Source organism: Stappia stellulata DSM 5886 (assembly GCF_000423705.1).
Classification (GTDB): domain Bacteria; phylum Pseudomonadota; class Alphaproteobacteria; order Rhizobiales; family Stappiaceae; genus Stappia; species Stappia stellulata.
The window spans coordinates 415,529-469,617 of sequence record NZ_KE384082.1 but is presented as its reverse complement, the minus strand read 5'-3'; the positions used below and the strand labels follow the sequence as shown (position 1 = coordinate 469,617).

The following is a 54,089-nucleotide window of genomic DNA, read 5'->3' as shown; positions in this document are numbered from 1 at the left end:
AGGCGTCGCAGCATCCGCACCAGGGAGATTTCCACATGGTCATTTCCTGGGCGGCAATGGCCATCCCGGGCGTCGAGAGCACGCCGAGCGTTGCCAGGATTGCGAGAATGCGTCGCGTCATGCGGGGGATCCTTCTTGGGTTGATCGTGAAGGCGACGCTAGCCGTTCCAGCAACAGGAAGGTCAAGCGGGCGCGACACGGACTTGTCCTTTCGCTTGGCGGGATTACCTATTCTCAAGCACCTGCGACACGCAGGTGCACGAAAAACGGGAGGGTCTCATGCACATCTCGACACGGCTAATCCTTGCATCGACACTGCTGCTGGCGCCGCTCGCGGCCCGGGCCGACGATCACCGCACGTCCGCGCCGGATGGCGCCGCCGTCTATTTCATCACGCCGAGCGACGGGGCGACGGTCGAGAGTCCGGTGCGTGTGCGCTTCGGGCTGAGTGGAATGGGGGTGGCTCCGGCTGGAACGGAAAAGGAGATGACCGGACACCATCACCATCACGGTGGAATAGGGGCGCGCACGCAAAAACGGCGGGCCTTGGCCCGCCGTGTCGTAACCGATCCGCGTGGTCCGGCCTCAGTTGAAGAGGCTGGAGACCGACTGTTCCAGCGCGGTGCGCGAAACCGCCTCGCCGATCAGCGGCGCGATCGAGATCGTGCGGATATTCGGCGCGGCCAGAACGGCTGCGGTCGGCTCGATGGAATTGGTGATCACCAGTTCCTTGAGCTTGGAGGACGTCACGCGCGCAACCGCCCCGCCCGACAGGACGCCGTGGGTGATATAGGCGGTGACCGACTTGGCGCCTTTTTCCAGGAGCGCCTCGGCGGCATTGCACAGCGTGCCGCCGGAATCGACGATGTCGTCGACCAGGATGCAATCGCGCCCGGTCGGCTCGCCGATGATGTTCATGACTTCCGATTCGCCGGGCTTGTCGCGGCGCTTGTCGACGATGGCCAACGGCGCATCGATGCGCTTTGCAAGCGCGCGGGCGCGCACCACACCGCCGACGTCCGGCGAGACCACCATGACGTTGCCGCTGGGGTAGCGCTCCTTGATGTCGCGGGTCATCACCGGCGCGGCAAAGAGGTTGTCGGTGGGAATGTCGAAGAAGCCCTGGATCTGTCCGGCATGAAGATCGAGGGTGAGAACGCGATGAGCGCCGGCATGGGTCACGAGATTGGCGACCAGCTTGGCGGAGATCGGCGTGCGCCCGGAGGCGCGACGGTCCTGACGGGCGTACCCGAAATAGGGCATCACGGCCGTGATGCGCTTTGCGGAGGACCGGCGCAGGGCGTCGATGATGATCAGGAGTTCCATCAGGTGGTCGTTTGCCGGAAAACTTGTCGACTGAAGGATGAAAACATCCTCGCCGCGCACGTTTTCCTGGAGTTCGACGAAGATTTCCTGATCGGCAAAGCGGCGGACCTGGCATTTCGCCAAGGGTGCGTCGAGATAATTTGAGACTTCCTCGGCAAGCGCGCGATTTGAGTTGCCCGCGACGATCTTCATGGCCCGCAAGTCCTTGTTGTTGGCTCCGTTGCCGCCTCGGCGCAGCTTCGGCACGACAGGGTCACACGTGGTGTGTCTGAACTTTGTTGTTGGCCCTTGGCAGGTGCGGCCGACCGTACCCACAGCTGGGGACAGGGCCGGAGATCCTCCAGCAGGCGGCGGCGTTGTAGCAATCGCTCCGGCGTTTAACAACCGGCCTTGGGGTCCTTGGTCAAGGTTTTTTGAAATTGCCGGTCAGACGGCATCCGTTGAGCCGGTGCCCGCTCCGCGATGGGCGCCGCGCGGAGGCGGCCGGCGGGCCCGGTCGCATGCCAGTCGTCAGCGCCGCAGCCACGCCGAAAGCTCGGTCACGGAGCGGCGCGCGGCGCGGTCGAGGGCCTCGCTGTCAATACCGGCCCAGGGGTCACCGGCCGAGCTGCCGGCCGATTCCTGACCGATGATGCGGTGGACGCGCGCGCCATTCTTGTCGACGACGTCGAAGACATAGAACAGCGTGGTCGACGACTGGTCGCCGGAGGCGGACAGATAGCCGTTGATGCGGTAGGTGGCCGGCGCGCCGACGCGGCGCACGAGGTTGAGATTCTGCGCAAGCGCCTCGTTGCCGATGCGTCTCGACAGCGCGTCCGAAATGTTGCCGGGCGCGCCCGTGAAAGGTTCGAAGGCGATGGTGACCTGCTGCGGATCGACCGGCGGTGCGGCGCGCGCCGCCGGAGCCGCGTTCTCCGACACGAGGCCGGGGGGAACCGGATCTCCGGCGCAGGCGGACAGGATGAGTGCCGCCAGGAGGACGGCGGCGCGCATTACGGTCGCACGGTTGGATCTGGTCACGCTCATGGGGCCTTGCCGGTCTGCCTTGCTTGTCGTCGCTTGCGAAACTGCCTTGCGCATGCCGGGCGGAAACGCCAAGCATGCCCCCTTCGTTTAGCCCGCCTTGACCGGCAGGTCGAGAGGCAGCTTCGACAGGCTCTCCGGTGCGCCGTCCCTCGTCAGATAGGTCTGCCCCAGGCTCATCGCCGTGCCGGTATCGGAATCCATCAGGATCATGTGCATGAAGATCACCATGTCGGGCACGATTTCGGCCGGGTTGTCGCGATAGGCCATCGGCCAGTCCATCCAGCTCGGCGAGAAGCGCGTGCCCAGCGAATAGCCGCAAGCGTTGAGGCGATGCGCACCGTCGCCGCGCGCATCCACCGCCTGTGCATGCGCGGCGAAGAGATCGCCGAAGCTGCGCCCCGGGACCATGGCGTCTTCCACCGCCGCAAGCGCTGCGCGGGCGGTTTCATGCAGTTCCAGGTGGCGGCGCGTCGGTTCGCCGATCACCGCGGTGCGCATCGCCGCGACGTGGTAGCGGCGATAGGCGCCGGCCCATTCCAGGGTGAGCTGGTCCTGCGGATCGAGTGTGCGCCGGCCGCTCTGGTAGCGGCACAGCAGGGCCTCGCGGCCCGAGCCGATGACGAACTCGTTGCCGGGATAGTCGCCGTCGCCGGCAAAGACGGCGCCCTGCATCGCGGCGAGGATCTCGCCCTCGCGCGCGCCGGGGCCGATCAGCGGCCAGGCCGCCTCCCAGGCGGCGTCGGTAAGGTGGGCCGCCTTGCGCACCATCTCGATCTCGGCCGGGCTCTTGACCGCGCGCAATACGGGCACGAGCCGCGATGCATCGCCGAGCAGGGCGAAATCGGTCAGATGGGCGGCGATCTCCATGGCAATGCGACCGGTCATGCCATGGGTGTCGTATTCCACGCCCAGCCGGCAGCCGTCGAGATCGAGATCGAACAGCAGGTCGCGCAGTTGCAGGACGGGCGAGGCGTCGTCGCGGTCTTCCCAGATGCGAATGTCCGAGACGGTCGAGGTTATTTCGGCCTGTCGCTTGTCGGCCGAGCGGGTCAGGAGCACCACCCGACCGTCGCGGGTCACCACCATCGACTGGAAGTGGCAAAAGCCGAAAGTGTCGTAGCCGCTAAGCCAGAACATGCTTTCCTGGGCGAACAGCAGCACCGCGTCGTAGCCGGCGTCGGCCATGCGGGCGCGCAGGGAACCGAGCCGCGCGAGATATTCGGCGCGGGAAAAGGCAAGCGACATGTCTCAGGCTCCGGAAAGGGCGATGGCGCTCATCAGGCGGCCATAGTCGCCTTCGCCGCGATGGGTCGCGCGCCGGTAGGAAAAGAAGGCGGTCTCGTCGGCATAGGTGCAGCGTGCGAGATCGGTCACCGTTCCGACGCCCGCGGCCGTGAGACGGGCGACAATATAGGCGGGAAGGTCGAAACGGGCGTGTCCCGCCCGGTCGGAGGCGACGAAGAAGCGGGCATTTGTGCCGTCGGCTGCGGTGAACCGGTCGACGAACTCCTGACCGACCTCGTAATTGGCCCGGGAGATCGTCGGGCCGAGCACGGCGGTGATGTCGCTGCGCCTGGCGCCGAGCGTTTCCATCTGCACCAGGGTCGCATCGAGGACGCCGGTGAGCGCGCCGCGCCAGCCGGCATGGGCGGCGCCGATCACGCGGGCCTTTTCATCCGCAAACAGCACGGGCCCGCAGTCGGCGGTGGAGATGCCGAGCGCGATGCCGGGGCGGTTGGTCACCAGCGCGTCGCCGCGCGGCTGGTCGGCAATGTCCCAGGGCGTCTCCACGGCAATGGCATGGGCGGAATGGTGCTGGTGCGGCGAGACCAGTGCGCCCGGCGCGACCTTTAGAAGGGCTGCGACCCGCGCCCGGTTTTCCAGAACGGCGGTGCGGTCGTCTTTCGAGCCGAGCCCGACATTCAGCGACGCGTAAATGCCGCGCGAGACGCCGCCGGAACGGGTGAAGAAGCCGTGGACGATGCCGTCCGTTCGGCCAAGGTCGGGAGAGGTCAGCATGGGGTGCGATTTGCCTCGGTGGACGGAACCCTGTGGATTTTCGCGATGGTGGTCGCTGCCGGAAGGCATGTCAATCGGCGTCCGGCAGCATCCGGCAGCGTCCGGCGGCATCATGCGGCGTCGAAGGGCGTGAGCCGGATATCGCCCGGCGCGAGCGCCATCGCCTTGAACAGGTTGCCCATCTGTTCGGGGCCGGCGAGACGTTCCACATCGTTGCGGATGCCGTCCTGGATGCGCGCGGACCGGCCGGCGCCGAGCTGGCCCGCGCGCTCCAGAAGCCCCAGCTTGAGGAGGAAATCGCCCTGCGTCATCACTGGCCGCGCGACAACGGGAGGGGCCGTCGCCGCGCGGGCGAGAGCCTCGAAATTGACATGCGCGGTGAGATCGGCGTCGCCCGGCGTTTCCAGGACGGAGACGGGCGTGTGCCGGCGCACCGCCTGAAGCGTCTCGCCGACGGCGCTTTTTCCATAGCCGTAGTCGACGACGAGCGCCGCGCCGCCTTGCCCGGCGATCCGTTCGGCGAGGTCCTGCATGACCGCATTCGCCACCGGTTGGGTTTCCAGCACGGCGCCCTCGGGTGCAGCGTTCAATTGCGGGGCGAGATCCGTGTCGTCGAGGGCCGCCACGCCGGCCTGGAACCTGAGGGCTCCGCTGTCGTCGAGTCCGATGCAGCGTTCCAGCCACGCCCCGTCGTGTCGCACGAATTGGCGGATCGGGAGGGCGTCGAAGAACTCGTTGGCGACGACGAGCAGGGGCACGTCGCGCGGCAGGGTCGCGGTGCTGTCGTGCCAGTCGACGGCGGCGCCGCTGTCTTGAAGGGTCTTTTTCTGCGCGCTGCGCAGGCGCGGGCTGGTTTCCACAAGATGGAGCGTCAGCGCGCCCAGGAACGCCGGGCGCAGTCTGGCGACACGCAGCATGTCCGCGCTGAGGGTTCCCCGTCCGGGCCCCAGTTCCACCAGCGCGACACGTTCCGGCGCGCCGATGGCTTCGAAGGCGTGCACGATCCAGGCGCCGAGGATTTCGCCGAACAGCTGGCTGACCTCCGGCGCGGTGATAAAGTCGCCGGACCGGCCGAAGGGGTCGGCCTGCATGTAGTAGCCGTGCTCCGGATCGCCGAGGCAGCGGGCCATGTAGTCGCTGACCGGCATGGGGCCGTCCGTCTCGATCAACCGGACAAGGCTGGCACGAAGGGAGGAGGTGCGCATGTCAGGACTCTGCTCCGGTCCCGTCGTCGCGCGGCGTGCCCTCGGGATGCGGCGGCCGGGAAAGCGCGCGCGCGATGGCGAGTGCGCCGGCAATCGCCATCGGCAGCGACAGGAGAATGCCCATGGTCAGTCCCGGGCCGAAATAGCCGATGTGGGCGTCGGGCACGCGGAAGAACTCCACGAAGATGCGCGAAAGGCCGTAGCCGAGGGCAAACAGGCCGGCGACCAACCCGGGACGGCGCAAGCCGCCGCGCGCGATGGCGATGCGCACGATCACCAGCAGAAGGATGCCTTCCAGCGCGGCTTCGTAGAGCTGGCTCGGATGGCGCGGCTCGGGGCCGGCGCCGGGAAAGACGAAGGCCCAGGGCACATCGGTCGTGCGGCCCCAAAGCTCGGCATTGATGAAATTGGCGATCCGCCCGAAGAACAGCCCGATGGGCGCGACCGCGCCGGCGAGGTCGAACAGCGTCCACAGGGGAATGCCGCGCCGCCAGGCGAAAATCGCCATCGCCGCGACGACGCCGAGGAAGCCGCCGTGAAAGGACATGCCGCCGGACCAGACCGCCAGTGCGTCCAGCGGGTTCTGCAGATAGTAGCCGGGCGCATAGAACAGCACATAGCCGAGCCGCCCGCCGAGGATGGTGCCGACAGTGGCATAGACGACGAAATCGTCGACATCCAGGAGCGAGGGGCGGGTCTGGGCGCCCCACAGCCGGTCCGAGGTGACCAGCGCGCGCATCGACCACCAGCCGAGCAGGAGGCCCGCGATATAGGCAAGCGCGTACCAGCGAATCGCGAAGGGGCCGAATTCGATCAGCACCGGATCGATCGTGGGAAAGGGCAGGACGAGCGCGGGCATTTGATCTCCAGGACTTCCGTTCCGGCGAGCGGATACGGGCGGACGTTGCCGCCGAATGGGGCACACCGTCAAGCACATGCGAATGCGGTGGAATCGCGGCGCGCGACGATTTGACGGGCCGAGGGTGTTTCGCTAGCCGCAAAACCGCATTACCTAGGATGAAGGACAAGGGGCCGATGCCGGCTGCCGACGAAGGAAGGACATTCGCGATGACCCAGGGACCCAACCGCGTTCTCGACGATCTCGCCAAGCTGATGACGGATGCCGCGGGCGTCGCGCAGGGTGCGCGCCGCGAGGTCGAAACGGCCTTCCGCGCCCAGGCCGAGCGGTTCCTGGCGGACATGGATCTGGTCAAGCGCGAGGAGCATGACGTCGTGCGTGACATGGCGGCGAAGGCGCTCGACATGGTCGAGGCGCTGGAGGCGCGCGTGGCCGAACTCGAGGCGGCAGGCGGCAAGGGCTCCGGCAGGACGCCGCCGGCCAACGACGACTGACAGCGGTCTGCTGCACGGACGCTTGGACGCCGGGCCGGTTGATGTCGCCGCTGGCACATCCGGTCGTTGCGGCAGCGCGACCGCTCTCGTCCACAGGCGCAACAGGGTAAATGAAAGGTGAACATATCTTCGCGTCACTTTCTGCCTATATACTGGAAGTGCGCAAAGATTCGCGGTTGATTGTCGCGGATATCACCCGCCCGCATTTGGCGGGGATGCAATCCGGGCACGTGCCACGATCCTGCGGACCGACACGGGCGGACACGCTTCCCGTTTGAGGGGCGGTGCTCCGCAAGCCGAGAGGAACGATGATGAGCCTCATCGACATCGAGTTCGAACGGCCCGCCAATCCCGTCGATACGATTGAGCATATCGCCGCCATCAACGACTGGTCCTTCGAGCGCTCCTGCGAGGAAGAGATCACGATTTCCGTCGCCGGCGGCTGGTGCGACTATCATGTCTCGTTTTCCTGGATGGAAGACCTGGAAGCGCTGCATCTGGCCTGCGCCTTCGACCTCAAGGTGCCGGATCCGCGCCGCACCGAGGTCGTCCGGCTTCTGGCGCTCGTCAACGAGCAGCTCTGGATGGGGCATTTCGACCTGTGGAACCGTGAAGGCGTGGTGATTTTTCGCCAGTCGTTGCTGCTTGCCGGCGGTGCGGAAGCGACCTCGAAGCAGATCGAGGGGCTGCTGACGACCGCGCTGGAAGCCTGCGAGCGCTACTATCAGGCGTTCCAGTTCGTGGTCTGGGCCGGAAAGACCGCCGCCGAGGCCATCGACACCGCCTTGTTCGAGACTGCGGGGGAAGCATGAGTTTTTCGAAGACGCGGCCGCTGGTCCTGGTGGGTGCGGGCAAGATGGGCGGCGCGATGCTTGCCGGCTGGATCGCGTCGGGCACCGATCCCGAAACGATCGCCGTGATCGATCCTGCGCCGTCGTCGGATCTTCTGGCGCTCGCCGGGCGCAAGGGCTTTCGCCTGGATACCGCGATGCCGGCCGGCACGATGGCCGGCGTGCTGCTGCTGGCACTCAAGCCGCAGATGATGGCCGCCGCGCTCGGGGCGCTGAAACCCTTTGTCGATGCGGACACGCTGGTGATCTCGGTCGCCGCCGGTACGCCGGCATCGGTGTTCGAGGAGGCCTTCGACGATGCAGCTGTGGTGCGCGTCATGCCGAACACGCCCTCCCAGGTCGGACGCGGGATGAGCGTTGCCTTTGCGAATGCGCGCACAAGCGAGGCGCAGCGCGAGACGGTCGACACGCTGCTTGCCGCCATCGGCGCCTCCGCCTGGATCGAGAGCGAGGAACAGATGGATGCGGTCACCGCCGTCAGCGGTTCGGGACCGGCCTATGTGTTCTTTCTCACCGAGGCGCTCGCGGCGGCCGGCGTGAAGGCCGGGTTGCCGGAAGAACTTGCCATGCAGATCGCGCGGCAGACGGTCTGCGGCGCGGGCGAACTGATGCATCGCGTCGAGACGCCTGCGTCGGAATTGCGCCGCAACGTGACTTCGCCCAACGGGACGACGGCGGCAGCGCTTGACGTGCTGATGGCGGAGGACGGGCTGCAGCCCGTCATGGATGCGGCGGTCGCGGCGGCGCGCAAGCGCTCGCGGGAACTGGCGGGCTGATACGCCTTCCGGCGTTTCGTTCCAGGTGACGCCTTGCCTTGCACCCTCTGGCGCTCGGCGTGGTTTCGCCCAATCTATGGGGGAGGGCGCGATGCGCCCCGGTCTGTCCGCGCATTCAGGAGGTTCTCGCATGGCAACCCAGAAGACCAAGCAGAAGATCGTATCCGCCTTTCTGTCGCTGCTTGCGGAAAAGGGATGGACCGGTTTCGACATGAGCGACGTTGCAGTGGCGGCTGGCGTCAAACTGTCGGTGCTGCGTGGCACCTTCGCTTCCAAGACCGCTTGTCTCAAGGCGTTTCTCGCCGATATCGACCAGACCGTGCTCGACAGGGTCGATCCGGAAATGGCCGGTGAGCCGGCCCGCGACCGCTTGTTCGACGTGCTGATGAGCCGCCTCGATGCGGTGCAGCCGCATCGCGAGGCCGTGCGAGCGCTGATGGCGGCGACCCGCAAGGACCCGCAACTGGCGCTGGCGCTGAATGCGGAAGCGCAGGTGTCGCTGCGCTGGATGCTGACGGCGGCGGGGCTTCCATCCTCCGGCTTTCGCGCGCGGATGATCTCGCAGGGGCTGGTGGTGGCTTTTTCCCGGGTGGTCGATGTCTGGCTCGACGACGAGGATCCGGGGCTGGCGCGCACCATGTCGGCACTCGACAGGCAACTCGATGATGGAGAGGTCTGGCTGTCGCGTCTCGACCGGGCCGCGGGCCTGCTCAAGCCGCTGGTGCGGCGCGCCCGCACATCCCGGCGCGACGTGCGATCGGCGGAGGATCCCGACACACCGCCTTCCCCCTCGGCGGTGTGAGCGATAAGCTGGCGCGGTTCGGGCGATTTCTTTCCCGACCGCGTGTTTCTCCAGACAGTTAGAGCAGGCCATGAGTTCATCAGACACCGGCGGCGGCCCCGCTTCGCCCCCGCTCGATTTCGACACGTTCCTCAAAGTGGATATTCGCGTCGGCAAGATCGTCGAGGCCGAGCCGTTTCCGGAGGCCCGCCGTCCGGCGTTCAGGCTCAGGATCGATTTCGGCGAGGATCTCGGGATCAAGAAATCCTCCGCCCAGATTACAAAACACTATTCGCCCGAGGAGCTTGTCGGGCGACAGGTGCTTGCCGTGGTCAATTTTCCGCCGCGCCAGATCGGACCGATGATGTCGGAGGTTCTCACGCTCGGCGTTCCGGATGCGGACGGCGAGGTGGTGTTGCTCGCCCCCGACCGGGAGGTTCCGCTGGGCGGGCGGCTGTACTGACGGCGCGGGTCCGCCCGCGCGCCGCCGTCAAAGCGGGATGCGCACGCGCGCGCTCAGGCCGCCGAGCCGCTCGCTCTTTCCCAGAATGATTTCGCCGCCGTGGCCGCGTACGATGTCGCGTGCGATCGCCAGACCGAGTCCGCTGCCGCCCGCGTCCTGGTTGCGCGCCTGGTCGAGGCGGTAGAACGGCCGGAAGACGCTTTCGCGCTGGTCTTCGGGAATGCCCGGTCCATCGTCCTCGACGGTCATCGTCAGCCAGCCGTCCGCATGGCGCACCTCGATGTTCAGCCGGTTGCCGTAGCGTGCGGCATTGGTGACGAGATTGGCAAGCGCGCGCTTGAAGGCGATGGGCTTTACGGTGACGAAGGGATCGCCGGAAAACTGCGAGGTCACCGTGGCGCCGAGAATTTCCGCCTCCGTTTCCAGCTCGTCGACGACGAGCGAGAGGTCCAGTGACTGGGCCTGTTCGTCGCCGTCGCCGCGGGTGAAGGCGAGATAATCCTCCAGCATCGTCTTCATCTCGTCGACGTCGTGTTGCAGCGCGCGCACCTCCTCGCTGTCCTTGAACAGCACGAGTTGCAGCCGGAACCGCGTCAGGATGGTGCGCAGGTCATGGCTGACGCCGGCCAGCATCGTCGTGCGCTGCTCGATCTGGCGTTCGATCCGCCGGCGCATCTCGATGAAGGCCTGGGAGGCACGGCGCACTTCCAGTGCGCCGCTGGGCCGGAAGTCGTCGATCGGGCGGCCCTTGCCGAATTCCTCCGCCGCCGCTGCAAGCCGTTCCACCGGCCGCGTCTGGTTGCGCAGGAACAACAGTGCGATCACCACCAGAACGAGCGATGTGGACACCATCCAGACGATGAAGATATGCGAGTTGGACGCATAGGTCTGGCTGCGCCTCGCGATCACCCTGAGAACGTTCTTCTCCAGCTTGATGCGGATTTCGACGAAGCTGGAGCGTCCGACCGTGTCGATCCAGAAGGGGCGTCCCACGGCGAGGCTGATCTGTTCCGACAGGTAGAGATCCACGATGTCGAAAAAGGGTTTGGGACGCGGTGGCGGCAGGGGTTCCGGCGGCAGCACCGTGACCGAAAGGGCCAGATCCTGGCGCGCCATCTCGGTGATGCGCTCGAAGCCCTCGTCCTGGGGATAATGTTCCATCACGCTGATCAGAAGCGCGATTTCGCGCGCGACCGACTGCGACAGGCGCTGCGTCACCAGATCGTAGTGGCGTTCCATGAAGACGAAGGCCAGCACCGCCTGCATCACCACGATGGGCACGACGATGATCAGCAACGTCCGCGAAAACAGCCCCTTGGGCATGCGCCGGTAGAGCGCCTTCGACAGGGCGCGATAGGGCGTTGCCAGGAGATCGAGCATGCGCTGTGCCGGCGCGGGGAGGCGGATCCGCGCCACGGCCGTCTTCAGCTGTGCGATCGCGGCCGCGACCCCCGCGCCTAGTCGCATACGAGCCGGTATCCGATCCCGCGCACCGTTTGCAGATAGATCGGGTTTCCGGGATCCGTCTCGATCTTGCGGCGCAGCCGGTTGATCTGCACATCGACGGTGCGTTCGCCCAGCCCGCTGTCGTCGCCGACGATTTCGTTGCGCGGCACGGTGTCATTGGGTTTCTCCGCGAACAGCGACAGGATCTCCTTCTCCCGGTCGGTCAGACGCACGACGTCCTCGCCCCGTTTCAGTTCCCGCCGCGCCGTGTCGAAGACAAAGGGGCCGAAACGCACGTCGGCCGGCAGCTCGGCCTCCGGCACGGCCCGCCGCCGCAGGATCGCCCGGAGCCGCAGCAGCAGTTCGCGCGGCTCGAACGGCTTGACCAGGTAATCGTCCGCCCCGGCTTCCAGCCCGGCGATCCGGTCAGTGGCGTCGGAGCGTGCGGTCAGCATGAGAATCGGCACGTCGCTCGTCTGGCGCAGATGGGCTGCAAGCTCCAGCCCGCTTTCGCCGGGCATCATCACGTCGATGATCAGGAGGTCGAACTCGAGCCCGCCGAGAGCGCGCCGCGCGTCGGCCGCGCTTGGCGCGGCGGTGATGCGAAATCCGTGTTCCGACAGGAACCGGCGCAGCAGCGTTCGGATCCGGCTGTCGTCATCCACGAGCAGCAGATGCGGGGCGTCGTCTTCGGGCGGGCTCGCGGCGCTTTTTTCGGCGAGATCGGCAGTCACGGCGCTTGGTCCTTCCTGTGTCCGATGAGATGCGCCACGTCCGCGCGTTGATCGGGATCGATCATGTTGTAGAGGAAAACTCGCGCGGCTTCCCGGCCTTCTTGCGGCAGGTCGGCGAGCGCGGAGCGGATGCGCTCAGCCTGCAGCCGCATCAGCCGCAGGGCAAGCGCGTGACCGCGCTCGGTTGCAAACAGCAGGCGTTCGCGCCGGTCGACGGGGCCCGGCTCCTGAAGAATGTAGTCTTCCTCCACCAGTTGCTTGAGAACGCGGGCGAGGCTCTGCTTGGTGATGCTGAGGATCCCGAGCAGGTCCGTCACCCGAAGGCCCGGATTCCGGCTGACGAAATGCAGCACCCGGTGATGGGCGCGTCCGAAGCCGAATTCGGCAAGGGCGGCGTCCGGGTCGGAGGTGAAGTCGCGGTAGGCAAAAAACAGCAGTTCGATCATGTCGATGGGGACGTCGGGCGGCGCCGGGCGGGCCGGAGACGGCCGGTCGACGGGAAGTGAGAAATTTACGTCAGTCATATTGACTTATTTCCGACCGATTGTTACACATTGGCTTCCTTTCGCGAAATGATCGTACGCAGTCCCTTTGAATGTGTTCTTGATGTTGTTCGTGGAGCGAAACGGGCGCGGCCCTTGAAGCCGGCAGGATGGCGTGTTGACCTCTTTCGTCCCTGTCGGAAAGGAGCCCGTGCCAGCATACAAAGACTTGACGCACCGCGCAAAGTCGTGAATTCGGCTGCTCGGAACGATTACACGGGACGTCGGCGCACTGCGCCGCGCAATGACAGACAAGCGGGACAAGCCCGCTGACACTGCGGGAGAATTCGACATGGCACATTTGCCGTTTGATCAACTCGAAGGCGAAATCTGGTACGACGGCGCGTTCGTTCCCTGGGTCGATGCGAAGCTGCATGTGCTGAGCCACGGCCTGCACTACGCCAGCAGCGTTTTCGAGGGCGAGCGCGCTTATGGCGGCGAAGTGTTCAAGCTCGACGAGCACACCCGCCGGCTGCATGACTCCGCCGAAATTCTCGGCTTCGAGATCCCTTATGACGCGGAGACGATCAACGCTGCCACGCGTGAGCTTCTGGCGCGGATGAAGCTCGTCGACGCCTATGTGCGGCCCGTCGCCTGGCGCGGAAGCGAGATGATGGGCGTGTCTGCGCAAAACAACACCATTCATCTGGCGATCGCCGCCTGGGAATGGCCGAGCTACTTCAAGCCGGAAGAGCGGCTGAAGGGCATCCGCCTCGACATGGCGAAGTACCGTCGTCCCGATCCCGCGACCGCACCGTGCCGCTCCAAGGCTGCCGGCCTCTACATGATCTGCACGCTGTCCAAGCACGAGGCGGAGCGCAAGGGCTATGCCGATGCGCTGATGCTCGACTGGCGCGGGCAGGTGGCCGAAGCCACAGGGGCCAACGTGTTCTTCATCAAGGACGGGAAGATCCACACGCCGACGCCGGACTGCTTCCTCGACGGCATCACCCGGCGCACGGTTATCGGTCTGGCGAAACGGCGCGGCTTCGAGGTGATCGAACGGGCGATCCAGCCCGAGGAAATGGCGGAGTTCGAGGCCTGCTTCCTCACCGGAACGGCGGCGGAAGTAACGCCGGTCTCCGAGATCGGACCCTACAGTTTCCAGGTCGACGCGATTTCGCGCATGCTGATGGAAGACTATCACGCCGAGGTGCAGCCGCGCTCGGCGGCGAAGGTCGCGGTCGCGGGATAATCCTCCGCCGCGACTGCCCGCAGGGACTTGCGCCCCGTCAGACCTCGGTCCGGCGGGGCGTTTCCGTTTCAGACGGGGGGGGCGGCGTCTGCGGGCGCGGGCTGGGTCGTCTGGAACAGCCGGCCCTTTTCGGAGATGAAGACGATCACCAGGGCGATGGCGCCGAAGGTGGCGAAGCCGAGCGCGAGCGGCACCACGGTGCCATCGTAATTCTGGCCGACGATGAAGCCGCAAATTGCGCCCCCGAGGGTCGTCACGAAGCCGAGCACCGACGAGCCGGTTCCCGCGATTTCGCCGAGCGGTTCCATGGCAATCGCGTTGAAGCTCGGGCCGATGAAGCCGAAGAGGAACAGCGTGATCGCCAGCATCGCGGTGAAGGCGTAGAGGTTTTCGGCAATCCAGATGGCCGTTATCGCCTGGAGGAGGCTGATCGCGACAAAGGCCACCAGCGCCCAGTGCGACAGCGGGCGCAGCCCGATGCGTTCCACCAGGGAGGCATTGACGAAGGAGGCCGACGCCATGGCCAGCCCGATCACGGCAAAGACCACCGGAAAGGCGGTGCCGATCCGGAAGGTTTCGACGAAGATCTGCTGGGCGGAGGCGATAAAGCCGAAGAGGGCGCCGAAAATCAGGCCGGTGGCGCACATGTAGCCGAGGGTTATGCGGGTGGTGACGGTCGTCAGGTAGGCGGCGAGAATCGAGCGGGCGGAGACCGGTTGCCGCCGGGTGGCCGGCAGGGTTTCCGGCAGACGCGTGGCGCACCAGATCAGCATGAGGATCCCGCCGAGCGTGAGCAGGAGGAAGATGGCGCGCCAGGGCGCCACGAACAGGATGATCTGTCCGATCGAGGGCGCGATGATCGGCACGACCATGAACACCATCATCACCAGCGACATCACCCGCCCCATCTGCCGTCCGGAATAGCTGTCGCGAACGATCGAGATCGCGACGACCCGGGGGGCGGCACAGCCAATGCCCTGCACCAGCCGCGCGGCCAGAAGATGGTTCATGTCGTTGGCAAAGATGGAAAAGATGCCGGCGACGGCATAAAGCGCAAGCCCGGCGAGCAAGACCGGGCGGCGGCCATAGCGGTCGGACACCGGGCCGTAGAAAAGCTGCGCGGCGCCGAAGCCGACGAGATAGGCGACGAGCACCTTCTGGGTGTCGTTCTCGTTGAGCACGGCCATGGCCGCGCCGATCTCCGGCAGGGCCGGCAGCATGATGTCGATGGCCAGCGAATTCAGCGCCATCAGCGATGCAATCAGCGCGACGAACTCGCGAAAGGAAATGCCTGGGTGTGGCACTGCCGTCGCAGTGCTGCTGGAAACCGGAGAGTGCATGAGAGGTCCTGGCTGGGCAAACGGGTCGCCACTGGGAATGGCAACAAACAGGGAATGTCTGAATTCATCGTACAATTCGCCGAAATGTTGACGAGGTCAAGCAGGGCAACGGGTACCACGCCAACGGGGACGCTTCCAGGCGCCGCGGCAGGCCCGGCGCGAGACGGGCTCGGCGGCGGGGTAGTCAGCGGGACCAGCGGTCCGCGGCGCGCGTATCGGCCTCGCGGGCGTCGACCCAGCCGCCCGAGCCGCCGTCGCGCAGATGTTCCTTCTTCCAGAAGGGAGCGCGGGTCTTGAGATAGTCCATCAGGAAGTCCGCTGCCTGGAAGGCTGCCGCCCTGTGCCGCGAGGCCGCGACCACGAGGACGATGTTTTCCCCGGGCGCAATCCGGCCGTGCCGATGGATCGCCGTCAGCCCGGTGATCGGCCAGCGCGCCGCCGCGTCGCGCGCGATCCGTCCGATCTCGGCTTCCGCCATGCCCGGATAGTGTTCCAGTTCGAGTGCGGACAGACGGCCGTTTTCATCCCGGCACAGGCCGGTGAAACTCACGACCGCCCCGACATTCGCGCCGGTTTCCGACAGCCGCTCGATCTCGCGCGCGGTGTCGAAATCCTCAAGCTGGATGCGCACCGTGATTGCCGCCGGGGGGCGGTCGTCCTGCGGGGCGGCATTCTCGGCGGATTTGGCGTGTGTCATCGTGTGTCGTCGTCCGGCCGCAGGCGGATCACCCGCCGGTCATTGGCGGAAAGAACGCCGCCTCGCGCGCGCCGTTCAGCGGCGCTTCATGGTCGACGTGCTCCTGATCGAGGGCGACCTTGATTGCATCGCGTTCGGCGAAGGCGCCGGCATAGGCCTCGTCGCGGGCGCTCAGCCAGTCGATCAGCGCGCCGACGGTTGCCACGGTGTCGGGGACCTCGACGGTTTCCGCGTCGCGTCCGATGCGTTCGCGCACCCAGGCGAAATAGCGCAATTGCATGTCGTTCCCCGTGAGTTAATCGGTCATCAGGTGACCGATGCCTGCTCGGAAATAGTCGTAGCCGGTATATAGGGTCAAAATGGCGGCGATCCAAAGGGCAGTCAGACCGACAAGCTGCGTGCCCGGCAGGATCGCCTCGCCGGCGGGGCCGGCCAGCAGCAGCGCGATGGCGACCAGCTGCACGGTGGTCTTCCATTTGGCCAGCCGCGTCACCGGCACGCTGACGCGCAGCACGGCGAGAAATTCGCGCAGGCCCGACACCAGGATCTCGCGGCACAGGATGATCGCGGCGGCGATCATCGACCAGCCGCCGATGTCGCCCTTGCCGGCGAGCAACAGCAGGCAGACCGCGACCAGAAGCTTGTCGGCGATCGGGTCGAGCATCTGTCCGAGCCGGGACTGCTGTTGCCAGGCGCGGGCGAGATAGCCGTCGAAGAAATCGGTTATGGCGGCGACGATGAAGATCCCGAGCGCGATCCAGCGGGCCGTGTTCCCGGGAAAATACAGGCAGAACATCACCCCCGGGACGGCAAGGATGCGCCCGTAGGTCAGGATGTTCGGCAGGTTCCAGACATGGGATCGCGACATTTCTTGAAGACTGTGCCTTGTACGGGGGGACGTCGGGTCTGATCCTTCAAGCATGTTGGCCGGGAAACGTCAATTGCGCATCCGGCCAAGCGAAAGGGCGTGGAAGACCCGGGCCGGATTGGCGAAAATTCGCAAAGCGGCCCTTTGTTCCCGACGCAAAATCGACCGATACTGCGGCCCGTCACCAATTCGGGCACACGGGGTCTTCATGAGCGCTTCGACAAACCATCTCGGCCAGCCGATCGGCGCACCGCTTCCCGACTGGACGCCGCGGCCGCATCCGCCCCGCACGGCGATGCAGGGCCGTTTTTGCCGCGTCGAGCCGTTCGACCTCGTGCGGCATGCCGGCGATCTTCATGCAGCCTATGCGCAGGACCGCGAGGGGCGGATCTGGACCTACATGGGCTATGGCCCGTTTGCCGGGGAAGCCGACTATCGCCGCTTTGCCGAAGCGACCTGCTGCGGCAACGACCCGCTGTTTCATGCCGTGGTCGACAAAGGAACAGGCCATGCGCTGGGGGTCGCGAGTTTTTTGCGCATCGATCCGGCGAACGGGGCCGTCGAGGTCGGCCACATCAATTTCGCGCCCGCGCTGCAGCAGACCGCAATGGCGACCGAGGCGATGTACCTGATGATGCGGCGGGTGTTCGACGAGCTGGGCTATCGCCGATACGAGTGGAAATGCGATTCGCTCAACGCCGGCTCCATGCGCGCCGCGCGGCGGCTCGGCTTCACCTATGAAGGCACCTTCCGCCAGGCAATGATCTACAAGGGCCGCAACCGCGACACGGCGTGGTTCTCGGTGACCGACGCGGAGTGGCCGGCGCTGAAACGCGCGTTCGAAGCCTGGCTCGCGCCGGAGAATTTCGACGCCGACGGGCGCCAGCGACAGGGTCTGGAAGACCTGCGCGGCAGCTGACAGCCCGGCCCGGTGTCAGGCAAAGATCCGCTCACCCTGTTCGTCGATGATCTGCCTGGCCTTGCGCAGGCTGAAGTCCGCCGCCTCGTCGCGGCCGGGCACCTGATCGGCGCGAATGAAGGCGTGCTCGCGCATTTCCCCGTCTGCGTCCGGCTTCGAGATCGTGCCGCCGACCTGCCACTGCCCGTTGCGTTGGGTCGGCGCGGGCACAATGGTGAAGCCCTTGTAGTCGACCGCCGGGAACGCCACGCTGGAGGCGCGCTTTTCGCCGCCGCCAAACAGCCCGCCGAGAATCCTGCCGAATACCATGAGTGCTCCTTTGACCGCCCACTCGCGCCGGGCCATCCGGCCGATCGTCTCCGCGCGGGTCTAGTCGTTTGCGTGCGCCAGTTGCCGCCGCGACCAGTGGCGACGGCACAGGGAAACATAGCGATCCTCGCCGCCGATCACCACCTGTTCCCCGTCCTCAAGGATCTCGCCCGACGGGCCGAGGCGGGCGACCATCGTCGCCTTGCGCCCGCACCAGCAGATCGTCTTGACCTCGCGCAGCGTGTCGGCGAGCGCCAGAAGCGCCGCGCTGCCGGGAAAGAGCCTGCCCTGGAAGTCGGTGCGCAAGCCGTAACACATCACCGGAATGCCGAGGTCGTCGGCGACGCCGGCAAGCTGCCAGACCTGCGCCTCGCTCAGGAATTGCGCCTCGTCGACGAAGACGCAGTCGATGCGGTCCTCGTCGCGCCGCCCGGCGATATGGGCGCGCAGGTCGGTGCCGGTCTCGAAGAGGTCGGCGTCACAGGCAAGCCCGATGCGCGAGGCGATGCGCCCGCGCCCCGAGCGGTCGTCGAGGGCGGCGGTCAGGAGCAGCGTGTGCATGCCGCGTTCGCGGTAGTTGTAGGCCGCCTGCAGCAGGATCGTGGACTTGCCGGCGTTCATCGAGGAGTAGCTGAAATAGAGTTTGGCCATGGGTCCGGTCCGGATGTTTTCACCCATCCTGCCCGGATTCGGCGCGGTCTCCGCCGGTGACTGCCGGATTTTGCACAGCAAATCCCGGCAGCTTGCGCGCCGCCTATTCGTGGAAGTGGTCGTAGATCGTGCGGGCCACCGATTCGGAGACGCCGTCGACCGCCATCAGATCCTCCATGCCGGCGCGCGAGACCGCTTTGGCGGTGCCGAAGTGGCGCAAGAGCGCGCGCTTGCGGCTCGGGCCGATGCCGGCGATGTCGTCGAGCGGGCTTTTGGAGATGTCCTTCTTGCGCCGCGCCCGGTGTGAACCGATGGCGAAACGGTGCGCCTCGTCGCGCAGACGCTGGATAAAATAAAGCACGGGATCGCGCTCGGGCAGCATGAAGGAGGGCTTGCCCGGCATGAAGAATTTCTCCCGCCCCGCGTCGCGATCCGGCCCCTTGGCGATGCCGATCAGCGGCACGTCATCGAGGCCGAGTTCGCCAAGCGTCTCGGTTGCTGCGTTCAGCTGGCCGATGCCGCCATCGACGAAGACCACGTCCGGCCAGGCCGGGATGGCCGCCGGATCGGCGGACTGCGCGGCGTCGTCCGCTTCCGCCTGCCCTGTTTCTGTCTGCGGCTTTCCGGCGTCGGTGGCTTCTTGCGGGATTGCGGGCGGGCGCTCGTCGCCATGTTCCTTCACCAGCCGCGAGAAGCGCCGTTTCAGCACCTCGCGCATCATGCCGTAGTCGTCGCCGGGAACCAGATCCTCCGACTTGATGTTGAATTTCCGGTAGTGCGCCTTGGCGAAGCCCTCCGGTCCGGCGACGATCATGCCGCCGACGGCGTTGGTGCCGGAGATATGCGAGTTGTCGTAGACCTCGATGCGGCGGGGCGTCTCCTTGAGGCCGAAGACCTCCGCCATTCCCTTGAGCAGGCGGGCCTGGCTGCTTGTTTCGGCAAGCCGGCGCCCGAGCGCCTCGCGCGCGTTCTTCATGGCGTGTTCGATCAGCTCGCGCTTCTCGCCGCGCAGGGGAACGGCGACCTCGACCTTGTGGCCCATGCGCTCCCCAAGCGCTGCCGCCAGCAGCGGCCGTTCGGCGATGTCGTGCGACAGCAGCAACAGGCGCGGGGCCGGCTTGTCGTCATAGAATTGCGCCAGGAAGCTTTCCAGCACGTCCTGTTCGCCGAGCGACTTGTCGGCGCGGGGAAATTGCGCGTAGTTGCCCCAGTTCTGGCCGGTGCGGAAGAAGAACACCTGGATGCAGGTCTGCCCGCCCTCCTGATGGATGGCGAAGACGTCCGCCTCTTCCACGGTGCGCGGGTTGATCCCCTGATGCGACTGGACATGCGACAGCGCCGCCAGCCGGTCGCGGTAGATCGCGGCGCTTTCGTAATCGAGCGCCTCCGCCGCCTGTTCCATCTGGACGGCGAGTTCCTTCTTCACGATCTGGCTGCGGCCGGAAAGAAACGCCTTCGCCTCGGCGACGAGGCCGGCGTAATCCTCCGGCGAGACCTCGCCGGTGCAGGGCGCGGCGCAACGCTTGATCTGGTGGAGCAGGCAGGGGCGCGACCGGTTGGCGTAATAGCTGTCGGTGCAATTGCGCACCAGAAACGCCTTTTGCAGCGCGTTGATCGTGCGGTTGACCGCGCCGGCGGAGGCGAAGGGGCCGAAATAGCTGCCCTTGCGCCGGCGCGCGCCGCGATGTTTCACCAGCGCCGGCGCCTCGTGATCGCCGGTCACCAGGATGTAGGGAAACGATTTGTCGTCGCGCAGAAGCACGTTGAAGCGCGGGCGCAGCCGCTTGATCAGGTTGGCTTCCAGAAGCAGGGCTTCCGTCTCGGTGCCCGTCGTGACGAACTCCATCGAGGCGGTGGCCATGATCATGCGCAGGATGCGGTTGGGCTGGCCCTGAAGGCGCGTGTAGCTCGTCACCCGCTTCTTCAGCGACTTCGCCTTGCCGACGTAGAGCACGTCGCCGTTCTCGTCGAGCATGCGGTAGACGCCGGGCGAAAGCGGCAGCCGCTTGACGAAATGCGCGATCACGTCGGCCCCGCGCGCATCGGGACCGAGTGGCGTCGCTGCGCGCTCGAATTCCGCCTCCGGTGCGATGTCGGAGCCGGCGTGCGTGGTCGTGTCGTCCGGGTCGTCCTGTTCGATCATTCCGAAATGCCTACGACGTCGGGCGTCTCCCAGGCAAGATGCTGGCCGCCGTCGAGCGCGATCATCTGTCCGGTGACGGAGGGCGTGTCCCACAGGTAACGGATCGTGCGGGCGAATTCGCAAAGTTCCGGCCCGTGACCGAGCAGCGTGGAGGAGGTCTGCTTGAGGAAGTCGCTCGGGTCCTGGCGCGTGTTGGAAAGCGTCGGTCCCGGCCCGATGCCGTTGACGCGAATGCGCGGCGCCAGACCCTGAGCCAGTGTCTGCGTGGCCGTCCAAAGGGCTGCCTTCGACAGTGTGTAGGAGAGAAACTGCGGCGTCAGTTTCCAGACCCGTTGGTCGATGATGTTGACGATCAGGCCCTTTTGTCCGGCGGGCAGGCGTTCGGCCATTGCGTTGGCGAGAAAGACCGGCGCACGCGTGTGGATCGCGAAATGGCGCTCGTAGCGGGCCAGATCGAGATCGCCGATCCCGTCGTTCTCGAAGATCGAGGCGCTGTTGACGAGAAGTTGCACCGGGCCGAGCGCATCGCAGGCCGCGTGCATCAGGCGCTCCGGCGCATCCGGATCGGTGAGGTCGGCCTGAAACACCTGTGCCGTTCCGCCGGCCGCGCGGATTTCGGCGCAGAGCGCCTCGGCCTCGCTTGTCGCGCGGTGGGCATGGATCGCGACGGAAAACCCGTCACGCGCGAGATCGCCGGCGATCGCCCGCCCGATGCGGCGCGCGCCGCCGGTCACCAGGGCGAGCGGGCGTTCGCGAGAGGGTGTGACCGGAGTGTCCGCCGAAGATGCGGCGGGAAGGCTGTTGGACATGAGCGCTCACGGATTTCGGTGGACACGGGAAGGGTACAGCAAAATACGCAAGGCCGTCGTGTTCCGATCAGACGACTTTCCCGAGATGGAAGGCGGAAAAGATGTAGAGACCGTAGAGCACGCAGAGGATCAGGCCGGACGGCTTTCGGATGGTGACATGAAAGGCGGAGAAGGCCAGAACGAGCAGCGCGCTGGCAAGCATCACCCACAGGTCGAGCTTGAGCACCTCCTGGGGAACCGCAAGCGGGACGAAGACAGTGGTGATGCCCATGATGGCGAGGAGGTTGAAGATGTTCGACCCGATCACATTGCCGAGCGCGACCGCCGTGTGGCCGCGCACCGCGGCGACCAGCGAGGTGACGAGTTCCGGCAGCGACGTGCCGAGCGCCACCACGGTCAGGCCGATGACCGCGTCGGACACGCCCCAGGAACGGGCGAGCGCGCTTGCCCCTTCCACGGTGAAATGCGCGCCAAGCGGCAGGCCGATGAGGCCGAGCGCGATGAACATGATCGCCAGCGCCGGGTTTTCCGGAACGCCCTCGACCTCCTCGAAGGGAAGCTCCGCCTCGTCCTCGTCCTCGTCGTCGGCGCCGTCGCCGGCGCCGGCCGTGGCGGTGCCATGGCCGTTCTCGGCCCGATGGGTGCGTGTGGCGCGCACCGATTCCCAGAAGAAGACGCCGAGCAGCAAGAGCAGGATCGCGCCGTCGATGCGCCCGATCGGGCTGTGGAAACACATGCCGATGAAAACGACGGTGATCACGACCATGAAGATCGAATTGCGGGTCGCGCCCTTCTCCCGGCAGGAAGTGCAGGCGATCAGCGCCGGCATGCCGAGCACCAGGAGGACGTTGGCGATGTTGGAGCCGACCACATTGCCGATGGCGATGCCGGGAAGGCCGTCGAGCGCGGCGCCGAGCGAGATGAACAGTTCGGGCGCGCTTGTGCCGAAGGCCACGATGGTCAGGCCGATCACAAGGGCGGGAATGCCGAGCCGTTCGGCGATACCAACCGCGCCGCGCACCAGAACGTCCCCGGCAACAATCAGGACAACAAGCCCTCCGATCAGGCTGACATAGTCGATGAGCATGAAGCGTTCGGGTCCGGGTGTGGGCGTTGGCGGCCTGGGCGTCGGTGACCTGGGCCTTGATGACCTGGGCTTTGTGGCGTGCGCCGCACGCCCGGGATCGGGAGGTGTGCCGGTCGCGTGCGCGCCGGCACCGGAAGACACCGCCCGTATATATGCATCCCGGGGGCGATGGAAAGCCCAATGCGTGCATCGCACGGGATACGGGCTTTGCCCGCGACCGGCCAAGACGGTCCTTGCGCGTGCGCGACGACCGAAGCCCGCACGTTAACTTGCCGCTTACCATGCCATCAAAAAATCACTGCTTGCCCGCACAAGGCCGCAATTCGTGACTGTCGTTGCCACATTTGATCCCCATATCAAGAACGTTGGGGGGCCGGGCGGTCTGTACCGCTCGCATAATCCACGCGTAATTCGGAGTATTCACATGAAGCGTCTAGCTGCAGTCGGCCTGAGCGCTGCCGTCGCCTTAGCCGCGACCGCATCGGTCCATGCGGCCGACCTTCCGCAGCCCGAACAGCCCTACACCTACGACGAGCCCGTTCCCGCGGAGCGCTTCGACTGGTCGGGCTTCTATTTCGGTGGGCATCTGGGCTGGAACTGGTCCGACTTCGACACCAGCAACGGTGTAACCGGAAACTTCTCCACCCGCGACAACGGTGTTACGGGCGGTGTGCACGCCGGTTACAACTACATGCTGACGCCGGAATTCCTGCTTGGTGCGGAAGCGGACTTCAGCCTTGCCGACGTCGACAAGTCGCGGACCGTCGCGGGCGTGGCCTACAAGACGTCCAGTGACTGGAACGGTACCGTGCGCGCACGTGCCGGTTGGGCGTTCGACCGCTTCCTGGTGTTCGGCACCGGCGGTCTGGCGATTGCCGACATGGACGTCGCCGCCAACGGCGCCAAGGACAGCTCCACCCGTATCGGCTGGACGGCCGGCGCCGGTGTGGAAGGTGCTGTCACACAGAATGTGACGGCCCGTCTGGAATACCAGTACCAGGACTACGGCAGCGAAACCTTCTCGCTCGGCGGTCAGTCCTACAAGACCGACCTGAACAACAACCAGGTTCGCTTCGGTCTCAGCTACAAGTTCTGACCGGTCGCGCAAGCGTCCGAAAAGGCCCAACGGGAGCCGGCACGCCGGCTCCCGTTTTTTGTGCGCGATCGCGGTCGGCGCCGGTTGCCCTGTTGCGCGCAGATTGCGTGGTGGGTCGCGCCGGGGCGGCCGCGGCACCCGGCGATGCGGCGGCGAACCGGGCTTTGCGAACACCGCGCAGAGCGTTACGATTGCAGGTCGCTGCGCGGGACCGGATCCGGGCACACGGGGCATGCAAGCGACCGCCGTCACCTCCCGGCCCCAAAGTCATGCAGTCTTGCGATCTTCGTGGCGGCCATCGCTGGTGTTTCGCCGGCTCTATCCGTAGAGGCGGCCAGGGCCCTTTGCGAGTGCTGCCGCGATCCTGTGTCGGTGTCGGTGCCGGGCCGGCGGGGGCGTCGTCCGGTGCGGTGGCAGGCGTCGATCCCCCGGCGCAAGCGCTTCGGGGGCCATTCACCCCATCGGGATCGCAAAGCGGGATCCCGCCAGTTTGAGGAATTGCCGTGGCGTTGCCCGCATCGATCGCCGCCCTTCCGATGTACGACTGGCCGGAGGTGCGCGAGGCAACCGACGCGTTGTGGGTCTCCTTGCGCGATGCCTTTCGCGCAGCCGGCATCGCCGCGCCCGAGGGGCTGACGAGGAACCGGCCGCTGCTTGCGCTCTGGCGGGATCCGCAGCTGTTGCTGGCGCAGGCCTGCGGGCTTCCCTATGTTCAACATCTGCGCGGCGCCGTCAGGCTGCTTGGAACGCCTGCCTATGACATTCCCGGCTGCCCGCCCGGCACCTATCGCACCGTCTTTGTCGTGCGCCGGGAGGACGCGGTGCCGGAGCTGGAGGCGCTCAAGGGACGGCGCTGCGCCTTCAACCACCCGGGTTCGCAATCGGGCGACGGCGCGCCGCGCGCGGTTCTGGCGCCGCTTGCGCGGGGCGGGCGGTTCTTTGGCGACGTCCTTGAAACCGGCTCGCATCGCGCCGCGCTTGTCGCGGTCGCCGGGGGGCGTGCGGATGTCGCGACCGTCGATGCCGTCAGCTGGGAACTCGCCCGTCGTCATGAGCCGGCGGCGGCGGGGCTTGCCGTTGTGGCGGCGACGCCGCCGACGCCCGGTCTTCCCTTCATTTCGGCCATGGGCATGCAGGGCGGAGCGGAGCGCCTGCGCGACGCCATTGCTCAGGGCATCCGCGTCACACCGCTGGATGCGCGGGAGGCGTTGATGCTGTCGGGCTTTGTCGCTTTCGAGGATGCCGATTACGAGGGCATCGCCGTGGCCGACGCCCGCACGCGGGCGCTCGGCTACGGGGTTCTGGCGTGAAGACGCCGTATCAGACCGGCGGGCGCGTCGCCTCATAGGCGGGAACGGCCGCCTCGAAGGTTTTCAGCCAGCCGACGAGGCCGGGATGGCCGGCACGCCAGTCGCCGGCAAAACGCAGATCGAGATAGCCCAGCATGCAGGCGACCGCGATTTCGCCCACGTTCGGCGTCCGGTCGGGGCTCACGGTGTCGGGCAGATCGGCCTCAAGGCTTGCCAGCCCGCGCGTGACCTTGTCCGCCTGATAGGCGAGCCATTCGGTGTGGCGCTTGTCTTCGGGGCGGAAACGGGTCTCGTAGACCTGGAGAAGGGCGGCATCCATGATGCCGTCGGCCAGCGCCTGCAGACGCAATGCGTCATGGCGCGTCGCGCCTGCGGGAATCACCTTTCCGCCGCCGGCAAGGTGGTCGAGATAGTCGACGATCACCGAACTGTCGAAGAGCACCTTGCCGTCCTCGAGCACCAGCGCCGGGATCTTGCCCAGCGGGTTCTGCTTGCGGATCGAATCGTGCGGATCCTTCGTGTCGGTCAATTCGACCGTGATCCTGTCGGACAGACCGAGAACCGCGGCGGCGATCTTGGCCTTGCGGCCGAAGGGCGAGGGGGGTGAGGAACGCAATATCAGCACGTGTGTCTCCCGAGGTTTGGTTGCGCGCCAGTGTGCGGGTTTGGCGCGCCTGCGCAAGGGGCGTGACGTCTGGCGGGGCGCACGGATTTTCCGTCGACGCGCTTGCGTGTGGTTAACAGAGTTTTCCGTGTGATTTCCACGTTTTGAAAAAGCTCAAAAGTTTCGCTGCGTTGTTGAAACGAATTGCGGGCACCCCGGTAAGATTCGGGTAAGGGGCGCTGCCTAGCGTGCCCCCGTCGGCCGCAAGGGCTGGCGCAAAGGATTCCCGGAAGGACGGCAAATGGTGCTTTCTCTCCCTTCGCCGATGTCGGCCTTGTGGAAGACATTTTGTCTCGGCGCGGTGGTGTATGCGTTGTCGGTGCCGGCCCTGGCGCCGCTGCGGCCCGAGGTGATCGACACGCCGATGTCGCGCTATTATGCGGCGGTGAATGCCACTGTTTTCGAACAGCGCCTGACCTTCGACACGATCACCGCCCCCCTGCGCCACTCGCCCGATTTCGTACGGCAGCGCTTCGTTGCGATGATCGAGAAGTAATCCCTGGAGCGTCTCCTTGACGTTACGACATTTTGTGCCAATATATTGGACTTGAAAAGCTTCGGATCCTTCCGGGCTCTTTATTTTTTCATATTTGGCGAGGGTTTGTTTGTGGTTGACGCGACCGATACGAATTTGCCCTGCGGTCGCAGCGATGGCGGCGACGATCTGGATGACGATCTCGAGACGGGAGAGTCCTACAAACCCAGTCTTGAAACGCTTCCCGAGAATTTCCGGATGTTCCTGAGCAATGCGCTCGAGAGCAAGAAGATCCGGATCCTGGAGCTGTTGTCGAACACAGACTACGCGCAGGCCAAGATCGACGTCGCGACCGGGCGCAGGGTCGAATATTTCGTTCCCGATCTCGGGAGGTCTCTGATTGTCGAGAAGGACTTCGAGAGAAAATTCGACAATGAGTCCAAGAAGACATTCGGGTGATTTCAAATTTAATTCATCTTTTTGATAATTGAAGCGGGGGCTTTGATTGAGGCAGTTCAAGGAATTCTTCTTTCTGGACTGGTTGCCTCGGCCATCCACTCCGGTTCTCAAGGGCGTCCTTCGACACGATGCGTTCGACGCGGCCGACCTTGAGCGGTTTCTCGTTCCCGAACACCTTCGGCCTCGGTTTCGGCAGATCCGGGTCTCCGCGCGTTATGACGGGCTGATGATCGTTTGCATCGTGGTCGAGCAGATCTGGGCCGACGAGACGGGCGGGGAGCGTCGGGTCGGCTTTACCCGTGGCTACATTCGGGAAGTCGCGGCGCGGGTGTCGTTTGCCGCCAAGCGAAAATTCGGACATCGGCATCTTTACATGGGGGGCGACCCCCTTGTCGCCGCCCCGGGCGACATCGGGCGAAAACCCATCAAGACGTCGCCCAAATACGTCAATCTGCCGCTGCATCACCGGCCGATCCTGCTGGAGCGGCTGGACCGCAGCCGGTTCCACCAACATGCCAGCGCGTGTCTCGAGTTTGCGGAAAACTCCGGCGCCGATGGGGATGCGCTGACCCTTGCACGATTCGAGGAATGGCAGGCCCGGCTGCGCGACGACATCAAGACCGGATGCATCTCGGGCGATGTGATGCAGGTCCTCATGGAGAGCGATGAACTGCTTGGCATTGCGCGTCATCGCGCTGTCAGCGAGCCGGAAGGCTCGGTCCACGAGGAACCTGCGATGCTGCTTCTCAAGCATCACGTCGATTGCCAGCGGGATCATGCCGTCAAGTTTCTCTACGAGGCCAGTCGTGATGGCGGAACATCTCAATATATAAAAGACAGATATACGCGCGAAAAATGGAAAGTAATTGTACTTTATCTATTCCTTGTTTTCGTCTTTTCCGTCATTTTTGCAATCGCCGTCAACTCTGAAAAGGTGGTCGACAAATCGCAATTCTTTGTTGATACAGTATGGGTTCCGATTTTTGTCACGTTTGTAATTTCATTTTTCTATCATCACTGGATCGATTTCCGGATGAAGGTTCGGACGAAAACGCGGATTCTCGATGAACTCGACAAGGCCCGGGGCTATCTGATCTCGATGTCGAGCTATGTCGAATACCTCGGGGTCTTCTACAAGTCGCTAAGCCTTCGAAAGTCGCAGATGATCCTGGACGGCGGCAATGCGTCCTATGCGGCGCGCATTCTCGATCCTTTGAAGGACATCAACGAGCGTGAGCTGCGGATGCTGACGGTCAAATACGCAAGGCAGGTGGCGTTCATATCGATCATATTTGCCGGTATTCAGGTTATTTCCGGAGCCGTTTTCAAATACATCCCCTTTTGGGAGCTGCTGAAATAGCGGTTCCGGAAAGGCAAGCACCTGTCTACGGTGTCGCGTACAGCGCACTCCACCGGCCGGGCCGCGTCGCGTCCGCGCAGGTTTCCGGCCCCTCGAAGCGCGTCAGCCTGAACGCATAGTCCTGCCAGACCCATTTGGCCTTGTAGCCGCAATGGCGGTCGGAACGGCCGACGTAGGAGGCCGACAGCGTCCCGGTCTCGGGATCGAAGTCCGGATTGACCAGCAGATCCGTCCCGCTCCAGCCGAAGCGGGGATCGTGCAGCGCGAAGACCAGCGCCTCGACGCCGCCGATCTCGCCCGAATCGCGCAAATACAGCCGATAGGTGACGTGCGATCCGCCGGCGGTGCAGGCAATGGCATAGAGCGTGGCGACCTGCGAGACGGCGGCGATGATCACCTCCTGATCGGCGATCGAGGGGCTTGCGGTGCTCTCGCAGGCGCCGGTTCGCGCGTGACGATCCAGCACCGCATAGGGGATGCCAAGCGCCGCCACGGCCTGCTGGCGGGTGGGCGGCGTCGTTTCAGCCAGGTCGCGCGGGCGCGCGATCTGCTCCGGCACGCCGGCAAGCTCCAGCGCCTGTGCCAGAGCCCGGAGACCGTCGGTAACGCCGGCGAGCGAAAAGCGCAGGTCATGCGCCTCGCCAATGGCGTCGAGATAGGAAATCCGCAGTTCGGCGCCAGCCCGCAAGGCGGGAAAGAGCGTGCCGGAGGCCTGCGGCGAGATCAGGTAAAAGCGGTCGATGCCGCCGAATAGCGCCAGGTCGTCGGGGCGCACCACATGGGTCAGCCGTCCGTCGACCGACCATTGCATCGCGCGGCGGTCGTCGGGCCGCGGGCGGGCGGCCTCGAATGCCAGCGACAAAGCAGTGCCTTCGCCTGCGCCGAAGGCGAGGCGTGCTCCGGTTGCCTCACCCTGTCGGTCCGCACCATCGACTGCGACCGTCGACAGGGTGCAGCCGGTCCGTGTCGGGCAGTCGAGGCGCCAGTCGCCGAAGGTTTCGGCACTGGCGGGCAGGATCAGGCCCGCGACCAGCCATCCCGCTACGGCAAGCGCGCGCGTTCCGCCCGGCAGGCGGCGGGGGATCGGGGGGCTTGAAAAGCGGTTATCGCGGGGCGGGAACATGGATCTGCCTTTGGCGGCAGCCGCGGCGGTCGACCGCGCGGCAGGAGCGAAATTCCAGGTCGCGGGTCAGGCAGATGCGCACTTCGCTCAGCCGCCCATGCTGGCAGGACACCGCCATGGCGCCGTCGTCGAGACCCGGATTGGCGAGACGGAATGCGGTTTCGACCGCGCCGGCGTCCATGCGGCTGCCGCTCTCGATGGTGCGAAAGGCGGCCGGGATGCGGATCTTGGCGAAGGCCTCGCGGGTCAGGTCGAAATAGGCGTCGGGCGCAAGGCCCGAACAGCTGCCGTGCTTGCGCCACTGATGGCGCACCAGATCCCGGCTCGGCATGATGTCCAGCATGTCGCGGACCGTTTCATAGGACGGGTCGCGGGGGCCGGAGCCATCGCAAAAATCGGGGTAGCCGCGCTCGTATTGTGGCCAGAGGCCATGCACGATGAAGCGGTGGGGTTTTGCGGCCCGGCATTGCCGCGGGTCGGCGTTGCGTCCGCTCCGCGCGCAATAGGACGGCGACCAGGACAGCGAGAGCACGTAGAAGTCGAATGCGCCGGCGCGCTCGGCCCGCGCATCCGGCGCGGCGAACAGCACCAGCGACAGCAAAAAGGCGCCGACGAGCACCTGCGCCCGACGGCTGGAGTGGCGACGGCGGGCGCCCATTCAGGGACGCACGGTTCGGCAACGCGCGTCATAGACCCGCCACGGGTCGAGGCCGGCCACGCAGGCGCGCAGATCCCAACTCAGCCCGACGAAGCCGCTGTGCTCCATGATCGCGTAATAGACGTGGCGCGACCGCCCGTCGCTCATGTCGGCGCGCGCCTCGCAGAAGCGGCGGGCGTAGGGGCTTGGAGTGCCCTGTGTATAGGCGGTCTCCACCACGCGGGACATGTCCTCGATGCGGATGCCGTCGAGATAGTCCGCATCGGCGCGGGCGATTTGCCCGGCGACGGCCCGGCGCACGGCCGGGGTGTCGCAGGCGGGGACGCGCGGCTCCCCGTTCCAGGAGAAATAGGGACGGTCTCCGCCGCCCGCCTCGGCCGGCTGCAGGGCCGGTGCCAGCGCCAGAAACAGGCCGGCGGCGCCTGCGGCCAGGATCCGGCGAAAGGGGCGGGCGAAAGCGTGCATGGGTGTCTTCCTCGTTTGGGCGCGAACGCCTTGGACGATGCGTCAGCCGGAAGGGCCGGTCAAGCCATCCGGCCCCTCTTACTCGGGTACCAGCGGAATCAGCCGCCAGTCGGCGCCAGCCCCAAGCGCCATGGTTTCCGTCAGCCAGGGCATTAGCACCCGAAGTTCGTCGGCAAGTGTCCAGGGCGGATTGATCACAATGAGCCCGCTGCCCATCATCGGCTTGTTCGGATGCGCGGTGCCGGCGAAATGCTCCACGCAGAGGATGTTCCCGATCTCCTGATTGCGCATGACACTGTAGAAGCTGTTGACCATCTTGCGGTCCTTGATCGGATACCAGGCCATGTAGACGCCGGTGGGCCAGCGCTTCCAAGCCTTGACGAGGCCGGCCGCCAGACTGCTGAACTCGTTCTCGGTTTCGAAGGGCGGGTCGATCAGCACCAGCCCGCGCCGCTCCTTCGGTGGCACGAAGCTGCCGAGGGCCAGCCATCCGTCGAGGGCGATCGCCTTGGTTTGTCGGTCGCCGGCGAAAAGGGCTGCCAGCGTTTCGGCGTCCTTCGGGTGCAATTCGGTCGCCGTCAGCCGGTCCTGCTTGCGCAGCAGCAGGCGCGCAAGAAGCGGTGATCCCGGGTAGTGGCGCAAGTCCGCCTCGTCGACGTTCAGGCTCCGGACCGCCTCCAGCCAGGGCGCCAGCAGGTCGGCGATCCGTGCCGGCTGCTTCGCCTCCAGAACACGCGCGATGCCGTTTCGCCATTCGCCCGTGCGTTTGGCCTCGCCCTCGCGCAGGTCGTAGCGGCCGATCCCGGCATGCGTGTCGATGACGCGAAAGGCGGCGGGCTTGGCCTTGAGATAGGTGATGACCCGCGCCAGCACCGCGTGTTTCAGAACGTCGCCGATGTTTCCGGCGTGAAAGGCGTGACGATAGTTCATGGCCGCGCCTCCATGTCCGGCGCCGTCTTCGGATCGCGCGCCAGATAGGCGACGGCCTTGTCGCCGAACTCCTGGCTGCCGATCTCGATGAAACCGAGCCGGCCGTGAAAACGCAACGAACCGGGATTGGGCGGCCGCGTGTTGACCTCGCAGGCGAGCGGAAGCTCCGCGCGGCCGCGATCGGATGCCAGCTGGTCGAGCAGCGCGCGATACAGCAGCCGGCCGACGGCCTTGCCGCGTGCGCCGGGCGCCAGGGCAATTCGGTCGACATAGGTGAAGCGGGTGAGGCTTTGCTTGAGCCAGTCGAAATTGCGGCTGTCGTAATCCGCATCGTGGTCGAGGCAGACGAGCACGCCGACCGGTCCGTCGGGCGAACAGGCGACAAGCGTCACGACGCTGATCGCGACGAGCTCGCGCAGGGCGTCGGCCGTCAGCCCGTTGACGGCGGGAAGGCAGGCCTCGTTGATCGCAAGGACGGCGGGCAGGTCGTCGTCCGCAATGCGGCGGACGTGGATCGTATCGGACGTGGAGTGCATGGGCTGCGCGCTTTGATGGGAACCTTGGGGGAAATCCGTCCGGGCCGCGCTGGCGGCCGGTGCGGGCTGGAAAAACCGGCAAAGGCGAAGGGTCGCCTTGGTACGATGTCGGTCTGCGTTGACGGGACTGCGGGTTTCGGACGACCGCCCGATGGCCGCTTCGACCGGAACCCTGTCGCTTGCGAGGGCGGCACGGCCAGAAATCGTGCATCGGTCGGCCGGGCGTTTCCGGCCACTCCGGTCCCCTCGCAGTTTCCGGGCAGAATGACGGCACGGGCCGGCTGAAACGCGGAGCCGGAAAAACGAAAACCGACGCTGGCATGCGAGCGATGCGCCGCATGTCAACGTCGGAGATTGTTCCCGCGTCGTGGGCCCCGCGGGAAAGCGAGCGAATCAGGCCGGCTGGTCGCCGCCTTCCTCGATCTGCAGTTCCACGGCCTTGGGGCCCTTGCCGTGCCGGTCCGGCTCCGTCTCGAAGGAGACGCGCTGTCCGCTTTCCAGCGTGGTCAGGCCCGAGCGTTCCACCGCCGAGATGTGCACGAACACATCCGGCTCGCCGGATTCCGGCATGATGAAGCCGAAGCCCTTGTCGGCCTTGAAGAACTTGACGACGCCCGGCTGCCGCGGCCCCCGCTCCATCGCGGGTGCCTCGCGTCTCGGGCCGCGCGGCGCGTCGCCACGCGGAGGAAAGCCGCCGCCGCGCGGGGCCGGCGCGCCATCGCGCGGTGCGCCGTATCCGCCGCCGCGTGCCCCGGGGCCGCCGGAGCGTTGGCCGAAACCGCCACCCTCGCGCCTCCCGTCCGCTCCACCCGGACCGCGATCGGTGGGAAACCTGTCGCCGCCGGGCCTGTCGCCGCCGCCGAACCGGCCAACCGGCGGAAACGCGTCTTCCGGACCTTCCGGAGCGGCCCAACCCGCCTCGCTGAAGGTGTCGCGCCGTCCGCCGCGGGACGGCTTGTTGCGTTTGTCATGATCGAGCTCGCCGCCGAACTCGTCCCCATCCGCACCATATTCCTTCGAACCACCGCGTCGCTTGCCTTGCCGACGGTTGTCCGAACGCCAGTCATTCATATCCAAATCACCTTTGTTGAGCCCGCTGTCCCGCCGGGCTCTCTGGTCACAATGAACGCGACGTCGAGGCGATACTTTCGGTCGCTCTGCAACGTCAGGTTTCAGTTGCGGCCGGTGGTCTCAAATAGGTGGGCAGGTCCGCCGCCCTCACATGGAACCCAGGATGGGGAATTGCCCGAATTGCCTTCGCAAGAGCGCACCCTCCCAGCCATGCCAACCGCGACACCATATTAAGGGCTGAGGCGGGGATCGGGCAAGGAAAACCCTGCGATACGCACCGGTCCGGACGCCGCGATTTCAATTTTATCGAGTGTTTTTCCGACTGCCTGTCGATTTTGACAGGAGCCGTGGCCGGTTGCGGCGCGGCATGCTTGTCAAGTTGCCGGGCGACGGGTTACGTGATGCCCGACACATGCGAATGTCCGAAAGGCGGCCTGTGCAACCGACGGGCGAACCGCTCGGTGCGGGGGCGCCGTAGAAAGGGGAACGATGTCCGAGACCAGCACTCATGAACCGCCGATCCAGGTGATCGTGATACCCGTGACCGGGTTCCAGCAGAACTGTTCGCTCGTGTTCGACAAGAAAAGCCGGCGCGGCGCGGTGATCGATCCCGGCGGCGATGTCGAGAAGATCGAGAAGGCGCTCGGCGAACACGGGGTGACCGTCGAGCGTGTCGTGCTCACCCACGGGCATATCGATCATATCGGCGGGGCGGCGGAGCTTGCCGAACGTCTTGGCGTCGAGGTTGTCGGCCCGCATCGCGCCGACCAGATGCTCATCGACCGGGTCGAGGAGCAGGCACGCGATTTCGGGGTGGCCGGTGTGCGCGCCGTCACGCCGGATGTCTGGCTGGAGGAAGGCGACACCGTCGAGATCGGCGGTCGGAGCTTCCAGGTGCTGCATTGCCCGGGTCATGCGCCGGGTCATGTGGTGTTCTTCGATCCGGAGTTGCGCTTCGCGATTTCCGGCGACGTGATCTTCGCCGGTTCGGTCGGTCGCACGGACCTGCCGGGCGGCGATCACGAAACGCTGCTCGCCTCGATCCGCGACAAGCTGCTGCCGCTTGGCGACGACGTCACCTTCCTGCCCGGACACGGGCCGGCCTCGACGCTGGGTCACGAGCGCCAGACCAACCCGTTCCTGAAATAGGCGCAACGTCGCGGCATCCCGCAAAGGGGCCGCGCGCGCATCGACCGTGAGGATGACCCCATGATCAAGACGTCGCTTCTGGCCCTGTCCGGCGCTGTTTTCGGGCTCACGCTGGCCGCGCCGGCTGGCTTGGCGGAGGACTACGTCGACCGACTTATGCGGCTCGACCGTCTCACGCAGGACGAAGCGCGCGGCGGCCCCCGGATCGAGGGCGGGCGGTCGCCGTTTCAGAAGCGGGTGAAGGTCTGCAACGTCATGCCGACACCCGTGCGCGATCCCGATACCGGCGAGCTGGTCAAGGTGATGAAGGAAGTCTGCTGGATGGAATAGGCGCGCCCGGGGCGGCCGTTATCGGCCCGGCCCCGTCCGTTCCGCGCGTTACAACAGGCCGCGCAACACGTCGATGCGCGCGTTCACCAGCCAGCCGTAGTAATTCTCGCTGGGCCAGCGGGCGCTTCCCGCCGCGCGCCGGCGCCGGTATTGTGCCGCGCGGCTCCACGGGTCGCCGAGGTTGTAGAGGGTTGCCGTCAGGCCCGGGTTCTTCGAGATGTCCACCCCGCCCACGGACTTGTAGGCGTCGATCGCGTCGCGCAGGACCGCGGCCATGTAGTGCAGCGAGCGGTTCGGGTCCATCGTCGCGCGGTAGACCTCCTGTGCGTCGCGGGCGGTCAGCTTGCGAAAGCCGCTGACGCGCGAGACGCGGTCGCCCATCTTCAGGACGGTCAGCGGCGAAAGCTGTCCGAGGCCGAAGCTCTGCCCCGCAAAGAGCGGCTGGAAGAAGGCTTCGTTGAAGGTCTTGTTGGGGTAGCGCACCCCGTCCACGGTCTTGTTGCGGAAGCGGCTGTCCCAGTAGCGCTGGTAGCAGTTCCACAATATGTTGCTTTCCTTCTTGCCCTTGTTGCAGCGGTCGAATTCGGGCCGTTGCACGAAATCTTCCACATGTTCGCCGTTGAGCTCGAAGCTGATGCGGATGCCGGCATAGGCGAGCGCCTTCACGTAGTAGGACTGGGCGCTGTCGAGGCTGTCGTAATTGTAGGTATGCTCGCCGACGATGGCACCGAGCATGTGGACGGGGTCGATGCCGTATTTGCCCGCGGCGCTCTTGATGTTGCGCATCAAACGGGTGTCGCGGCGCAGGACGGCGACGATCTTGTCGAACTTCGCGTCATAGGCGCTCTTGCTGGCGGCCGTCCGTCGCGCCGAGGCGAAAGGGATCTTCGGTTGCACGCGCTTGCGGTTGCCTTGCGGGACGACCCTGGCGGCCTCGGCCGCGACAACGCCGAGGGGGAGCACCGGGGCGCCGGGCAGCGGCGCGGCGAAAATCGCGGCTGCCAGAAGCAGGACGGCCGAGATTTTCGGCATCCAGGCGATTGGCCATGTGCGGGGTCGGGGCGGGGGAGGGGCCATGCATTCGTCCAGCGCTGACGTGTTTTTCGTATCTCTTGCATATACGCAAGGGCGGCATCTTGGAAGCGCAAGCCAGCGGATTGCGCTTTCTGCTGTGGTGACACATTCGTGTTCATGATGGCTCATGGCCGATCACGCGACGATGACGAAACGGGCGCGTTCTTCGGGGGTGAGGCCCCCGACGCCGGCCCCATGAACAGTTCGACGGAGCGCGGAACCTTCAGGTCGCGCAGAAAGGCCTCGTGCCGGCGCAATCCGCAAAGCTCCCGTTGGATCATCACGTTCCACAAGGCATCGCAGGCCTGCGCGTGGCGACGCGCGACCCGCCCTTGAAGCGCCTGCGGATCCGGCTGGTCGTCCGGCGTCGCCGCAGCCTTTCCGGCCCGCTCGAGACTGTCCAGCGCGGCCTCCAGGATCCCGGTCAGACGCCCCAGTGTGGCCGCCATCTCACCGGCGGTCTCGTGGCGCAACGCCTCGCCGATGGGGTCGAAGGCGGCGGAGGTCGCCGACGGAGGACGCACGCTCATGGCGGTGTCCCCGGGTTGGCCGCGTACCGGGGCATCAGGCATGTGCCTTCAGCAGATGCAGATGCCCGCCCGGCATCGGGCTGGGCACGCCGGTCGTCAGCGGAAAGGAAATCGGCAGGCCGCGCAGGGACCGCGCGGCGAGAAAGGCGAAGCATTCCGCCTCGATGGCATCGCCGCGCCAGCCGACCGCCTCGGCGGGCACCGCGTCCACGCCGGCGCGCCGATTGAGCGCCTCCAGCATCCGCGGGTTGCGCCGTCCGCCGCCACAGACGATCAACCGGTCCGGACGGTTCAAAAGCATGTCGAGCCCACGTCCGACGGCCGCCGCGGAGAAGGCCGTCAGGGTGGCCGCCCCGTCGGCGGCGGACAGGCCCTCAGCCATTGAGCTCGTGAAGGAATTGCGGTCGAGCGATTTCGGATAGGGCGCGCTCAGATACGGATGCTCGAGCAGGCGCGCCAGCCGCGCCTCGTCGACCGTGCCGGTTGCCGCGATCCGTCCGTCCCGGTCCATGTCGCCCAGACCGTGGTCGACGATCCAGTCGTTCAGCGGCGCATTGGCCGGTCCGGTGTCGAAGGCGTGGGGGCGGCCGTCGCCATCGACCCATGTGACATTGGCGACCCCGCCCAGGTTGAGCACGGCGGTCGACGGATCCGCGACGATCTGGTCAAGGAGCGCCGCGTGATAGATCGCCGACAGCGGCGCCCCCTGGCCGCCGGCGGCCATGTCCGCGCTGCGGAAATCGTTGACAACGGCGATGCCGAGCCGGTCGGCCATGGCGCGTCCGTCGCCGAGCTGGCGGGTGCGTCCGGGCCTTCCTGTCGCTGGCGCGCGGTGAAGCACGGTCTGGCCGTGAAAGCCGACGGCTGCGATGTCCGCCGGTTTCAGGCCGGCGTCCTTGAGGAAGGCGTGGACCGCGTCGCTCTGTGCGCGGGTCACCTGGTCCTCGGCCCGCTTGAAGATCTCCGGTTCCGCTCCCTCAAACCCCCAGTCGGCGGCAATGCGCAGCGTTTCCTGGAGGAGCGGCTTGAGGTCGTCCGGATATGGCGCGAGCTGCCAGGGGCCGAATTCGGCAATCCTCTCGCCGTCGCTGCGCAGGGCGGCGATGTCGATGTTTCCGTCGAGAACGGTTCCGGTCATCAGACCGATGGACCAGGGCGGGGTCATGGGCAGTCGTTCCTTGTCGGTGCGGTCCGTTCGCCGGCCGGCCTTGCTTGCGGCCCAGCATGCGGGACAATGCGGGATTCGATCAATGCGCCCGCAAGCGCACATCGGGCGTTTTCGTCTAGCAGCGGTGCGCGTAGGTAAAGACCAGCGTGTCGGTGATGACCCGGTCGGTCGGGTGGCACTGGCGGTTGACGTTGCGCCGGCCCGACAGCGTCACCTGCAACTGGTCCGCGCGCACGGGGCCTTCGACGGCATAGACCTGCGGCTGGCCGGGGCAGGAGCGGGAAAACACCCGTGCCGTGCCTTTGTACCGGTTGCCGCGCTTGGTGCCCTCAAACAGCATCGTGCCGGCGGTCACTCCGGCGTCGCGCAACACGGGACGCGGCGCTTCGTAGAAGAACCGGCGGCGGCTGCCCGCGGCTTTCAGGCGCATCAAGGATCCGTTGTGCGTCCAGCAGCTGTCGGCGCTTGCCGGTGTCGCGGTCAGCGCGGAGGCGGTCATGCCGGCGGGCATCAGCACCGCGCAGGCGGCGAGGAGTTTTACGAAACCGGAGGCTGGCATTGTCGTCTTCCTTTCCGCTCGGCCGTGCGGTGCCGCGGCCCTCGGTGACGTGAATAGACGCTGCGCCGCCTCGCGACTGTGACGACCGTCACGCTTCGGTCGCCCGCCGGCCGCCGGTCGATCATGTCCGGCCGGTCAGTTGCCGGGACGGGCGGGCGACGCGGTTTCGAAGCAGGCCGCGTAGCGCTCGCTCAGCACTGCATTGAGGGACGGGTCCTGCGGCGCATCAAGCAGGCGGTCCCACGCGCCGTCGGCGCGCATGGCGTCGAGCGTGCAGTTGCAGATTTGCGCGCAGCTCGCGCCGTCGCCGGCAAGGGTGCAGGAGGCGGCGCACTGCTCTAGAAATGCGTTATCGGTGGCGTCCGGCACCAGACCGAGGGCGACCACCGCCCAGACCGAGCCGAAAAGGATGGGCTGGTGCAGCAGATAGACGATCATCGAGTGTCGACCGGCGAAGGCCATCATGCGCGAAAAGCGCCCGTTGGCGCGAATGCGGGAAAGCAGCGCCCAGGGTGCGCGGCCGCGCACGATCTTGAGGCCGGCAATGCCGGCGAGAATCGCGGCAAGCCATGGCGCGAGCGGCACATAGTCGACGGACAATGGCGGCGACACGGTGAGGCCGGTCCACATCGCCCATGCGTCGCCGGGAAAGGAGACCGCGACGACCTGCGGCAGCACGAAGACCGCAAACGCCACCGCGAGCGTGAAGACAGGGGGCGCGAGCACGAAGGGCAGAGCGACGAGCGACCCGGCCGCGATGGCGTGGAGGATGCCGAACCGGACGAATTCGTCGCCGAGCACGAAGAAGGTGCCGAGGCTTATGGCCGCCGCCGCCAGGGCGATGCGGGCAATGCGCCACAGGGCGGGGCGCCAGCGGATGCCGTCTGCGTGCGCGAGCGCGAGGCTGACGCCGGCGAGGAACAGGAAGCTTGAGGCAATCGACACCGCGAAGGCCCGCCAGGCGGGGTCGGTGGCGACTTGCCAGTCGACAAGCGAGAACCAGCTCAGGTCCCAGGAGAGGTGATAGACGGCCATTGCCAGAAGCGCGAGACCGCGGGCGATGTCGAAGACGTCGAGGCGTTTTCCGGGGCCGTCCGCTGCGGGCTGTTGTTGCATCTTTTTCCCTTGCCCTTCGGCCGTTGTCCTTGTCACCCGGATTCCCGGCGGGGCTAAACCCTGCCCAGCCCGACCTTCGCCCGCAACCGTGACCATCCGATGATGGGAATGACCTGCACAGCGACGATCGACGAGAAGATGAGCAGGCAGCCGACAAGCCCTGCGGGGCTCAACCTTTCGCCAAGCAGGAGCGCGCCGAAAAGTGCCCCGAACAGGGCTTCCGAGGACAGCAGGATGGCGGCGTCGCCCGAGCGCGTCCAGCGCTGCCCGATCGTCTGCAGCGTGTAGGCGAGACCGCCGGAAAAGACGCTGGTGTAGATCAGTTCGGGACCGGCGGCGGCGATGGCCGGCAATGAAACCGGTTCCAGCGCGAGGCCGGGGACCAGCGCGACGACGCCGACCACGGCGAATTGCCAGGCGGAGAGCGCCAGCGGACGCCCGCTCGACGCGGCGAGGCCCCCGAGCAGGCAGACGTGCAAGGCCCAGAAGAACGCGCAGACGATCATCAGGATGTCGCCCGTGTTGAGCCGCTCGACGCCGCCGCCGCCGAGCAGCCAGATGCCCGCGAGCGTGACGAGGGCGGCCGGCCAGACAACCGCGTGAGGGCGCTCTCCGAACGCCAGCAGTCCCAGAATGGGCGTGAGAACGACGTAGACGGCGGTCAGGAAGCCGGCGTTCGTGACGGTGGTTTGCACCAGGCCGGTTTGCTGCAGCGCGATCGCGGCAAAGAAGACGAGGCCGAGGCCGGTGAAGCGGACCAGTCGGCCGGCGCCGAGCGGCGCGGCGGCACGGCGTTTCCCCTCATGTATCGCGAAGGGCGCGACGACGAGGGCGGCAATGAGGAAGCGCAGGCCGGTGAAGGTCAGCGGTCCCAGGTCGCGCATGGCGGTCGATTGCGCGACAAAGGCCGATCCCCAGATCAGGGCGGCGAGAAGCAGCAGCAAGTTCGCGACGGGACGGCTCATGCGCTTGCGCTACCTTACCCGCAGGGTGCGCGCAAGCGCCCGCGCGTCAGCCGTTGGGAAAAGCGAAACAGATGACGAGCGTCACGATGAGCGCCGCGCTGGTGACGCAGAGCGCGAGCGGCCAGGGCGATGATCGGCGGGCAAGCAGCGTGTCCGTCCGGGCGCGGTCGGAAAACCTCATGAAGTGCCTCCGCTGGCTGTTGGGCGCACAGATGACAGGGATTATGGTTAACAAAGGGTAAAACACGTCGGGCAAGGCCTGCCTTGCGGCCCGCCCGGACGCGCCGCGCCTGGCCGCAAGGCGGAGACCGAAGGTGGGGCTATAGTTCCAGCGCGTCGAGGCCCGCCTCGAGATGATCGGCGAAAAGTGGCATGCCGCTCAGATATTTGGCGGTCGAGCCGACCGCGCGTTCGCGGGCATCCTCGACCGCTTGCGGGAAGTCGGCGGCGTCGAAATCGCCCCGGCCGATCCAGACGATTGCCACGACCTCGGCCGCCTCGTCGACGTTGAGGTCCTCGATCAGCTCGATCAGTTCCTCGCTCGAGAGGTCTTCCGTTTCTTCCTCCGCCAGACCGTCATGCGCATGACTGTCCTGGAGCGTGTCGGTGTCGAACTCGATCTCGCGGTCCTGGCCGTCCTCGAACCCGTCTGTCAGGGTGGACGCCGCTGCCGCCCGGCCTTTTTGCACAAGCATCCGCAGCGTTGCCGGTGAGAGGGACAAGTCGACCGCCATGGTCCGATACTCCGTTTCCTTCGCGGGAGCGTGCTCCCGTCTTGATTTGGTCTGGTCCGGCGCCCGCCGATCGTGCGGCCCGCGCTCCCGCTACGCCCGCATCGGCGGCGCGGGCAAAGAGTGCCCTGCAAGGGGCAGGCGCACCTTGATCGAGCGCAAGGCCAGCCGGCTGTTTTCGGAACAAGCGCCAATGCCACAAGCCTACGCTTCACGGGGCCCAAACGCCAGAGCCCGCCCATTGCGCATACGCAAGGACGGGCCGTTCGGCAAATGAAAATCCGCCTCGTGCCGGGGCATCGTTCGGCGCTGTTGGGGAAAACCCTGCGTCCCGCACCGGCGCAGGGGGGGCGTTCGGCGAAAGCCGGCGGTTCATCGCCGCCGGCGCGGGGCGAAACGGTCAAAAACGCCCGGGATCGGCCCGCTGGACCTGCGCCGGGGCGTCCGGGCCGAGGGCCTTGAGGCCATCGGCGAGGGGGCCGCCGAACAGGGTCAGCGAGCCGGCGAACAACAGTCCGATTGCGACCGCGGTGGCGAGGTGAAGTGCGGTGCGGTCGCGCGCGTCCGCGTCATCCGGTGCCCATTGCGGATCCGTGAAAAAGGCGTTGCGGCGGGTGAGGCGCATCAGATCTCCCTCCGGTTCAGGTCATGGCGCGCGGCACTGGCGGTCAGCGTGCGTGCGAGACGGCGGGCAAAGACGGTGAGAACCAGCAGCATGGAACCGAAAGACAGGGCCATCAGTCCCATTGCCCAGTCGTCGGCCGGCGTCGCCCCCGCGGCCCTTGCGCTCGAGGCGATCAGCAGGGCGGGAGCCGCCCCGGCGAGCACGATGGCTGCGGCATGAAGGATGCGGCGGTGCAGGGCCCTGGGCTTGCGAGGGGACCGGGGAGGGATACGCATGGGGTACTCCGGGACATTCCGTGTGGTCGATTTCGCAATACTCGCTTTCGAAAGGGGCCGGGCAGGGCCGTCAATCGGGCGCTTCCTGTGTCATTTCGCGGCGTAACCGTGGCGGTGTTCACACTTGTGAATGCGGTTGCCGTGTTTTGCGCTGCCGGCCTTTACGGAATCGCAGGAGCTTTTTGCGAGGGTTCGCGAACAGCAACCGGCGCGCCGCCCTGACGGGGCGCGCCCGGGGCATTGCGGCAAGCGGAAGACAGAACATGAGCGCAGTGGAAAAGGTCGAACGGCAGGTCCCGGAACGCGAGGCGGACGCAGGGGGCAAGGCGCCGGACGGCAATGCGGCCTTGTCGATTGCCGGCCTCGGCTTCTTCATGGTCGATGTCCAGACCAAGAAACTCGTGTGGATGGAATCGCCCTCGCTCGACTTCGAGCATGCTGCCGGGCTCAACGAGGCCAGCCTTTCCAACGCGCTGCGCAATCTGGCGCAAAACGACCAGAAACAGATCCTCAGCCTGATCCAGCATGCCGTCAAATACGGCTCCGCCGGCCCGGTCGAGCTTGGCGGCGACGATCTGGGCAACGGCCTGTCGCTGATCGCCACGCGCTATCAGGCCGAAGGCGGGCGTACCTTCGTCATTGCGGTATCGGGTACGGATGCGGAGGACGAGGCCACCGGCACGGCGGTGCGCGGCGTTGCACCGCTGATTCGTCATCTGGTGGAGGGGAGCGAGAAGGCTGTGCTGGTCGTCGACAGTTTCGGCTACCTTCGCTACGCGAACCAGTCGCTCTACGACCTGTTCCACATCAACGATCCGACGTTGTGCATCGGTCGCAACATCGCCCATATCCCCAACCGTGTCGGCAAGACACTGACCTCCGTGGTGCTGACGACGCTGGCGCGCCGGGCGCCGGTCGACGGCAGCAAGCGGTTCTTTCTTGCCTCGGGCGATTCCATGACGTTGACCTACGACCTGATCCCCTTTCGGGTGTCGTCCGGTCTGGGGGGCGTGGTGTTCTCCGCCGAAAAGGTGAACGATTGCGCCGTCGACTTTCAGCAGATCTTCAATCTGGTGCATTCGCCGCTTCTCGTCGTCGATCTCAAGACGCGCATGCTGATTTCGGCCAATGCATCGGCGCGCAAGACCTTTGCCATCACCGAGCAGATGATGGAATCCGCTCCGATCACCGAGACCATGCTGCATCCGCGCACCTTCGTTTCGCTGATCGAGCACGCGCGCAAGAGCAGCTCGACGCCGCTTCAGGCAACCGTCAGCGGCTTTGACGGGGTGACGCGCAGCAAGCGGCTCAGGGCGAGCGTCGTCGACGGCGGGTCGGGCCAATACCTGGTGATCGAAAGCAAGCACTGATCCCGCGGCCGTTTCAGACCCTCTTGCCGTGTCGCACGTCTTGGGTGCGCGCCGCGTCGGCGTGAGCGCGCGGTCGCGCCCGCGCGGTTGCTGCCGCCAACGGATTTGTGTGACCGCCTTTTCGCACGTCGCAGTCGTGCCCGACGGGACGGTCCGCTGCACCGGCGCAGGCGGTTCGCCCTCCCCCGGCGACAGGCTCCGGAGAGATCTCATGAAATAACCTTGTCATTTCATTCAGGGGTCTTTTGTGATTTCAGCAAGTTTTCGATATTTTCAGTAATTTTTACATGAATACTTTGGGCAATTTGTCGGTGTTTTGCCTGATATTTTACATTTTAAGAATATATTTATTTTTGAGGCGCCTGCTGATGTGAGGATGCTATCAGGGGTTGCTTTTGCATGGCTTGAATGACGGCGCCGGGACGATTGGTGTTGCCGCAGGCCGGCGAGGTTGGCCCCGCAGTTCCATCGCTTGCGTGAAAGCGCAGTCCAGGAGGTGTGCCATGAAGAAAAGCCTCTTCCGGTTTTCCGCCGACCGCGGCGGTGTTGCCGCCGTCGAGTTCGCCATTGTCTTGCCGGTGTTCCTGGTGTTGATGCTCGGCATTCTTGCGTATGGCATCTACTTCGGGGCGACGCACAGCCTGGCGCAGCTCGCCGCGGATGCCGCGCGCGCGTCCGTCGCGGGATTGAGCGACGCCGAACGCCAGCGCATCGTCGCCGCCCATATAGCGTCCGCCTCCGGGGACTACGCGATGATCGACGCCAGCAAGGTGGTGGTCGAGGCCGGCCCGATGCCGGGCCTGGGCGAACATTTTCGCGTGGTTGTGCGTTACGACGCGACGGACCTGCCGATCTGGCAGCTCGAGCCCTTCCTGCCTTTGCCGGGCAAGACAATCGAACGCAGCGCGGTCGTGATGCGCGGCGGTTATTGAAGGGAGACGGTCATGTTTGGTCACACCTGCGGAACGTCCGGTTGCTGGCAACGCGGTCGCGGTCTCGTCCGTCGTCTGATTTCGAACCGGCATGGATCGGTGAGCATCATGGCGGGGCTTGCCTTCGTTCTGATGGCCGCGGTGGCGGCCCTCGCCATCGACATTGCCTCGCTTTACCTGGAGCGCCGGCACCTGCAGGGGGCGTCGGACCTCGCCGCCATCGCCGGTGCCGCCGATATCGACAATGCCGAAGTGGCCGTCGCCAGGGCGCTTGCCGCCAACGGGCTGACGGCGACGGCCGACGTGACGCGGGGGCGCTATGTCGCGGACGACGCGGTCCACCACACACAGCGGTTCACGCCGGGCGCGCGTCCCTACAACGCCGTCCAGGTCTTGGCGAAAATGCCCGGCAACATCTTCTTTGCCCGGGTTTTCGACGTGCAGGCGCCGCAAATCAGCGTGAAGGCGACGGCGGCGACGGCTGAACTGGCCGGCTTTACGGTGGGCAGCCGGCTGCTCGCGCTGCGGGAAGGGGTGGCGAACGCCCTTCTGGGCGCGCTTCTGGGCACAACGGTCTCCTTGTCGGTGATGGACTACGAGGCGCTTGCCGACGTCGATCTCGACGTGGTCGACCTGCTTTCGCAGGTCAATGCGTCGGCGGACCTGGAGCTGGGCACCTATGAAGAGCTTCTTGCAGCGGATGTGTCGCTTGCCGACTTTCTCGAGGCGGCCGCCGCGGCGGCGGGAAACGCGCGCGAACCGACCGCGGCCTTCGCATTGCGCCGGCTGTCGGGGACGGCGCGCGCCGGACTGAGCGTGCCGTTGTCGGCCGTGTTCGATGCCGGACCTTACGGCGATCTGGCGATTGGCGAACGTGCGCCGGGCATCGGGCTGCGGGCCTCGGCGATGCAACTCGTCTCGCTGGCGGGGCTGCTGGCGAATGGCGAACGCCAGGTGTCCCTCGATCTCGCCGCCGAGGTGCCCGGTCTTGTGGACCTTCGCCTGGATCTTGTGATTGGCGAACCGCCGCAAGATTCCGCCTTCATGCGGGTGGGGGAAGCCGGCAGCACGGTCGCCACCGCGCAGACGCGGCTCAGGCTCGTGGCGCAGGTCGGCGGTCGCGGACTGCTGAAAACGGTGCAAGTGCGGTTGCCGGTCTACCTGGATGTTGCCTATGCGCAGGCGCGGCTGAGCGGCATTTCCTGCCGTGGCGGACGCGTGTCGCGGGTCAGGGTCGAGGCGCGGCCCGGCATTGCCGACCTGTGGCTCGGGGAGGTCAGGACCGGCGATATCACTGATTTCGAACGCAAGCCGGACGTGGATCCGGCGAGGATCGTCAGCACCGCGCTTATATCGGCCACGGGAAAGGCCCATGTCGAGGCTGGCAGCCAGCATGGCACCCTTTTGACATTCTCGCGCCGCGATATCGAGACGCGCACGGTAAAACGCGTGTCCAGTTCCGGCATCCTGCAAAGCGTTGTCAGTTCCCTGGTGGAGGATCTCGATCTCAGGGTGCGGGTGGTTCTCCTGACGCTTCCGCTCGGGGGTGTGACGGATCTGCTGGGAGAGATCCTGGCTGACCTGGCGCGACCGCTCGACGCGGTCGTGGAAAGTCTGCTGATGACGCTGGGCGTCAGTCTCGGCGAGGCGGACGTGAGCGTGCAGGATGTGCGTTGCAACGGGAGCATGCTTGCCGGCTGACCGGGGCGGGCCGACAGGGGCCGTGCGGGCGCAGCGGCCGACGGGCGATGGCAAGAAGAAGTCGTGAGAAGCGCCGTGCGCCGTGACCGGCGGCCTTGCGCGCGATACCGCGCGCAAGTAGTCTCGCGGCCTGCACTTCATGCCCATTTACCGGGAGATCCCAATGGCCTTCATCGCCGACGCGCTGGCGCGCGTCAAACCCTCCGCCACCATCGCCGTCACCAACAAGGCGCGCGAACTCAAGGCCGCCGGTCGCGACGTGATCGGCCTTGGCGCCGGAGAGCCCGATTTCGACACGCCGGAAAACGTCAAGGCGGCCGCGATCCAGGCGATCCAGGAAGGCAAGACCAAATATACGGCCGTGGACGGCATTCCCGAGCTGAAGGCGGCGATCGCCGGGAAGTTCAAGCGCGAGAACGGCCTGACCTACGAGACCGGTCAGATCACGGTGGGCACCGGCGGCAAGCAGGTGCTCTACAACGCCCTGATCGCGACGATCAATCCGGGTGACGAGGTGATCATCCCCACGCCCTATTGGGTCAGCTATCCGGACATGGTGCTCTTGGCCGGCGGCGAGCCGGTGATCGTGGAGGCCGACAAGACGACCTTCAAGATCACCCCGGAGGCCCTGGAAGCCGCGATCACACCGAAGACCAAGTGGGTGATCTTCAACTCGCCGTCGAACCCGTCGGGCGCCGGCTATTCGCGCGCGGACCTGAAGGCGATCACCGACGTCCTCATGCGTCATCCGCATGTGTGGGTGATGACCGACGACATGTACGAGCATCTCGTCTACGACGATTTCGAGTTCACCACGCCGGCCCAGGTCGAGCCCGGTCTCTACGACCGCACGCTTACGGTCAACGGCGTCTCCAAGGCCTATGCGATGACCGGCTGGCGCATCGGCTATGCCGGCGGCCCGGCGGAGCTGATCAAGGCCATGGCCAAGATCCAGTCGCAGTCGACGTCCAACCCCTGCTCGATCGCGCAGTGGGCGGCCGTGGAGGCGCTGAACGGACCGCAGGACTTCATTCCGGCGAACAACGAGGTCTTCAAGGGCCGCCGCGATCTCGTGGTGTCCATGCTCAACCAGGCCACGGGGATCGACTGTCCGGTTCCGGAAGGCGCCTTCTACGTCTTCCCGTCCTGCGCCGGCACCATCGGCAAGACCGCGCCGTCCGGCAAGGTCATCGAGAGCGACGAGGATTTCGTCACCGAGCTGCTTGAGACCGAGGGCGTTGCCGTGGTGCATGGCTCGGCCTTCGGCCTTGGCCCCAACTTCCGCATTTCCTACGCGACCTCCACGGAAGCGCTGGAAAAGGCGTGCGAGCGCATCCAGCGCTTTTGCGCGAACCTGAAGTAACGCGCGCCCTGCGCTGGGCTCGCTCCGCGACGGTGCGTGATGACAGGCTCCGAAGGCGCGTCATCCCGGCCGAATGCAATGAGAGCCGGGATCGGGGAGGCAAAGTCTTTCGGTGTCTTCTTGCCTGTGAAACACAGGCTTCTGGCTCTCCGATACCGGGTCGCGCTGACGCTTGCCCGGTAGGACGCCTGAAGCGACTCCGGAATTGTCGGCAGGTCGAAAGCCGGCGGGGCAACCCGCCGGCTTTTTTGCGTTTTGCCCGCGTTCCGCGCCCGCCCGTGCTGCGCTGCGGCAACGGATTTCCTTGCGTCCGGCCCGTTTTCGGCGCGACGATAACGATCCGCCGGTACAGGGCGGGATGAGGTTGCACCCGCATATGGCGGGCTTTCACTCTTCACCTGCATTCGGCAGGTGGTGGCTCCGGCGCGCGGCCAGACCCGGTCATCGCCGTGCCCGGACGGCTCCTGCTCGGATCGGCCGCCAGTCTCGGCCCCTGCCGAGGGCGCAACATGGCCGGGAGAGGGAGCGTTCCCCATGAACGGCAACAGGGAGACGGCCGGCAGCGCCCGGCCACGGTGCATCGCCATTCTCGGCCCGTCGGGCAGCGGCAAGACCACGCTGCTGGAGGCGCTGCTTGCGCGGTCCGGTGCGATTTCCCGACAGGGCAGCGTGAGCGCTGGCAACACCGTCGGCGACGGCGCGCCGGAAGCACGCGCCCACACCATGAGCGTCGAGGTCAACGCGGCCGGGGCCGTCTTCATGGACGATCCCTTCACCTTTCTCGATTGTCCCGGAGCGGTTGATTTTCTCGGCGAAACCGTCGGGGTGCTGGCCGGTGTCGATCTGGCGGTCGTCGTGGTCGAGGCGGACGAGAAGAAGGTTCCCGCGCTCCAGCTTATTCTCAAGCAGCTGGAGGACCTCGGCGTTCCCCGCCTCGTCTTCGTCAACAAGATCGACCGGGCCGCGACCCGGATCCGCGATGTGCTGGCGATGCTGCAACCGGCCTCGCGCGCACCGCTGCTGCTGCGCCAGGTGCCGATCTGGAACGATGGCATCGCCACCGGCTACATCGATCTGGCGCTGGAGCGCGCCTATGTCTACCGCGAGCATGCGCCGAGCGAGATCATCGACATTCCAGACGCGGCAATGGCGCGCGAGGTGGAGGCGCGGTTTTCCATGCTGGAGACGCTCGCCGATCACGACGACGCGCTGATGGAGGCGCTGCTGGAAGACCTGGCGCCCGATCCGGACCGGATCTTTGCCGATCTGGCCGAGGAAACGCGCGAGGGGCTGGTCTGCCCGGTGTTCTTCGGGTCCGCCGAGCATGGAAACGGGATCGGCCGTCTGTTGAAGGCGCTGCGGCACGAAACGCCGGATGTTGCGGAAGCCGCTGCGCGGCTGGGGCTGGAGACCGGCGGCGATCCGCTCCTTCAGGTGCTCAAGACCCTGCACACGCCGCATGCCGGGAAGCTCTCGCTGGTGCGGGTCATGAGCGGATCGGTGGCCGATGCCGACACGCTTGCGCGCGGCGATGGCAGTGCGGTCCGGGTGTCGGGGCTCTACACGCTCCTGGGGCAGCAGGCGCACAAGCGCGTCGCCGCCGGTCCGGGCGACACGGTGGCACTCGGCAAGCTCGACGGGGTCGCCACCGGGGAAACGCTTGGAACGACGGCGGTCGAGACACCGCTTGCGCCGGTACACGAAAACATGCCGGTGTTGGGCCTTGCGGTTTTTCCCGCCGAGCGCCGCGACGAGGTCAAGCTCAATGCCGCCCTTGCGAAACTGGCGGAGGAGGACCCGTCGCTCAGCGTCGTCCACGCGCCGGAGAGCGGCGAAACTCTGCTTCGCGGACAGGGGGAAATGCATTTGCGCGTGGCGCTTGAGCGCCTTGCCGGCAAATACGGCCTCCAGGTGGAAACGGCGCCGCCGGGCGTGCCCTACCGCGAGACCATTCGCGGTTCGGCGTCGGCGCGCGCGCGCCACAAGAAGCAGTCGGGCGGGCACGGCCAGTTCGGCGACGTCGCGCTGGAGATCCATCCGCTCGAGCGCGGTGAGGGCTTCGCCTTCACCGACACGATCACCGGCGGCGTCATCCCCAAGCAATACATCCCGGCGGTGCGCGCCGGGGTGGAGGAGGCGATCCGCCACGGGGCGCTGGGCTTTCCGGTGGTGGATCTCGGCGTCACGCTGACCGACGGGTCGTTTCACAGCGTCGATTCCTCCGACCAGGCGTTTCGCATGGCCGCGATCCAGGCGATGCGCGAGGGCCTGCCGAAGTGCAGGCCCGTGCTGCTGGAACCGGTCGACCTGGTGACGATCCGCTGTCCGAGCGAGGCGACGCCGCGGATCAACGGCATTGTCTCGGCGCATCGCGGGCAGTTGCTCGGGTTCGACGCGCGTCCCGGCTGGCCGGGCTGGGATGAGGTGCGCGCCATGATGCCGACGGCGGAAACGACCGATCTCATCGTCGAGTTGCGCTCCGCAACGCAAGGGGTGGCGAGCTTCTCGCGCGTCTTCGACCATCTTGCGGAGCTGAACGGCAAGGCTGCCGAGGAGGTGCGCGCGCGTCGGAACATGCGGGCGGCCTGACGTCCCGTTCAAGGCCGCTCCCCGGACAGCGGGAGCGCTGTCCGGGTGCCCGCGCGAAGGTCGCGACTGGAAACCCGGCGCGGCATGCCTACCTTTTGTTGCGGGGGCTTGTTCGACAGGAGGGACGATCATGCGGTTTCCGGTTTCCGCCCTTGCGCTGGCGGGCGCAGCCATCCTCGCGGCGTTGCCGCAAGCGCTTGCCCAGACCGTGCACGAGGGCGATACCACGCGCTTCGCCGTGACGAAGATGGTGGACGACCTCGATTATCCCTGGGGGTTCGACTTCCTGCCGGACGGGTCGCTTCTGGTGAACGAGATCGACGGGCGCATGTGGTGGGTGTCGGCCGACCGTGCCGAGCGTGTTGAGGTGACAGGCGTGCCTGAGGTGCGCGCCTCCGGGCAGGGCGGATTGCTCGATGTGGTCGTCGCCCCGGATTTCGCCGGAACGGGGGAGATCTTTCTCACCTATTCCGAGCCGGGGCCCGACGGGGCCGGCACCACGGCGGCGCGGGCGCGGCTCCTGCGCGAGGACGGCAATGTGCGTCTTGCCGATGTGAAGGTGATTGCGCGCATGGAGACGCGGACCCCGGGCGGACGGCATTTCGGCTCGCGTGTGGTTCCCGCGCCCGACGGCTCGGTCTATGTCACGACGGGCGACCGGGGCCAGGCGGAGCGCGCGCAGGATCCCTTCGATCGTGCGGGCTCGGTTCTGCGCGTCACCCGCGACGGCGGCATTCCGGCCGACAATCCCCACGCCAACGGCGAGACGGCGCTGCCGGAGATGTGGTCGACCGGTCATCGCAACATCCAGGGGGCCGCGATCGAACCGGAAACCGGCGCGCTTTGGACCGTCGAGCACGGTGCGCGCGGCGGCGACGAGATCAACCGCCCGAAGGCCGGGCGCAACTACGGCTGGCCGGTGATTTCCTACGGGCGGCATTATTCCGGCGGCGAGATCGGCGTCGGCACCAGTGCGGAAGGCTATGAACAGCCCCTCCACTACTGGGATCCCTCCATCGCGCCGTCCGGCATGGCCTTCTACACGGGCGACGCCATTCCCGCCTGGACCGGCGATCTCTTCGTCGGCGCGCTCAAGGACCAGCTTGTCTCCCGGCTTGAGGTCGAGGCGGGGGAGGTGACCGGCGAGGAGCGGTTGATCGTCGGCGATTACGGGCGCATCCGCACACTTCGAAACGGCCCCGACGGGGCATTGTGGTTTTCCACCGACGAGGCGGGGGGCGCGCTTTACCGGATCTCGGCCGCGCCATAGGCCGGATTGTTCACGGCACATCAAGCGGGCTTGATTTGTGTGCGAGCGCGGCCAGGTATAACCGGGAGGCAAGCGCGTCAGCACCTTGAGAGGAAAGGCATCGCCATGCCGACCATACACAAACGGTCCTGGGACCTCCCCGAATCGTCCGTCACGCCCGAGCATGTGTTCCTGAACCGCCGTCAGATCCTTGCGGGCTTCGGCCTGGCGGCGGCAGGCGGCGTCGCGGGCGGGGCGCTGTTTTCCCGCTCGGCCCTTGCCGCCGACGATCCGAGCGCATCGCTTTATCCGGTTGAACGCAACGACGCCTACAAGGTCGAGCGCGCCATCACGCCGGAGAAAGTCTCCTCCACCTACAACAACTTCTATGAGTTCGGCTCGCACAAGCAGATCGCGAGTGCCGCCCAGGCGCTGAAGATCCGGCCCTGGGAGGTGAAGATCGACGGGCTTTGCGACAATCCGCAAACAATCGGCATCGACGAGCTCTTGTCGAAGGTGCAGCTGGAGGAGCGGGTCTACCGCCACCGCTGCGTCGAGGCCTGGGCGATGACCGTGCCGTGGTCGGGCTTTCCGCTTGCCGATCTCGTCAAGCTCGCCGGCCCGCAGGCGGGCGCGAAATACGTCCGCATGGAGACCTTCCTCGATCCGGAGGTGGCCAGCGGCCAGCGCGCCTCATGGAACCCCTGGCCCTATGTGGAGGGGCTGACCATCGAGGAAGCGACCAATGAGCTCGCCTTCATGGCGACGGGGATCTACGGCAAGCCGCTCGCCAATCAGTTCGGCGCGCCGCTTCGCCTCGCCGTGCCGTGGAAATACGGTTTCAAATCGATCAAATCCATTGTTCGCTTCACCTTCACCGACCAGCGTCCGGTGAGTTTCTGGGAACAGATCCAGGCGGCGGAATACGGCTTCTGGGCCAATGTGAACCCGGAGGTTCCGCATCCGCGCTGGAGCCAGGCGACGGAACGCCTGCTCGCCACCGACGAGCGCGTCCCCACCCGCCTCTACAATGGCTACGGCGAACAGGTCGCCCATCTCTACAAGGACCTGGAGGGCGAGGCGCTCTTCATGTGAGGGAGGGAGAGGACGTCCTGGCGTCAAACGGTCCCGGCACCTCGGCGCGCCGAAGCGCCGCACCGAGGTGCCGGGCTCCGGTCGTTGCCCGTTCCCTGTAGAGCGGCCAGCTCTGGGTCAATCCCTCGATGACCTGCATCAATTCGATTTTTCGGCCGGATAGCCCCGTCGCCCCGGCCGCGCGTTCCGCGACCTCCGACTTGTGCCGCTCAAGCAGCGCTTTCAGTTCGTTGTCGTCCGGGTTGGCCGCCACGGCTGCATGAAACAGGCAGCCGTGAGAGGTCTCGCGCTCCATCCACAGGCCGATACGCTCGAACAGGGCGTCAAGCGCGGCTTCATGACCCATCGGCAGATCCGAAAAGACATGGTCGAGATAGCGCCGATGACGATGCTCGAGCGCAATACGGACCATCCGGTCGCGTGAGGGGGCGTATTTGTAGAGCGTACGCAAGCTCACCCCCGCCGCGTCGCGCAGATCTTCCACGCTTGGCACCGCAAAGCCCCGGCGCGCAAAGGCGCTCTCCAGTCCCGCCGCTATCCTCGCCATCGTATCCGTCATGCTTGACGATGTAGAGCGATTGTTCTACTTGTGCAAGTAGAGTAATCATTCTACCTGACGAAAGGCGACAAGGATGACGATACCGGGGATGATGAAAGGCATGGTCCTGACCGGCCATGGCGGGCTCGACAGGCTGGAGTGGCGCGAGGATCTGCCGGTTCCCGTCCCGGCGGCAGGGGAGGTGCTGATCCGGGTTGGCGCGGCCGCGATCAACAACACCGACGTCAACACCCGTACGGGTTGGTATTCGAAGGCCATTCGCGGCGACACCGCGTCGGGCGCGGCAAAGGGCTACGGCAATCTGGTCGAAAAGGATGGAGGCTGGTCCGGTGCGGCGCTGTCCTTTCCCCGCATCCAGGGCGCTGATTGCTGCGGCGAGATCGTCGCGCACGGCACCGACGTGCCTGCCGCCAGGGTTGGGGAAAGGGTGCTCGTTCGCGCCGTCCAGCCTGCAGCTGGAGCCGGCACGGGTGTTGGCGCGTCGACGTTCGGATCCGAACGCGATGGCGCTTTCGCCGAGTATACGTGCGTTGCGTCCGAGAATGCGGTCGCTATTCAGTCAGGTCTTTCGGACGTGGAACTGGCGTCATTTCCCTGCGCTTTTTCAACAGCGGAGGGGATGATTCAGCGGGCCTCGCTCGGGGCGGAGCGCGTGCTGGTGACGGGGGCATCGGGCGGTGTCGGTTCCGCTGCGGTTCAGTTGGCCCGGCGTCGCGGTGCCCATGTTACTGCCGTGAGCAGCCCGCAGAAGGTGGATGCGCTGCGCGAACTCGGTGCCGACGAGGTGCTGGCACGCGATGCAGAGCCGCCCGCGCAGGCGTTCGACGTGGTTCTTGATCTTGTCGGCGGCGCGTGGTGGCCGGCGTTGGTCGAGGCCTTGCATCCGGGCGGGCGCTATGTGACGGCCGGCGCAATCGCGGGACCCATCGTGGAACTGGACCTGCGTACGCTCTATCTGCGCGACCTTGCCTTCTTCGGCTGCACCCATCAGCCGGCCAGCGTCTTTGCCGATCTCGTCCGCTATATCGAGGCGGGAGAAATCCGCCCGGTGGTTGCCAGGACCTATCCGCTGCAGGACTTGCGCGCCGCCCAGGAAGCGTTCCTGTCGAAGGTCCATGTCGGAAAGATCTGTCTTGTGGTCCGGGAGTGAGGCACGCTAAGGGCGGGAAAGACTTCTGGTCGGCTGCTGTCCCCTGGAATCCGGGCAAAAAAAAATGCCGGGTCCGAAGACCCGGCAGTTATTTGATTTTGCCACCTAAGTGGCGCAATCACCTTCCAGAGGGGAACAGCTGGTCGCATAATACGTCGCTGGGAGGAGGTAGCGACGAAGCAGACCAACAGCCTGTTGCTTATATGCAGTGCACAACGTGCTTATTCAAGAAGCAGTGTTGCATTGCTGATATGCATTTTGCGCGTATCTGGTTCGCAGCCCTGCGCCCGTGTGTTGCCGGCCCGGTCCAGACGTCTGAATTTTCAGCGAAATGCCTGAATTTTTATCATGATTTCCGGGATGAATTCTTCCGCAGCGGAATGCCGTCGTGCAGGCGGACGGATGGCGTCTCACGGATCGCCATCGGCGATGCGGCAATGCAGCGAAATCAGGCCAGAGCACCGGGCGCGCGTCGTGGATCAGAACGTCCAGCGTTCCGCCTTGGACAGCAGGAAGTCGCGGAAGGCGGTGATGCGCGCCGTGTTCTTCAGTTCCGAGGGGTAGACGAAATAGGTGTCGAAGCTTGGAACGTCGGCTTCGGGAAGGAGCTGGACCAGCCCCGAGCCTTCCTCGTTGATGTAGTCGGGAAGGATGGCGATGCCGATGCCGCGTTCCACCGCGCGCCTTATGGCGACGACATTGTTTATGCGCAAGACGCACCGCCGTTGCTGGCCGGAGGGAAGGCCGGCGGTTTCCAGCCAGTTCATGTCGCGCAGATAGGCCGGGGCATGTTCGCCAAAGGTGATGATGCGGTGGCCGTCGAGCTCGTCTATCGACTTGGGCGAGCCGAAGCGCTGGATGTAGGACGGTGC

The 54,089-nt window shown here is 66.1% G+C and carries 60 protein-coding genes (2 of these 60 running past the window's edge); 22 read left to right on the top strand and 38 right to left on the bottom strand.

Annotated features, from left to right (window positions below):
• From G572_RS0114510 to lgt, 7 genes are all read right to left on the bottom strand, one after another.
• Nucleotides 1–121, bottom strand: the 5' end (the start) of a protein-coding gene (locus tag G572_RS0114510; protein ID WP_051242420.1) for a DUF411 domain-containing protein. It extends 326 nt beyond the left edge of the window; the window shows 121 of its 447 coding nt (coding positions 1–121); the start codon lies at nucleotides 119–121; the stop codon falls past the left edge of the window.
• Between the two features lie 464 nt (nucleotides 122–585).
• Nucleotides 586–1,518: a ribose-phosphate pyrophosphokinase gene (locus tag G572_RS0114505; RefSeq protein WP_029059092.1), complete on the bottom strand. Its 933-nt coding sequence runs from the start codon at nucleotides 1,516–1,518 to the stop codon at nucleotides 586–588.
• A 318-nt stretch (nucleotides 1,519–1,836) separates the two neighbouring features.
• On the bottom strand, nucleotides 1,837–2,352 hold the full coding sequence (locus G572_RS0114500; RefSeq protein ID WP_029059091.1) for a hypothetical protein: 516 nt from the start codon (nucleotides 2,350–2,352) through the stop codon (nucleotides 1,837–1,839).
• An 87-nt stretch (nucleotides 2,353–2,439) separates the two neighbouring features.
• Nucleotides 2,440–3,597, bottom strand: coding sequence for a M24 family metallopeptidase (locus G572_RS0114495; protein ID WP_029059090.1), 1,158 nt, complete (start codon nucleotides 3,595–3,597; stop codon nucleotides 2,440–2,442).
• A gap of 3 nt (nucleotides 3,598–3,600) precedes the next feature.
• The gene (gene pgeF, locus G572_RS0114490) at nucleotides 3,601–4,371 is read right to left on the bottom strand and encodes a peptidoglycan editing factor PgeF (protein ID WP_029059089.1); all 771 of its coding nucleotides are present in this window, start codon (nucleotides 4,369–4,371) and stop codon (nucleotides 3,601–3,603) included.
• A 110-nt stretch (nucleotides 4,372–4,481) separates the two neighbouring features.
• Nucleotides 4,482–5,576, bottom strand: coding sequence for a class I SAM-dependent methyltransferase (locus G572_RS0114485; RefSeq protein ID WP_029059088.1), 1,095 nt, complete (start codon nucleotides 5,574–5,576; stop codon nucleotides 4,482–4,484).
• A gap of 1 nt (nucleotide 5,577) precedes the next feature.
• Nucleotides 5,578–6,435, bottom strand: a complete 858-nt coding sequence (gene lgt, locus G572_RS24030; RefSeq protein ID WP_051242418.1) for a prolipoprotein diacylglyceryl transferase — start codon at nucleotides 6,433–6,435, stop codon at nucleotides 5,578–5,580.
• A 209-nt stretch (nucleotides 6,436–6,644) separates the two neighbouring features.
• Between lgt and G572_RS0114475 the strand changes: the two genes are divergently transcribed.
• The 5 genes from G572_RS0114475 to G572_RS0114455 all read left to right on the top strand — a co-directional run bounded on the left by G572_RS0114475 (nucleotide 6,645) and on the right by G572_RS0114455 (nucleotide 9,800).
• The gene (locus G572_RS0114475) at nucleotides 6,645–6,929 is read left to right on the top strand and encodes an accessory factor UbiK family protein (protein WP_029059087.1); all 285 of its coding nucleotides are present in this window, start codon (nucleotides 6,645–6,647) and stop codon (nucleotides 6,927–6,929) included.
• Between the two features lie 311 nt (nucleotides 6,930–7,240).
• A complete protein-coding gene (locus tag G572_RS0114470) occupies nucleotides 7,241–7,741 on the top strand; it encodes a type III secretion system chaperone family protein (RefSeq protein ID WP_029059086.1) in 501 nt (166 codons plus the stop codon).
• Entirely contained in the window at nucleotides 7,738–8,556 is an 819-nt protein-coding gene (gene proC / locus G572_RS0114465; protein WP_029059085.1) for a pyrroline-5-carboxylate reductase, read from the top strand. The genes G572_RS0114470 and proC overlap by 4 nt, the downstream gene beginning before the upstream one ends.
• A 130-nt stretch (nucleotides 8,557–8,686) precedes the next feature.
• Nucleotides 8,687–9,358, top strand: a complete 672-nt coding sequence (locus tag G572_RS0114460) for a TetR/AcrR family transcriptional regulator (RefSeq protein WP_029059084.1) — start codon at nucleotides 8,687–8,689, stop codon at nucleotides 9,356–9,358.
• Nucleotides 9,359–9,428: 70 nt separating this feature from the next.
• Nucleotides 9,429–9,800 (top strand): tRNA-binding protein, encoded by a 372-nt coding sequence (locus G572_RS0114455; RefSeq protein ID WP_029059083.1) that lies wholly within the window; start codon nucleotides 9,429–9,431, stop codon nucleotides 9,798–9,800.
• A gap of 27 nt (nucleotides 9,801–9,827) precedes the next feature.
• On the opposite strand, the gene G572_RS0114450 is transcribed toward G572_RS0114455, so the two are convergent.
• From G572_RS0114450 to G572_RS0114440, 3 genes are all read right to left on the bottom strand, one after another.
• Nucleotides 9,828–11,168, bottom strand: a complete 1,341-nt coding sequence (locus G572_RS0114450; protein WP_208979137.1) for an ATP-binding protein — start codon at nucleotides 11,166–11,168, stop codon at nucleotides 9,828–9,830.
• Between the two features lie 89 nt (nucleotides 11,169–11,257).
• On the bottom strand, nucleotides 11,258–11,980 hold the full coding sequence (locus G572_RS0114445; RefSeq protein ID WP_029059081.1) for a response regulator: 723 nt from the start codon (nucleotides 11,978–11,980) through the stop codon (nucleotides 11,258–11,260).
• A complete protein-coding gene (locus G572_RS0114440) occupies nucleotides 11,977–12,504 on the bottom strand; it encodes a MarR family winged helix-turn-helix transcriptional regulator (RefSeq protein ID WP_029059080.1) in 528 nt (175 codons plus the stop codon). The genes G572_RS0114445 and G572_RS0114440 overlap by 4 nt, the downstream gene beginning before the upstream one ends.
• A gap of 310 nt (nucleotides 12,505–12,814) precedes the next feature.
• Here G572_RS0114440 and G572_RS0114435 point away from each other — a divergent pair, with 310 nt between their 5' ends.
• Nucleotides 12,815–13,717, top strand: a complete 903-nt coding sequence (locus G572_RS0114435) for a branched-chain amino acid aminotransferase (protein WP_029059079.1) — start codon at nucleotides 12,815–12,817, stop codon at nucleotides 13,715–13,717.
• A 68-nt stretch (nucleotides 13,718–13,785) separates the two neighbouring features.
• On the opposite strand, the gene G572_RS24025 is transcribed toward G572_RS0114435, so the two are convergent.
• The 4 genes from G572_RS24025 to pgsA form a co-directional block, all read right to left on the bottom strand.
• A complete protein-coding gene (locus tag G572_RS24025; RefSeq protein ID WP_037546906.1) occupies nucleotides 13,786–15,057 on the bottom strand; it encodes a multidrug effflux MFS transporter in 1,272 nt (423 codons plus the stop codon).
• A 184-nt stretch (nucleotides 15,058–15,241) separates the two neighbouring features.
• On the bottom strand, nucleotides 15,242–15,754 hold the full coding sequence (locus tag G572_RS0114425) for a molybdenum cofactor biosynthesis protein MoaE (RefSeq protein WP_051242416.1): 513 nt from the start codon (nucleotides 15,752–15,754) through the stop codon (nucleotides 15,242–15,244).
• A 28-nt stretch (nucleotides 15,755–15,782) separates the two neighbouring features.
• Complete coding sequence (gene moaD / locus G572_RS0114420; RefSeq protein WP_029059077.1) at nucleotides 15,783–16,034, bottom strand: molybdopterin converting factor subunit 1; 252 nt, start codon at nucleotides 16,032–16,034, stop codon at nucleotides 15,783–15,785.
• A gap of 15 nt (nucleotides 16,035–16,049) precedes the next feature.
• Nucleotides 16,050–16,622, bottom strand: a complete 573-nt coding sequence (gene pgsA / locus G572_RS0114415) for a CDP-diacylglycerol--glycerol-3-phosphate 3-phosphatidyltransferase (protein WP_029059076.1) — start codon at nucleotides 16,620–16,622, stop codon at nucleotides 16,050–16,052.
• A gap of 208 nt (nucleotides 16,623–16,830) precedes the next feature.
• Between pgsA and G572_RS0114410 the strand changes: the two genes are divergently transcribed.
• Nucleotides 16,831–17,541, top strand: coding sequence for a GNAT family N-acetyltransferase (locus tag G572_RS0114410; protein ID WP_029059075.1), 711 nt, complete (start codon nucleotides 16,831–16,833; stop codon nucleotides 17,539–17,541).
• Between the two features lie 15 nt (nucleotides 17,542–17,556).
• Here G572_RS0114410 and G572_RS0114405 read toward each other — a convergent pair whose 3' ends face one another.
• The 5 genes from G572_RS0114405 to G572_RS0114385 all read right to left on the bottom strand — a co-directional run bounded on the left by G572_RS0114405 (nucleotide 17,557) and on the right by G572_RS0114385 (nucleotide 22,540).
• A complete protein-coding gene (locus G572_RS0114405) occupies nucleotides 17,557–17,850 on the bottom strand; it encodes an HlyU family transcriptional regulator (RefSeq protein ID WP_029059074.1) in 294 nt (97 codons plus the stop codon).
• Between the two features lie 60 nt (nucleotides 17,851–17,910).
• The gene (locus tag G572_RS0114400) at nucleotides 17,911–18,501 is read right to left on the bottom strand and encodes a thymidine kinase (RefSeq protein WP_029059073.1); all 591 of its coding nucleotides are present in this window, start codon (nucleotides 18,499–18,501) and stop codon (nucleotides 17,911–17,913) included.
• A gap of 103 nt (nucleotides 18,502–18,604) precedes the next feature.
• Nucleotides 18,605–20,644 (bottom strand): excinuclease ABC subunit UvrC, encoded by a 2,040-nt coding sequence (uvrC, locus tag G572_RS0114395; protein ID WP_037546903.1) that lies wholly within the window; start codon nucleotides 20,642–20,644, stop codon nucleotides 18,605–18,607.
• Complete coding sequence (locus G572_RS0114390) at nucleotides 20,641–21,453, bottom strand: SDR family oxidoreductase (protein WP_084650150.1); 813 nt, start codon at nucleotides 21,451–21,453, stop codon at nucleotides 20,641–20,643. The genes uvrC and G572_RS0114390 overlap by 4 nt, the downstream gene beginning before the upstream one ends.
• A gap of 67 nt (nucleotides 21,454–21,520) precedes the next feature.
• Nucleotides 21,521–22,540: a calcium/sodium antiporter gene (locus tag G572_RS0114385; protein ID WP_029059070.1), complete on the bottom strand. Its 1,020-nt coding sequence runs from the start codon at nucleotides 22,538–22,540 to the stop codon at nucleotides 21,521–21,523.
• A gap of 424 nt (nucleotides 22,541–22,964) precedes the next feature.
• Between G572_RS0114385 and G572_RS0114380 the strand changes: the two genes are divergently transcribed.
• Entirely contained in the window at nucleotides 22,965–23,636 is a 672-nt protein-coding gene (locus tag G572_RS0114380; protein ID WP_029059069.1) for an outer membrane protein, read from the top strand.
• 503 nt (nucleotides 23,637–24,139) lie between these two features.
• Complete coding sequence (locus G572_RS0114375) at nucleotides 24,140–24,946, top strand: phosphate/phosphite/phosphonate ABC transporter substrate-binding protein (protein ID WP_156884622.1); 807 nt, start codon at nucleotides 24,140–24,142, stop codon at nucleotides 24,944–24,946.
• A gap of 10 nt (nucleotides 24,947–24,956) precedes the next feature.
• On the opposite strand, the gene G572_RS0114370 is transcribed toward G572_RS0114375, so the two are convergent.
• Complete coding sequence (locus tag G572_RS0114370) at nucleotides 24,957–25,571, bottom strand: glutathione S-transferase family protein (protein ID WP_029059067.1); 615 nt, start codon at nucleotides 25,569–25,571, stop codon at nucleotides 24,957–24,959.
• A 280-nt stretch (nucleotides 25,572–25,851) separates the two neighbouring features.
• Here G572_RS0114370 and G572_RS0114365 point away from each other — a divergent pair, with 280 nt between their 5' ends.
• From G572_RS0114365 to G572_RS0114355, 3 genes are all read left to right on the top strand, one after another.
• On the top strand, nucleotides 25,852–26,106 hold the full coding sequence (locus G572_RS0114365; protein ID WP_029059066.1) for a hypothetical protein: 255 nt from the start codon (nucleotides 25,852–25,854) through the stop codon (nucleotides 26,104–26,106).
• A gap of 111 nt (nucleotides 26,107–26,217) precedes the next feature.
• Nucleotides 26,218–26,544 (top strand): hypothetical protein, encoded by a 327-nt coding sequence (locus G572_RS0114360; RefSeq protein ID WP_156884620.1) that lies wholly within the window; start codon nucleotides 26,218–26,220, stop codon nucleotides 26,542–26,544.
• Nucleotides 26,545–26,590: 46 nt separating this feature from the next.
• Nucleotides 26,591–27,904 (top strand): hypothetical protein, encoded by a 1,314-nt coding sequence (locus tag G572_RS0114355; protein WP_029059064.1) that lies wholly within the window; start codon nucleotides 26,591–26,593, stop codon nucleotides 27,902–27,904.
• A 25-nt stretch (nucleotides 27,905–27,929) separates the two neighbouring features.
• Here the strand turns inward: G572_RS0114355 and G572_RS0114350 are convergent, their stop codons facing one another.
• From G572_RS0114350 to G572_RS26785, 6 genes are all read right to left on the bottom strand, one after another.
• Nucleotides 27,930–29,027 (bottom strand): DUF1176 domain-containing protein, encoded by a 1,098-nt coding sequence (locus tag G572_RS0114350; RefSeq protein WP_029059063.1) that lies wholly within the window; start codon nucleotides 29,025–29,027, stop codon nucleotides 27,930–27,932.
• Nucleotides 29,008–29,685, bottom strand: a complete 678-nt coding sequence (locus tag G572_RS0114345; RefSeq protein ID WP_051242411.1) for a ribonuclease T2 family protein — start codon at nucleotides 29,683–29,685, stop codon at nucleotides 29,008–29,010. Before G572_RS0114345 ends, G572_RS0114350 begins: the two co-directional genes overlap by 20 nt.
• Nucleotides 29,686–30,150, bottom strand: coding sequence for a hypothetical protein (locus G572_RS25540; RefSeq protein ID WP_051242410.1), 465 nt, complete (start codon nucleotides 30,148–30,150; stop codon nucleotides 29,686–29,688).
• Nucleotides 30,151–30,228: 78 nt separating this feature from the next.
• Entirely contained in the window at nucleotides 30,229–31,080 is an 852-nt protein-coding gene (locus tag G572_RS0114335; protein WP_029059060.1) for a 23S rRNA (adenine(2030)-N(6))-methyltransferase RlmJ, read from the bottom strand.
• Nucleotides 31,077–31,616 (bottom strand): GNAT family N-acetyltransferase, encoded by a 540-nt coding sequence (locus G572_RS24015; RefSeq protein WP_037546898.1) that lies wholly within the window; start codon nucleotides 31,614–31,616, stop codon nucleotides 31,077–31,079. The genes G572_RS0114335 and G572_RS24015 overlap by 4 nt, the downstream gene beginning before the upstream one ends.
• 393 nt (nucleotides 31,617–32,009) lie before the next feature.
• Nucleotides 32,010–32,255, bottom strand: coding sequence for a cold shock domain-containing protein (locus G572_RS26785; protein ID WP_037547163.1), 246 nt, complete (start codon nucleotides 32,253–32,255; stop codon nucleotides 32,010–32,012).
• Nucleotides 32,256–33,176: 921 nt separating this feature from the next.
• Here G572_RS26785 and G572_RS0114320 point away from each other — a divergent pair.
• Together G572_RS0114320 and G572_RS0114315 are read left to right on the top strand one after the other, a co-directional pair.
• Entirely contained in the window at nucleotides 33,177–33,836 is a 660-nt protein-coding gene (locus G572_RS0114320; protein ID WP_051242407.1) for an MBL fold metallo-hydrolase, read from the top strand.
• Between the two features lie 60 nt (nucleotides 33,837–33,896).
• Nucleotides 33,897–34,166 carry a hypothetical protein gene (locus G572_RS0114315; RefSeq protein ID WP_029059057.1) on the top strand — a complete coding sequence of 90 codons (270 nt, stop codon included), beginning with the start codon at nucleotides 33,897–33,899 and terminating at the stop codon, nucleotides 34,164–34,166.
• Nucleotides 34,167–34,214: 48 nt separating this feature from the next.
• On the opposite strand, the gene G572_RS0114310 is transcribed toward G572_RS0114315, so the two are convergent.
• The 10 genes from G572_RS0114310 to G572_RS23995 form a co-directional block, all read right to left on the bottom strand.
• Nucleotides 34,215–35,198: a DUF1402 family protein gene (locus G572_RS0114310; RefSeq protein WP_029059056.1), complete on the bottom strand. Its 984-nt coding sequence runs from the start codon at nucleotides 35,196–35,198 to the stop codon at nucleotides 34,215–34,217.
• 167 nt (nucleotides 35,199–35,365) lie between these two features.
• Nucleotides 35,366–35,770 carry a DUF6665 family protein gene (locus G572_RS24005; RefSeq protein ID WP_051242405.1) on the bottom strand — a complete coding sequence of 135 codons (405 nt, stop codon included), beginning with the start codon at nucleotides 35,768–35,770 and terminating at the stop codon, nucleotides 35,366–35,368.
• Between the two features lie 34 nt (nucleotides 35,771–35,804).
• Nucleotides 35,805–36,935 carry an anhydro-N-acetylmuramic acid kinase gene (locus G572_RS0114300; protein ID WP_029059055.1) on the bottom strand — a complete coding sequence of 377 codons (1,131 nt, stop codon included), beginning with the start codon at nucleotides 36,933–36,935 and terminating at the stop codon, nucleotides 35,805–35,807.
• Between the two features lie 118 nt (nucleotides 36,936–37,053).
• On the bottom strand, nucleotides 37,054–37,497 hold the full coding sequence (locus tag G572_RS0114295; RefSeq protein WP_029059054.1) for a hypothetical protein: 444 nt from the start codon (nucleotides 37,495–37,497) through the stop codon (nucleotides 37,054–37,056).
• 135 nt (nucleotides 37,498–37,632) lie between these two features.
• Nucleotides 37,633–38,613 (bottom strand): acetyltransferase domain-containing protein, encoded by a 981-nt coding sequence (locus G572_RS24000; protein WP_037547158.1) that lies wholly within the window; start codon nucleotides 38,611–38,613, stop codon nucleotides 37,633–37,635.
• Between the two features lie 53 nt (nucleotides 38,614–38,666).
• On the bottom strand, nucleotides 38,667–39,578 hold the full coding sequence (locus G572_RS0114285; RefSeq protein WP_029059053.1) for a DMT family transporter: 912 nt from the start codon (nucleotides 39,576–39,578) through the stop codon (nucleotides 38,667–38,669).
• 46 nt (nucleotides 39,579–39,624) lie between these two features.
• The gene (locus tag G572_RS26760; RefSeq protein ID WP_281168767.1) at nucleotides 39,625–39,759 is read right to left on the bottom strand and encodes a hypothetical protein; all 135 of its coding nucleotides are present in this window, start codon (nucleotides 39,757–39,759) and stop codon (nucleotides 39,625–39,627) included.
• A 139-nt stretch (nucleotides 39,760–39,898) separates the two neighbouring features.
• On the bottom strand, nucleotides 39,899–40,312 hold the full coding sequence (locus G572_RS0114275) for a DUF3775 domain-containing protein (protein ID WP_029059052.1): 414 nt from the start codon (nucleotides 40,310–40,312) through the stop codon (nucleotides 39,899–39,901).
• Nucleotides 40,313–40,709: 397 nt separating this feature from the next.
• On the bottom strand, nucleotides 40,710–40,934 hold the full coding sequence (locus G572_RS0114270) for a hypothetical protein (RefSeq protein ID WP_029059051.1): 225 nt from the start codon (nucleotides 40,932–40,934) through the stop codon (nucleotides 40,710–40,712).
• A complete protein-coding gene (locus G572_RS23995) occupies nucleotides 40,934–41,209 on the bottom strand; it encodes a hypothetical protein (RefSeq protein WP_029059050.1) in 276 nt (91 codons plus the stop codon). Before G572_RS23995 ends, G572_RS0114270 begins: the two co-directional genes overlap by 1 nt.
• Nucleotides 41,210–41,472: 263 nt before the next feature.
• Here G572_RS23995 and G572_RS0114260 point away from each other — a divergent pair, with 263 nt between their 5' ends.
• From G572_RS0114260 to msrP, 7 genes are all read left to right on the top strand, one after another.
• The gene (locus tag G572_RS0114260; protein WP_037546894.1) at nucleotides 41,473–42,579 is read left to right on the top strand and encodes a nitrogen regulation protein NR(II); all 1,107 of its coding nucleotides are present in this window, start codon (nucleotides 41,473–41,475) and stop codon (nucleotides 42,577–42,579) included.
• Nucleotides 42,580–43,082: 503 nt separating this feature from the next.
• Complete coding sequence (locus tag G572_RS0114255; protein ID WP_029059048.1) at nucleotides 43,083–43,511, top strand: TadE/TadG family type IV pilus assembly protein; 429 nt, start codon at nucleotides 43,083–43,085, stop codon at nucleotides 43,509–43,511.
• A 12-nt stretch (nucleotides 43,512–43,523) separates the two neighbouring features.
• Nucleotides 43,524–45,212, top strand: a complete 1,689-nt coding sequence (locus G572_RS0114250; protein ID WP_029059047.1) for a TadG family pilus assembly protein — start codon at nucleotides 43,524–43,526, stop codon at nucleotides 45,210–45,212.
• Between the two features lie 163 nt (nucleotides 45,213–45,375).
• Complete coding sequence (locus G572_RS0114245; RefSeq protein ID WP_029059046.1) at nucleotides 45,376–46,575, top strand: pyridoxal phosphate-dependent aminotransferase; 1,200 nt, start codon at nucleotides 45,376–45,378, stop codon at nucleotides 46,573–46,575.
• 534 nt (nucleotides 46,576–47,109) lie between these two features.
• Complete coding sequence (locus tag G572_RS23990) at nucleotides 47,110–49,164, top strand: elongation factor G (RefSeq protein WP_037546892.1); 2,055 nt, start codon at nucleotides 47,110–47,112, stop codon at nucleotides 49,162–49,164.
• 130 nt (nucleotides 49,165–49,294) lie between these two features.
• The gene (locus G572_RS0114235; RefSeq protein WP_029059045.1) at nucleotides 49,295–50,434 is read left to right on the top strand and encodes a PQQ-dependent sugar dehydrogenase; all 1,140 of its coding nucleotides are present in this window, start codon (nucleotides 49,295–49,297) and stop codon (nucleotides 50,432–50,434) included.
• Between the two features lie 105 nt (nucleotides 50,435–50,539).
• The gene (msrP, locus tag G572_RS0114230) at nucleotides 50,540–51,508 is read left to right on the top strand and encodes a protein-methionine-sulfoxide reductase catalytic subunit MsrP (protein WP_029059044.1); all 969 of its coding nucleotides are present in this window, start codon (nucleotides 50,540–50,542) and stop codon (nucleotides 51,506–51,508) included.
• Here msrP and G572_RS23985 read toward each other — a convergent pair.
• Nucleotides 51,501–52,055: a TetR/AcrR family transcriptional regulator gene (locus tag G572_RS23985; protein ID WP_245566226.1), complete on the bottom strand. Its 555-nt coding sequence runs from the start codon at nucleotides 52,053–52,055 to the stop codon at nucleotides 51,501–51,503. The genes msrP and G572_RS23985 overlap by 8 nt on opposite strands.
• Before the next feature lie 85 nt (nucleotides 52,056–52,140).
• Between G572_RS23985 and G572_RS0114220 the strand changes: the two genes are divergently transcribed.
• Nucleotides 52,141–53,217, top strand: a complete 1,077-nt coding sequence (locus tag G572_RS0114220; protein WP_029059043.1) for an alcohol dehydrogenase family protein — start codon at nucleotides 52,141–52,143, stop codon at nucleotides 53,215–53,217.
• Nucleotides 53,218–53,696: 479 nt separating this feature from the next.
• Here the strand turns inward: G572_RS0114220 and G572_RS0114215 are convergent, their stop codons facing one another.
• Nucleotides 53,697–54,089 carry the final stretch of a LysR family transcriptional regulator gene (locus G572_RS0114215; RefSeq protein ID WP_029059042.1) on the bottom strand. The gene runs 498 nt beyond the window's last position, so 393 of the gene's 891 nt are visible here — the last part of the coding sequence; its start codon lies beyond the right edge, outside the window; the stop codon is at nucleotides 53,697–53,699.

Bases quoted from the DNA above. Each gene is read 5' to 3' on its own strand.
- G572_RS24005 (WP_051242405.1), bottom strand. From the start codon at position 35,770: ATGAGCGTGCGTCCTCCGTCGGCGACCTCCGCCGCCTTCGACCCCATC.
- G572_RS0114425 (WP_051242416.1), bottom strand. From the start codon at position 15,754: ATGACACACGCCAAATCCGCCGAGAATGCCGCCCCGCAGGACGACCGC.
- G572_RS0114275 (WP_029059052.1), bottom strand. From the start codon at position 40,312: ATGGCGGTCGACTTGTCCCTCTCACCGGCAACGCTGCGGATGCTTGTG.
- G572_RS0114300 (WP_029059055.1), bottom strand. From the start codon at position 36,935: ATGACCCCGCCCTGGTCCATCGGTCTGATGACCGGAACCGTTCTCGAC.
- G572_RS0114380 (WP_029059069.1), top strand. From the start codon at position 22,965: ATGAAGCGTCTAGCTGCAGTCGGCCTGAGCGCTGCCGTCGCCTTAGCC.
- G572_RS0114345 (WP_051242411.1), bottom strand. From the start codon at position 29,685: ATGGGCGCCCGCCGTCGCCACTCCAGCCGTCGGGCGCAGGTGCTCGTC.
- G572_RS0114475 (WP_029059087.1), top strand. From the start codon at position 6,645: ATGACCCAGGGACCCAACCGCGTTCTCGACGATCTCGCCAAGCTGATG.
- G572_RS0114250 (WP_029059047.1), top strand. From the start codon at position 43,524: ATGTTTGGTCACACCTGCGGAACGTCCGGTTGCTGGCAACGCGGTCGC.
- G572_RS23990 (WP_037546892.1), top strand. From the start codon at position 47,110: ATGAACGGCAACAGGGAGACGGCCGGCAGCGCCCGGCCACGGTGCATC.
- G572_RS25540 (WP_051242410.1), bottom strand. From the start codon at position 30,150: ATGCACGCTTTCGCCCGCCCCTTTCGCCGGATCCTGGCCGCAGGCGCC.
- moaD (WP_029059077.1), bottom strand. From the start codon at position 16,034: ATGCAATTGCGCTATTTCGCCTGGGTGCGCGAACGCATCGGACGCGAC.
- G572_RS0114350 (WP_029059063.1), bottom strand. From the start codon at position 29,027: ATGTTCCCGCCCCGCGATAACCGCTTTTCAAGCCCCCCGATCCCCCGC.
- proC (WP_029059085.1), top strand. From the start codon at position 7,738: ATGAGTTTTTCGAAGACGCGGCCGCTGGTCCTGGTGGGTGCGGGCAAG.
- pgeF (WP_029059089.1), bottom strand. From the start codon at position 4,371: ATGCTGACCTCTCCCGACCTTGGCCGAACGGACGGCATCGTCCACGGC.
- G572_RS0114410 (WP_029059075.1), top strand. From the start codon at position 16,831: ATGAGCGCTTCGACAAACCATCTCGGCCAGCCGATCGGCGCACCGCTT.
- G572_RS0114310 (WP_029059056.1), bottom strand. From the start codon at position 35,198: ATGCCGAAAATCTCGGCCGTCCTGCTTCTGGCAGCCGCGATTTTCGCC.
- G572_RS24025 (WP_037546906.1), bottom strand. From the start codon at position 15,057: ATGCACTCTCCGGTTTCCAGCAGCACTGCGACGGCAGTGCCACACCCA.
- G572_RS0114235 (WP_029059045.1), top strand. From the start codon at position 49,295: ATGCGGTTTCCGGTTTCCGCCCTTGCGCTGGCGGGCGCAGCCATCCTC.
- G572_RS0114220 (WP_029059043.1), top strand. From the start codon at position 52,141: ATGACGATACCGGGGATGATGAAAGGCATGGTCCTGACCGGCCATGGC.
- G572_RS26785 (WP_037547163.1), bottom strand. From the start codon at position 32,255: ATGGAGCGGGGGCCGCGGCAGCCGGGCGTCGTCAAGTTCTTCAAGGCC.
- G572_RS0114245 (WP_029059046.1), top strand. From the start codon at position 45,376: ATGGCCTTCATCGCCGACGCGCTGGCGCGCGTCAAACCCTCCGCCACC.
- G572_RS0114495 (WP_029059090.1), bottom strand. From the start codon at position 3,597: ATGTCGCTTGCCTTTTCCCGCGCCGAATATCTCGCGCGGCTCGGTTCC.
- G572_RS0114470 (WP_029059086.1), top strand. From the start codon at position 7,241: ATGAGCCTCATCGACATCGAGTTCGAACGGCCCGCCAATCCCGTCGAT.
- G572_RS0114255 (WP_029059048.1), top strand. From the start codon at position 43,083: ATGAAGAAAAGCCTCTTCCGGTTTTCCGCCGACCGCGGCGGTGTTGCC.
- G572_RS0114405 (WP_029059074.1), bottom strand. From the start codon at position 17,850: ATGGTATTCGGCAGGATTCTCGGCGGGCTGTTTGGCGGCGGCGAAAAG.
- G572_RS0114435 (WP_029059079.1), top strand. From the start codon at position 12,815: ATGGCACATTTGCCGTTTGATCAACTCGAAGGCGAAATCTGGTACGAC.
- G572_RS0114500 (WP_029059091.1), bottom strand. From the start codon at position 2,352: ATGAGCGTGACCAGATCCAACCGTGCGACCGTAATGCGCGCCGCCGTC.
- G572_RS0114365 (WP_029059066.1), top strand. From the start codon at position 25,852: ATGGTGCTTTCTCTCCCTTCGCCGATGTCGGCCTTGTGGAAGACATTT.
- pgsA (WP_029059076.1), bottom strand. From the start codon at position 16,622: ATGTCGCGATCCCATGTCTGGAACCTGCCGAACATCCTGACCTACGGG.
- lgt (WP_051242418.1), bottom strand. From the start codon at position 6,435: ATGCCCGCGCTCGTCCTGCCCTTTCCCACGATCGATCCGGTGCTGATC.
- G572_RS0114460 (WP_029059084.1), top strand. From the start codon at position 8,687: ATGGCAACCCAGAAGACCAAGCAGAAGATCGTATCCGCCTTTCTGTCG.
- G572_RS0114270 (WP_029059051.1), bottom strand. From the start codon at position 40,934: ATGCGCCTCACCCGCCGCAACGCCTTTTTCACGGATCCGCAATGGGCA.
- G572_RS0114335 (WP_029059060.1), bottom strand. From the start codon at position 31,080: ATGAACTATCGTCACGCCTTTCACGCCGGAAACATCGGCGACGTTCTG.
- G572_RS0114285 (WP_029059053.1), bottom strand. From the start codon at position 39,578: ATGAGCCGTCCCGTCGCGAACTTGCTGCTGCTTCTCGCCGCCCTGATC.
- G572_RS0114390 (WP_084650150.1), bottom strand. From the start codon at position 21,453: ATGTCCAACAGCCTTCCCGCCGCATCTTCGGCGGACACTCCGGTCACA.
- G572_RS0114455 (WP_029059083.1), top strand. From the start codon at position 9,429: ATGAGTTCATCAGACACCGGCGGCGGCCCCGCTTCGCCCCCGCTCGAT.
- G572_RS0114485 (WP_029059088.1), bottom strand. From the start codon at position 5,576: ATGCGCACCTCCTCCCTTCGTGCCAGCCTTGTCCGGTTGATCGAGACG.
- G572_RS26760 (WP_281168767.1), bottom strand. From the start codon at position 39,759: ATGAGGTTTTCCGACCGCGCCCGGACGGACACGCTGCTTGCCCGCCGA.
- G572_RS23995 (WP_029059050.1), bottom strand. From the start codon at position 41,209: ATGCGTATCCCTCCCCGGTCCCCTCGCAAGCCCAGGGCCCTGCACCGC.
- G572_RS0114295 (WP_029059054.1), bottom strand. From the start codon at position 37,497: ATGCCAGCCTCCGGTTTCGTAAAACTCCTCGCCGCCTGCGCGGTGCTG.
- G572_RS0114400 (WP_029059073.1), bottom strand. From the start codon at position 18,501: ATGGCCAAACTCTATTTCAGCTACTCCTCGATGAACGCCGGCAAGTCC.
- G572_RS0114505 (WP_029059092.1), bottom strand. From the start codon at position 1,518: ATGAAGATCGTCGCGGGCAACTCAAATCGCGCGCTTGCCGAGGAAGTC.
- G572_RS24015 (WP_037546898.1), bottom strand. From the start codon at position 31,616: ATGCACTCCACGTCCGATACGATCCACGTCCGCCGCATTGCGGACGAC.
- G572_RS0114385 (WP_029059070.1), bottom strand. From the start codon at position 22,540: ATGCTCATCGACTATGTCAGCCTGATCGGAGGGCTTGTTGTCCTGATT.
- G572_RS23985 (WP_245566226.1), bottom strand. From the start codon at position 52,055: ATGGCGAGGATAGCGGCGGGACTGGAGAGCGCCTTTGCGCGCCGGGGC.
- msrP (WP_029059044.1), top strand. From the start codon at position 50,540: ATGCCGACCATACACAAACGGTCCTGGGACCTCCCCGAATCGTCCGTC.
- G572_RS0114315 (WP_029059057.1), top strand. From the start codon at position 33,897: ATGATCAAGACGTCGCTTCTGGCCCTGTCCGGCGCTGTTTTCGGGCTC.
- G572_RS24000 (WP_037547158.1), bottom strand. From the start codon at position 38,613: ATGCAACAACAGCCCGCAGCGGACGGCCCCGGAAAACGCCTCGACGTC.
- G572_RS0114440 (WP_029059080.1), bottom strand. From the start codon at position 12,504: ATGACTGACGTAAATTTCTCACTTCCCGTCGACCGGCCGTCTCCGGCC.
- uvrC (WP_037546903.1), bottom strand. From the start codon at position 20,644: ATGATCGAACAGGACGACCCGGACGACACGACCACGCACGCCGGCTCC.
- G572_RS0114320 (WP_051242407.1), top strand. From the start codon at position 33,177: ATGTCCGAGACCAGCACTCATGAACCGCCGATCCAGGTGATCGTGATA.
- G572_RS0114260 (WP_037546894.1), top strand. From the start codon at position 41,473: ATGAGCGCAGTGGAAAAGGTCGAACGGCAGGTCCCGGAACGCGAGGCG.